This window comes from Limnobacter sp. UBA7229, from assembly GCF_002473065.1.
Taxonomy (GTDB): Bacteria; Pseudomonadota; Gammaproteobacteria; order Burkholderiales; family Burkholderiaceae_B; genus Limnobacter; species Limnobacter profundi.
The window spans coordinates 1-57,123 of sequence record NZ_DKTN01000010.1 but is presented as its reverse complement, the minus strand read 5'-3'; the positions used below and the strand labels follow the sequence as shown (position 1 = coordinate 57,123).

Here is a 57,123-nt window from a genome sequence, read left to right as displayed (position 1 = left end):
TGTCACCATCAAATGCGGCCAGTGTGGCCCAAGGAAAATAGATGGAAAAAAATATCAGCAAACCGGTGAAAGTGATGAGGAAGTGAAAGGGCAATGCCACCACGCTGCTCAGATTGTGCAAGTCGAGCAAACTGCGCACGGTGTGCTTGTTGGGGCGAAACAAAAAGAACTCAGCCAGCAGTTTTCGGTGAATGACAATGCCGCTGATCAACAGCGCCATCATGGCCAGGCCGGCAATTCCCAACAAAAAATACCCCACGTTATTCCAGGCAATATTGAATTTGTAGTGGAAGGGAAAAAAGAAACCGCTGCCACCCAACGTGTGTTCATTGGAGACCACTTTGCCTGTGTCTGGATCCATGAAATAGGCTTTCAAGGTTCGGTCGGGCTCCACGATCCGAATCAGCGTCATGGGCGTTCGCTCGGTGGGCAAGCGCAATCGAATGTTGTCGGATCCGGGCGCCAGTTCATGGGCCTTCAGCAACACTGTTTCAAGTTGCTTTGGGCTCAGTGCGCAACATTCACCGGCAATGCTGCGGCTTTCCGGGTGCATCCATCGGTCAAACTCTTTGTCGAACACGGTGAGGGTACCCATCCAGAACACCGCAAACAGCAGAAAGCCGATGAACAGCCCAAACCAGGTGTGAAACCAAGCCATGTGTTGACGAACGGAAGGTGCTTTCTGCTTACTCACGGCCAGGGTTTACCAAGGAAAATAAATCACGATTGCACACAGCAAACCAAACAGCAGCCCTTTGGCACTTAGCCAGGCCAGGCTGGCTGTGCAGTAAATCCACAGCACCCAGCAGGGCATGGCAAGGTAGGCCACCAGCAGGCTCAGGGTCATGGCTTCGCTTTGTTCCATGCCAGCTTTAAACAGCAAAATGGCCAAGGCCGCTGCAAACAGGTTGGCCAAGGCCAACCCTGCTGGAAAAGCCAGCAGCAGGCAAACAATTTGCCGACTGCCGATTTTGAGCCAATGTGTTTTAGAAACGGTAGTTTGCACTGAACACCACATTGCGTTCGACACCATAGAAACAGTCGCCACGAGACAGGCAAGTGGACACATACTCCCGATTGGCCAGATTGGTCGCATTCACTGCGTAGCGCCAATCGCCAGTTTCATACGAGAGCATGGCGTCCAGCAGCGTCACACTGGGTGTACGCACGTTGTCTACGCCGTCCCAGGATTCGTCAATGAATCGCAAGCCTGCACCCCATTGCCAGCCGGGTAAGCCGAGCATGGAAAACTTCTGGCGTCCCCACAGGCTGAGGGTTTGTTTGGGCACTGTGGCCAATCTTTTGCCTTGACTGTTGGGCGTGGAATGGCGGGTTACTTTGGCGCTGGTGTAGGCATAGGCCGCCAGAATGTCCACAGTGTGGCTTAGGCGGTGGTTGGCTTCCAGTTCAACACCTTTGCTTTCCGCTTCGCCAACCTGAATCTGATTGTTGGCTACAACAGGATCAGCGACGCGGCGGTTGTTCTCCTTGATTTCATAAACGGCAGCAGTGAAAAGCGACTTGCCATCCGGTGTTTCATATTTCACACCCATTTCCTGTTGTTCAGCTTGTTGTGGCTTGAACGGATTGCCAAAGAAGTCCAGGCCACCAATTGGCAGAAAGGATTCCGAATAGCTGTAATAAGGCATCACTCCGAAATCGGTGATGTATCCCAGGCTGGCCTTGTAGGTGTTTGTGGATGTATCCAGGTTGGAGGCTGGTGCGTTGTCGGTTTCGGATTTGGCCCAATCGCGACGAATACCCACGGTAGAAAGCCAGCGCTTGGCGTACTTCACCTGGTGTTGAGCGTAAATACCGGTTTGAGTTTGCAGTGTGCCTGCAATGTCTGCCAGTACAGGCGCAGTGAAGTTACCATACACCGGATTGAGATAATCGATCGCGGCAGCACTGCCGCCTGCACCACGCGCGCCGCCCAAGGCAACTCGCTGGTAATCAAACCCGACAATGCTGGTGTTCTCGAACTCGCCAAAATTCCATTTGGCAGTTAGTTGTGAGTCAGAGGTGAGGCTGTCAGCCACGTTGTATTGCGAAATGGCCACGCGGTTGATGGTTCGTCCATCTGCATTGATTCGAGGTGTGAATGCCGAGTAAATCGAGTTATACGACACCGCACTGTCGCTTTGTTTCACTTTCTGGCTGAATGTGAACACATCGTTCAAGCGATGATCAAACTCCAGCCCATACGAGGTTTGCTTGGCCAGGTACAAGTCGAAGCCTGGCTCGCTGATGAATGTGTCAGTTGGAATGCGGCCATTCGGCCCTTCAAAGCGGGTGCCGATGATCGGGAAAAAGCCGACGGATGAACCCGACACATCCCGTTGCACATTCAAATACGCAGTCAGGCTGGTGTCGGCGTTGGGCCTCCAGGTAATGGCGGGTGCGAACAGGTCTCGATCATCCGGCACAAAGTTCACTTGGGTGTCACTGTCGCGGGTCAGTGCGATCATTCGGTACAGCAGGGTGCCGTCCTCATTCAGTGGGCCGGTCAAGTCGAGTGCCAATTGTTTGCGGCCGTATTCGCCCAGCTGCACCCCCACTTCACCAGCCTGTTCGCGTTGTGGGCGCTTGCTGACCATATTCACCAGGCCGCCAAAACCACCCTGGCCATACAGCACAGATGAAGGGCCTTTCACCACTTCAACGCGTTCCAGGGTAAACGGGTCGGGGCGTACATTGTTGTAAAAACCAAAAAGCTGTTTCAAACCATCTTGGTACTGCACAAACGAAGTGCCGCGGATAAAAGCCCAGTCGCCGCGATTGTCAAAGCCATAAGAGCCAGCACTTACGCCTGCGGTGTAGCCGAGCGCGTCTTGCAGGGTCAGTGCACCCTGATCTTCAATGCGGTCGCGTGTAATCACCGAAATGGATTGCTGGGTTTCAACAACGGGTGTCCCGGTCTTGGTGGCAGAAAATGTGCTGTTGGCTTTGTACCCGTCCACTGGCGCTGAAGGGCTTGGTTCGGTTTGTACCTGCCCCTCTACTTTGACAGCGGGCAGGGTGGCAGCTTCTTGAGCGTTTGATAGTTGGGGCCAAAACAGGGTGATTGCGCTGATGGCGCAAGGCAGAATTTTTTTCGGATTCATGATGCGGTTTGAAAAAAACGCTGGCTGGCTATTTGTTTTTTGCTGGCTTGCGGTTTGAGGGTGAGAGAAGATTATTTGGTCAAAATCAGCTTGCCTTGGGCGGTAATTCGCAAGCGATACTCTGTGTTGTCATGAACAATGGTCCGTTCGCGGCTGCCTTGTGGAAACAGGGTTTTTGTATTCAAAGGCGCTGCGGCCGCTGGCTCAGTGTGGCTTGCGGGGGGAGTGCCAGTTTTCAGCGTAGATAGGGAATTCATGGTGGCCCGGAATAAAGTAGATTGCCTGCGTTGAATGAGTCGAAGTGTAACGGATGTTCTTATTAATTGCAAATCATTCTCATTAAGATTAACATATAGGCTGTTTTTGATTGATTCAAAGGTTTCAGGTCCTTATGACGTACTCGTGGTTCAACGCCAAACACAAGGCGATGGTTGTCGGTTTAGCTTTGGCATTTTGCAATGTGGCCGTGGCGGCCCCTACCGATCAAGATGTGGTGAAGGGTTATGGGCAATTGGTGTATGCCAATTACACCGATTCAGTGAATGCAGCCCAGAAAATGCAGGCAGCCATTGATGCATTTTTGAAAGCGCCTTCCCAGGCTGGCCTGGATGCAGCAAAAAAAGCATGGTTGAATGCCCGCGAGTTTTACGGGCAAACAGAGGCTTTCCGTTTTTATGGTGGCCCGATCGACGATGAAAACGGGCCAGAAGGGCAGATCAATGCCTGGCCAATGGATGAGTCGTATGTGGACTATGTGCAAGGCAATGCACGCAGTGGTTTTATCAACAATCCAAAATTCAAGATTACCCGCGATGCCTTGATCGAAGAAAATGAGCGGGGTGGTGAAGAAAACATTGCCACCGGTTGGCACGCCATTGAGTTTTTGCTGTGGGGTCAGGATTTGAATGAGAATGGCCCCGGCAATCGGCCTTACACCGATTACGTGAAAGGCAAAGGCCAGAATGCAGAACGCCGCGCTGCTTATTTGCGCGAAATAACCGCCTTGTTGATCCATGATCTTGAAACAGTGCAATCGGCCTGGGCCCCCAAGAGAACTGACAATTTCCGCGCGAGTTTTGAGAAGGGCGGCAAGGAATCCATTCGCAAAATTCTGGTGGGTTTGGGTTCACTCTCGCGCGGCGAGCTCGCTGGTGAACGCCTTGAAGTGGCCTTGTTCAGTCAGGATCAAGAGGATGAGCACTCCTGTTTTTCAGACAACACACACCGCGATGCAGTGACCAATGCGCAAGGTATTTTGAATGTGTGGACTGGCACTTACAAACAGGCCGATGGGGCCGTGTTGAAAGTACCTTCTCTGGCCGAGTTGGTGGGGGCACGTGCACCGGAAGTTGCGAAGAAAACCACGCAGCAAATCCAGAATTCAGTGAAAGCCGCAAGTGCCATCCAAGCACCCTTTGACCGGGAAATTATTGGTGGTGCAAACGCACCTGGGCCCAAACGCGTGAAAGCCACCGTGGATAGCCTGGTTGAGCAAAGCACTTTGCTGGTTGAATCGGCCAATGCAATCGGCATTACTCAACTTACCCTGACCTTGCCCTGATGAAAGTAGCTGTTTGTTTGGCAGGGGGAACCCTGTTGCTTGCCGGGGCGGCATGGGCCGCAGTTGAAGGAATGACTGCCCGCACCGCAGGGGACGTCACCGTGTTTGCCGATGGCCGAAATGCCTTTTCATTTCCCGCCGCCAATTTGCCCGATGAAGAACGAACGCGATTTGCCATTGGCAATTCATTTTTCAAACGCAACTGGGTACAGGCCCCTGCATCGACCACTGCGCGTGACGGACTGGGTCCGCATTTCATTGCACGTTCCTGCGGTGGTTGCCACATACAGGACGGTCGAGGAAAGCCGCCCGAAATTCTGGATCGACTGAGCACTGAGCAACCGGTGGACCTTTTGTTCCGCCTGTCCATTCCCGGTAACGATTCCAAACATGGTGTTGTGCCCGACCCTGTGTATGGCGATCAGTTCAACAACGCTGCCATTGCGGGCGTGAAGCCAGAAGGCAAGGTGCACATTCAAATTACAGAGTTACGTGGCAAGTACCCGGATGGCACACCCTATGTGTTGAAAAAGCCGAGCTATTCTTTCTCTGATTTGGGCTATGGCCCCATGCACCCCCAAGTGATGGTGAGCCCTCGAATTGCGCCACAGGTGATTGGCCTGGGCTTGCTGGAAGCCATTGAGGAAAAGGATGTTTTGAACAATGCCAAGCGGCAGGCTGCACAGCCCGGCCCAATCAAGGGTGTGCCCAACCGGGTTTGGGATGCGTATGCACAAAAGAATATGTTGGGCCGCTTTGGCTGGAAGGCCAATGTGGCCACCCTGGCGCATCAAACCGGCGGCGCTTTTCTGGGCGATATCGGCATCACCAGCAGTTTGTTTCCCTCCGAGAATTGCACACCTGCCCAGAAAGACTGTGTGCAGGCACCCAACGGTTCCGAGAACGGCGAGCCTGAACTGAGCGACAAACTGTTCAACGAGATTGTGTTTTATCAAGCCGTGTTGGCACCACCAGCCCGCCGCAACGTGAATGATGCGCAAGTGTTAAAGGGTCAAAAGTTGTTTGAGCAAGCGCAGTGCGCCGTGTGCCATCGCCCTTCCTACACCACAGGCAAAGTGCCTTTCCCGGCCTTGAGCAGCAAAGCGTTGGAAGGACAGGAAATTTGGCCCTACACCGATTTGTTGTTGCATGACATGGGCGAAGGCCTTGCCGACAATCGCCCCGATTTCAAAGCGAATGGCCGCCAGTGGAAAACACCGCCTTTGTGGGGAATCGGCTTGATTCCCGATGTGAACAACCACATGCGTTTGTTGCACGACGGCCGCGCCGATGGCGTTGAAGAAGCCATTCTCTGGCACGGTGGTGAAGCCGAAGAAAGCAAGAACCGCTTCATGAATTTTTCGGCGGAAGATCGTTCAGCACTGATTCGTTTCGTGGAGTCTTTGTAATGAATCCCCAACATCAGCATGAATTGAAAACTGGCCTGTTGCGCGGACTGGTCTGGGTAGTGTTGGCCTTCGTGTTGTTGGTGGTGCTTAATTTTGCCAATTCAGCCGTGGCTGCAAAACCCGTGGACCGAAGCACGATGCTGTTTCCTTACTATGAGGTGGCAGAGGTATTGAATAGTGTGGCGATACACCACCACAACAAGGACACTGCCGTGCTGCGTGATCAACTCGAGGCGTTGAGTGTGGCCACGGCGCAATATTGCAAAACGGGTGGAAAAGCGCAGCCTGCCAACATGCAACAGTTACAGGGGCAATATGCCAAGGCCTACCTGGCCTGGCTGGAACTGTCGGCGGTGGTGATGGGGCCCATGCTGGACAACAACACGGTGCGCCAAATCGATTTTCGACCTTTGCGCCTGAACTTGCTTGAGCGTGCAATCAAAAAACAGCCGCAAGGCGCGCAAGCCATGGCCCTGATCGGAAGCCCGGCAAAAGGTTTTCCTGCCCTTGAGTATTTGTTGACGCAAAATGATTTCAAATCGGGCACCCCCCAGTGCAATTACGCGCACGAGGTAGTGCTCGACATTGCACGCACTGTGGCCGGTTTAAGGTGGCAAACCAGTGCAACGCAAGCCAATCAAGACGACGCACAGGCGCTGGGTGCAGGTATGCAATTGTATTTCAACCAGTTGGTTGGAGCCACGCACAACCTGGCTTGGGAGCGCATGGAAAAGCCGCTCTTGAAGAACAAGGATGAAGCCAGAGCAAACATGGCGCCTGCAGGACATTGGCCATTTTCAGAATTTCATTTGACCGAAAAAGCATGGGCTGCACAGTGGCAGGGCATAGAACATTTGTTGATGGTGACTAGCCAAACTGTGCCGCAGGCCAATACGCAAGTGATCCCGCTGGAGGCTTATTTGCGCGGCTTGGGGAAAATTGAACTGGCCGACACCTTGGTGAAGTACAGCAGTGCTGTGGCTGTGGCCATGCGGTCCAACGACATCACAAAGCCAGCCAGTGTTGAACAGTCAGTTAAAGCACTCAAGGTGCTCAAGGGGTTTTTGGAAAGCGAGGTGGCCAAGGGTTTGAAAGTGTCTATTCAGTTTTCATCTTCTGATGGTGATTGATCCAGTGTTGAATTCGCGTCGGCAATTTTTGGTTCAAAGCAGTGCGTTGGCCTTGAGCATGGCCTTGCCCCTGCCTGCCGAACTTGCAACCCACACTCGTCAGGCCCGTTTATTGGCAGCCTGGCAACTTCCAAATGCGGGCTATCAGGTGGGTGTGCTCAACGCAGCCGGGCTAGGTGCAGCGCTTTCTTATACCGTAACCACGGCAGTCGATTTGCCCACACGCCCGCACGGTTTAATGCACCTGCAGGGCGATGAGTATTTGGTGATCGCTCGCCGCCCCGGTGACTGGTTGTTGCGCCTGAATATTCGCAGTGGTGAAACCTCGCGCGTTTGGCAGGAAGAAGACCGGCATTTGAACGGACACAGCGCCGTGTATGGCGATTGGCTTTACACCACAGAAACCGATGTGCTCGGCGGCACTGGTGCATTGGCCGTGCGAAACCGCCATACCTTCGAGTTGCTGGATGTGTGGCCCACGCTGGGCAAAGATCCCCATGAAATGCTGGTGCTGCCCAAGGGTGGGTTGGGCATTGATGAACCTTTTTTGTTGGTGGCCAACGGCGGAATACCTACGCATGCAGACATGGGCAGAACCCAGTTGAATCAACTGCCCATGGATTCTTCGCTGGTTGCTTTGCATCCCCGAACGGGAAAGGTGTTCAATCAATGGACCTTGAGTGATACGCGACTCAGTTTGCGACACATGGCGGTACACGCCAGTGGTGTGGTGGGCATTGCCATGCAGGCACACCACGGCAATGCTGCCCTTCGGGATGCTGCACCGGTACTGGCTTTGCTTGATGAAAACGGACTGCGCACGGTGAATGAATCGGCGGGTGTGAAGGGCTACGCCGGCGACATTGTTGCCACCCCCCAGGGCTTTGTGATCAGCTGCACCAAGAATAATTCTGCCGGGCATTTCGATATGCAAGGCAACCTATTGCATTCACGGGCTGCGAATGCCGCGTGTGCCTTGGCTGCCGAAGGAGAGCAGGTGTGGCTGGGTAGTTTAGCTGTTGAGTTCAGCAGGCCATTGGAGCTGGACAATCATTGGCTGCTTATTTAACCCGCAGTGCCCAAGCCTTGATGGTTTGTCCCTGCTTGAAACCAAACAGTTTGTTGCCACCCACAGCCACTGCCAAAAACTGTTTTTCATCCACTTCGTAGGCAATGGGTGGTGCATTCACGCCCGCTGAATTGTTGTGTTGCCACACACGTTTGCCCGTGTTTGAATCAAGTGCAAAAAACTCACCACTGCCTTCACCTGAAAAAACCAAACCTGTTTGTGTGCTGAGTACACCACCAATCAAAGGCGCATTCACTTTGTGTTGCCATACAAGTTTGCCTGTGTCCAAGTGAATGGCTGACAGCAAACCGTATTTTTCTCCATCTTCAATTGGTGACATCGAAGAATACCTCAGTGCGGGCTTGTTGCCTTTCGCTTTCAGCTCGTGCAATTGATACTTCACCGGCCAGTGAATGCCGGCGATGAACACCATGCGGCGTTGTTCATCCACTGAAACAGGCGACCAGTTGGAGCCGCCTATAACACCGGGGTAAATCACATTGCCTTGTTCAGTGGGCAGGGTAAACATATTGTGCTGCGGTACAAAGGCCTCGCTCTTGAACAACAATTCACCCGTGATGCGATTGTGCACATAAAACCAACCAGTTTTGCCTGCCTGGCCAACAGCTTTCACCGCCTGGCCCTCATGCCTGGTGGTGAACAACACCGGTGGGCTGGCCACGTCGTAACCCCACATGTCGTGCGGCACTTGCTGGTAAAACCATTTCAGCTTGCCGGTGCGCACATCCAGCGCCACCAAGGAGGCGGTGTACAGGTTGTCTCCCGGCCGCGATGAGCCTTCCATTTGCGGTGAAGGGTTGCCCGTGCCGAAATACAAAATGCCATTGTCCCGGTCAATGGCGGGTGTGCTCCAGGCTGATCCGCCGCCAAATTTCCAGGCATCGGGATATTGAGCTGCTTTGGCTTTTTCTTCCTCAATATTGCGCGGTAACACCACGCCATCAAGGGTGGCCTTTGTGAATTCTCCCTCCCAACCTTGGTCGGGAACCGTGTCAAATTTCCACGCCATTGCGCCGGTGTTAACATCGTAAGCGGCCATAAAACCACGGCGCCCGTAGTTGCCCGCAATACCCACCACCGCACCGAGTGGCGCATCGGGATCGGGCGAGTCCAGGTGCAAGCCATAGCCCACACCGGTAATGCCCACAATAACCTTGCCATCGAATACCATGGGCGCCATGTTGATGCCTGCACCAGATGCACCCGACACTTCCAGTTTTCCGCCCTGCGTGTCCAGTTGCGACCCCAGTGTGGCGGCATCTTCCTGCACACCTTGTTCGCCTTTGGTAACATCGATGTCCCAAAGCTTTTGGCCAGTGCGTGCATCCAGTGCCAGAAGGCGTGAATCGACTGTGCCCATGAATACCTTGCCATCACTCACGGCCACGCCCCGATTGGCGGGGCCGCAGCACATGGGTCGGTCTTTGATCCTGTTGTGTGTGTAACGCCACAACAATTTTCCAGTGTCGGCTTTCAAGGCCACCACATGGTTAAACGGCAGCGACACAAACATGACGCCGTTCACCACGATGGGTGTGGCTTGAAAGCTGGATGACACACCCGTGTCAAACTCCCAGGCCAAGTCCAGTTGCCCGACGTTGCCAGGCGTAATTTGTGTTGACTGACTGTGCCGCTGATGATCCCAATTGCCGCCAAATACCGGCCATTCTTTGCCTGAACTGGCAAACGTGGCGGTGCAAACAAGTAGTGAGAAAGCGGCGGCGAGGGCTTGATGCAGCGTCATGGTTGTCGTTTTGGATTGGAATTGCCTGAAGAGACAAGCAAGGATCAATCCACTGCTGTTGTTGCAAAGTGGCGCACCGGAGTTGTCACAAAAGTGTCATCCAATGCGCAGCCGCTTGCGTGTATATTTCGCGTACCCGATTCTATTGGTAAATGATCATGAAGCAACAACTTGAGCTGTTGAAAGAAATTGAACACAAGCTCGAAGAATTGAGCAAAGACAAGGACCTGAAAGAAAAGCGCCCGCTGGAAGTCAAAGAGATCAAAGGTTTGCGCTTGGTGGTGTCGTCGATTATTCGCCGCATGGCCAGCTAAGCCACGATTAAGCCGTTTACTGATAGACCTTCAGACGCTTTGCAATCAACAGTGCGGTCAAGTTAAACGAGATCGCGATCACGCTGCATATCCAGAAGTTTTCGATCAGACCCTCTGCATTGCGCGAGATCACCATGCCACCCACCAAGGCGGCAAGGCCCATGGCAGCAGATTGCATGGACGAGTTCAGGGTCATGAATGTGCCCCTGTTTTTCGGATTGCCTGCTGCGCTGACCAAAGCCATGCCTGGAATCATTCTTCCGCTGACAAACACAAAGAAGAACGTGGTGATCACCAGAATGACTGTCATGCTCAGGCCCGCAGTCACAGTAATCAATGCCATGGGCAACACTGCAACACCGGCGATGATTTGCAGCATTTTCAATTTGCCAATTCGATCGCTGAGCTTGCCGATGATTTGCGCACTGAACAAGGTCGCCGCGCCGCCAGCCAGATAAATGACCGGAATGTCCGAAGGCGTCAGCCCTGCATTGATTTGCATGTAAATCGTGATGTACGGAATGATTGAAAACCCGGCGAAGATCATGCAAAACGAAAACAGGAACGCACGCAGGTGATTCGAATCGCGAAGCACCTGTGCAATGCCCTGAAGTGGGCCGGTTTCGCCCCGCGCATGCAAATGGCCTTGCAGTGTCGGAATGACGTACCAGCCGGCCACCGCCAATACAAAGCTGATGCCGGCAATTCCGAAGAAGGGGGTGTGCCAGTCCGAATTGGCGGCCACGTAAAGACCCAGAGGCACACCCATCACCGTAGACACGGAGAATGAGGTCATGATGACACCCATGGCTTTGCCCCTTCGGGCAAAAGGAACGACATCAGCGACGATGGTTTGAATCATCGCCGATAAAATTCCGCCAAAAAGCCCGGCAGCGATTCTGGCGCTCATCAGCGTTTCATAGGTGGGCGCAAGGCCGCAGGCCAAAGTGGCCACGGCAAACAACACATACAAAATCAACAACAATCGGCGCCGTTCAAACCGGTCAATGTACAAGGAGGCCAACAAACCCGAGGCACCGGCCGCGAAAGTGTAGGCGGACACCAGCAGGCCGAACTTTGCATCGGAAATTGCAAAAGCCTGCGTGAGCTGTGGCCCCAGCGGCATCATGATCATGAAGTCGAGAATGTGGGTGAATTGTATGCCGGCAAGAATCAGCAGCAACGCCCACTCGCGCTGGGGCGTCATTGTCACTTGGCATGCGGTGGGGCTGTTCATGTACTGCTACCTGTGGATGGTTTTTTGCTTTTGACCTTGAGTTTAACCCGCTAGCCTAATGACCCAGGGCGGTGAGTGCATAAATGCCGATCGTCATGGAGACGATGGACACCAGCGTAGTGAGCGCGATGATGTTGGCGGCCAACTTGCCGTCGCCGCCGGCAGCGACAGCCATTGCGAAGCTGGCGGCTGCGGTGGGGCTTGAGAAGAACATCCAGAGAATGATCAGGTCTCGGCCTTCAATACCCATGGCCCATGCAGCGGCGCAGGCCAGCACGGGCAGTATTGCAATTTTAATGGCGCTGGATTGCGTGGCTGACAGGCCCGATGCTTTCACTCCAGCCAAGGACAGTGTGCCACCCACACAAATGAGCGCTAAAGGCAGGGTAAGGCCTGCAAAGTACTCGCCCGACTTTAACAACCACTGAGGAATGTAAAGCTGGATTGCGCTGGCCAACATGCCCAGCACCACCGCAATAATCAGGGGGTTTTTAAGCAGTTCCTTACCCACCGCAGCAGGGCTGAATTTCAAGGTGGGGCTGTAAATGGAGAGAATCAACACAGACAGCACGTTGAACAACAAAATGGTAAAGCCGACCAACACACCGCCTACCGAAAGTCCGTAGTCGCCGTAATAACTGGCCACCAAGGCGAAACTGACTACTCCGCAATTGCCCCGGAAGGCCCCCTGAACAAACACCCCACGTTGACCGTACGGAATGGCTCGGGTGGCCCACCACCAACTGGCCAGAAAACCCAGCACTGTGGCAGCACAGAGAAAAAGGACCAATTTGGCATTGAATGCGCTTTGCAGATCGGCCTGCCAAATGGACAGGAAGAACAGCGTGGGCATGGTGGCTTTGTAGGTCAGGGTGGAGGCGGTTTGAATGAACGAGTCGTTGATGAGATTGACCTTGCGCAACAGCAAGCCCATGAAGACCATCGCGAATACAGGGGCGGTGACTCCCAGAATTTCCGAGAGCACATTGACTTGGGTCATGTTGACAGGTGTCGTTTGAAGTGATGCGTATTATTTCATTACTGAACTTTGGGTCAATTGTGGATGACCCTTGGGGGCTGCGCAGTGCGCAGACACCTTGTAGGTCGCCCCTCGCTACGAATCAAACCGGGCGTATTCAGGCTTTCAGGCGGAGGAGGGCATGCGACTTTGCAAATGCAACTATTGAATGACTTTAGTAATCTCGTGAATCCGCATTTTCAACCGGCAACAACGCCGCAAACTCTTCATCCGAATACAGCCGAGAGCGGGTCAGAAATCGCATGCCACTGGGGCGTTCCAGGCTGAACATTCCGCCATTTCCTTTCACGACATCAATTGTCAAATGCGTGTGTTCCCAATAGGCAAACTGGGATTTGCTCATGTAAAAGGGCACGCCACCAATGTCGCCCAGCTTGACATCTGATCCACCCAAGGGAAACTCGTTGCGAGGAAACAGCATGGGTGCGCTGCCATCACAACAACCGCCACTTTGATGAAAAATCACATCACCATGCTGAGCTCTCAAGGTCGCGATCAATTCCAGTGCCTGAGGGCTTGCGCTGACTCGGTTTGCCATTCTTTTCTCCACATAAATGAAAATGCCGCCCAATCCCTTTGGAGTTGAGCGGCGTGAGCCAAATCAAACAAGGCGCTTAGAAAAAGCCCAAGGCGTTGGGGTTATAGCTCACCAGCAGGTTTTTGGTTTGCTGGTAGTGGTGCAACATCATTTTGTGGTTTTCGCGGCCAATGCCCGATTGCTTGTAGCCACCAAAGGCGGCATGTGCCGGGTAGAGGTGGTAACAATTGGTCCACACTCGGCCAGCCTGAATGGCACGGCCCATTCGGAAAGCGCGCGCGCCATCACGACTCCACACCCCTGCGCCTAAACCGTACAGCGTGTCGTTGGCAATTTGCAGGGCTTCAGCTTCGTCTTTAAAGGTAGTCACCGACAACACGGGGCCGAAAATTTCTTCCTGAAAAATACGCATTTTGTTATGGCCGTGGAACACGGTTGGCTTCACATAGTAGCCGCCAGCCAGGTCGCCGCTTTGTTTGTTCTGTTCGCCACCAATGAGGCACTTGGCGCCTTCTTGTTTGCCCAGATCGATGTAACTCAGGATTTTCTCCAGTTGCTCTGAGGAAGCTTGAGCGCCGATCATGGTGCTTTCATCGAGCGGGTTGCCTTGCTTGATTTTGCCTACCCGTTCAATGGCGCGTTCGATGAAGGCATCGTAAATATCCTCCTGAATCAGTGCGCGTGACGGGCACGTGCATACTTCGCCTTGGTTCAATGCAAACATGGCAAAACCTTCGAGGGTTTTGTCAAAGAATGCATCGTCTGCGTCCATGATGTCAGAGAAGAAAATATTGGGTGATTTTCCGCCCAATTCCAGCGTGACAGGGATCAGGTTTTGTGCGGCGTATTGCATGATCAGTCGGCCTGTGGATGTTTCACCGGTGAATGCAATTTTTGAAATACGCGGATTGCTCGCCAGTGGTTTGCCTGCTTCCAGTCCAAAGCCATTCACGATGTTCAGCACGCCGGGCGGCAGCAAGTCAGCAATCAAATCCATCACCACCAGCAACGATGCTGGTGTTTGTTCTGCAGGCTTTAACACCACACAATTGCCGGCAGCCAATGCAGGTGCCAACTTCCAGGCCGCCATCAAAATCGGAAAGTTCCAGGGAATGATTTGCCCGACGACACCCAAGGGTTCGTTGAAATGATAGGCGTAGGTTTGGTGGTCAATTTCACAAATGCTGCCTTCTTCGCTACGAATACAGGCTGCGAAATAACGGAAGTGATCAATCGCCAGCGGAATGTCGGCAGCCATGGTTTCACGCAGCGGTTTGCCGTTGTCCAGTGTTTCAGCCACGGCGATCAGGCGCAGGTTTTCTTCCATGCGGTCGGCAATGCGGTTCAGAATAATGGAGCGTTCTGTGGGTGAGCGTTTGCCCCAAGCGTCTTTCGCTGCATGCGCAGCATCCAGCGCCAGTTCAATGTCTTCAGCTTGAGAGCGAGCAACCTTGCAAAGCACCTGGCCTGTGACTGGTGTTACGTTGTCGAAGTACTGCCCGCCTTTTGGAGCGACCCATTTGCCGCCGATGAAGTTGTCATATTTCGCTTTGAACGGAAACGCCACGCCCAGGTTTAATTCGTCAACCATATTCATATCCCTAACTCCTTTGTAGTGTTGATGGTGGTAGGGCGCTTTGCGCAACGGGCATGCCAGTGTCGAATGGGGACAGTGTTCGGAAGTTTGTTTCCGCAACACGCTATTTGTGGAAAAGATATTGGGAATGAAGTTGCCAGACTCGAGGCGAGAGGACAGCAGGCCCTGTCAGTTAATTATGCAATTATTTGCATAATATTGTTGCGCTGCACACATTTGACACACTCAAATGTGGGGGGGTTAGTTGGCTTGAATTTCGTTGAGAAACAATTCCAGTGCCTGTGTTCTGCCAATGTTCAATGGTTTGTATCCCGCAGCACTTTTTACATGTTCGAGTACTTCGTCGCTGCGCAACCAAGGCAACAGAATTTCGAGGGCATGGTATTGAAGGTCGCTGTTGTGCAATACCAAAAAGTATCTTTCTTTGGATACCGGCCGGAATTGCAGCCCGTAGTGATCAGCTGCGGCTCGAATGCCGAGGCCCAAGTCACCGTGTCCCGCTGCAATGGTACAAGCCACTGCCAAATGGGAATTTTCTTCGTGAAAAAACCCAGGCAGGTCTTCTGCTTTCAGGCAGGCTTTTGTGATCAGTGCGTCCAGTTGGTGGTGGGTTGATGAAGCCGAGTTTCGGTTCACCAGCAGGGCGCGCCGTTGGGCCACGTCTTCCAGTGTTGGTGGCACGGAAGCTGGGCGACTCATCCAGCCGATGTCACGCTCGAACAGTTCAATCACACTGAGGTTGGAACCGCGCAACCAGCGCCGCATGATGTGATGGACATGGGAGTGTTCTTCAAGGCCAACAGGCAAGTGGCAGCCGGCCACGCGCACTTCACCGCGGTGCAGGGCTGAGAGCGCTGCAATGCTGCCCGACCAGCGCAGCGACAGTTGGAGCTTTTTGTACAGCGCAGTGTTTTGAAACAGGTTTTGCAGCACCAGGTCGTCGCTCAGCGCAAGGCTGATCCAGGGCTTGTTTTGATCAACATCCAGCCATTCGGCGTTCAGTTGCTCGCCCACGGTACCCAGGTCGGGTGCCACGCGCACATTGCCTTGCTCCACCATCCAGATCAACTTGTGACCGAACCGGGTCAGGCATGCCCCTGCGCGTCCGTGCGTAGCCACCAGTTCTTCACCCAGCATGAGGTTGTATTGCTGGATTTGCGACCATAAGGTACGGTAAGAGATACCCAGCGCCTTACAGGCCAGCGAAATGGAACCTTCCGAGTCAATGGTTTTAAGGGTGTTTAACATGCGTTGGTCCAGTTCAACAAACTGACCATCGTCTTTTTTCCAGCGGGCGGATACTTTTAAATTGAGCATTTGCGGATACAGGCATGTCGATTGCTTGCATTCTGACAGATTACAAAATGCAGGAGACAAGTAATCATGATGTTCAGCGGTACAAAACAATCGATTAATAAAATGACCCCGCTAGGGGTTTTCTTGAGCGGTTTCTTGCTGGTGAGCAATTTCTTCGCCAGCCCGGTTCTTGCAGCGCCCGCCGAACTTGGCGCAGTCAAAGGCGATTTGACTGGCGGAGACCCGCTGGGTTCCATGCAGTGGCCTGACATGAAAGGCCAGTTCTTCGATGCCGATGCAAAAACCGTGTTTGATTCCCGCATCAAGGTCACGGTGCCCTTGTTCGCCGAAGATGCCATGAATGTGCCCGTGTCATTCGATGCTTCCGCACTCGGTAAGGTGAAAAAAATCGTGGTGCTGGTGGACAGAAACCCGATTCGAAAGGTGCTGGAGTTCATTCCCGAGAAAGCCAAGCCTGCCCTGAATTTTCGTTTCAAGTTGGAGCAAGCCAGCCCCATTCGCGTTGCAGCCCTGACTGAAAACGGTGTGTGGCATGTGGGCTATGCCTTTATTGAAGCGTCTGGCGGGGGTTGCACCGTGCCTGGCGCAACACGGGCCGATGGCAGCTGGCCACAAACCTTGAACAAGGTGGCTGGCAAAATGTTTGATGCCAACCAGTTGCGGGATGACGCACGCCTGCGCGTGCAGGTGTCGCACCCCATGGACACGGGGTTGGTGGCCGGCGTGCCCGCCTTTTACATTGAAGAAATGATTTTGCAAGACAAGAACAAACAAGTACTGGCCAAGCTTTACCCCTTTGAGCCTGTGTCGGAGAACCCTTTGTTTTCGTTTGATTTTGACAAGAAACCGGTGGGCCCAATCAGCCTGGTAGGGCGCGACAACAACGGCAACCGAATTGATGCAAAGGTTACCCAATGAATTTGTTCAAAGCTGTGCGCGCGATATTTGCCGCATCCACGTTCATTGTTCTTGTTGCCCCTGCGCTGGCTGAGCTGCCCAATGTTGCCAAACCAACACCTGACAAAGCCACCCTTGATTACGGTTTGAAAGCCACCAAACTGGCGGGTGGCTGGTATGTGATTGCGGGTGCGAACGATGACTTTTCTCAGGCCAATGGCTGCAACATCATCAACACCGGTTTTTACATGGACGACTCGGGGGTGTACGTTATCAACACCGGAACCTCGCGTATTTATGGCGAGCAACAGCGGACCTTGATCAACTCGGTCAGCAAGAACAAACCAGTGAAGCAGGTGGTGGCACTGAACCTTCACCCGGATTATTTTTTGGGCAATCAGGCTTACCCGAAAGAGGCGCTTGCCGCCACGAAGTTGACCATGCAAGGCATCAAAGCCGAAGCGGCTTTGTATGAAACTAACTTGTACCGTTTGTGTGGCGACTGGATGAAGGGCACTGAAAGCGTATTTCCCGTGCAAACCATACTGCCGGGCAACTTCAATAAACTGGGCGATAAGACAATTCAAACCCTTGAATTGAAAGGCCACACCGATTCGGACCTGGTGTTATTTGACCCGGAAAGCAAAGTGATGTGGGCCGGTGGCCTGGTGTTTTACAAGCGTATTGTGACCACCCCGCATGCCCAGCTGAAACCGTGGATAGAAAGCCTGAAAACACTGCAAGCCATGAAGCCCAAGGTGGTGGTGCCCAGCCACGGCCCCTTGAGTTGGGGCACCGAGGCCATTGACCAAACCCTGGATTACTTGAGTTGGCTGGACAAACGACTGACCGACGCGGCCAATATGGGCGAGGAAATGAATGATGTGATGAAGAAAGGTGCCCCCGAGCGATTCCGAAACTTTGCAGCCTACCCGGCTGAGTTTTACCGCAATGTGACCAATTTGTACCCTTTGTATGAAAAGCAGGCTTTGGGCGGTTTTTGAGCGGAGAGTATAAGGGTTAACGCTGTACCAAGTGTGTCAAAAAGGGACAGTTTGTGTGTTGCTGAACAGGTGAGCTGTTGCAATGTCACAAAACTGTCTCTTTTTTTTCTTATCGCGATCAATGAAATCACTCTAATGAGGGTGTTTTTGTAACGCACTGATTTTATTGAATAAAAAATTTATTTAGATGAAATATTCTACTTGGCATGAAGCTTGCGCTAGGTTTCTGTGGGTAGCCCCGACTCTGCAAACGAGGGGCGAGAACCTCAAAGTAACGGATGATGAGAGGAGAAACAAATAATGCGCAAAACTCTGCTTAGCGCGATGGTAGCAACCGCACTGGCGATTCCCGCAGTGGCTTCGGCCAATGTGACAGACGCAATGATTCAAAACGATGCCAAATCCACAGGCGACGTATTGTCCTGGGGTATTGGTACAGAGGGTCAGCGTTACAGCCCATTGAAAGACATCAACGTATCGAACGTGGGCAAGCTGGTTCCAGCGTGGTCATTCTCGTTCGGTGGTGAAAAGCAGCGTGGCCAGGAAAGCCAGCCGCTGATTCACAACGGCAAGATGTTTGTCACCGGTTCCTATTCACGCATTTACGCACTGGATGCTTCGACAGGTGAAAAGCTGTGGAAATATGAGCACCGCCTGCCAGAAGGCATTATGCCTTGCTGCGACGTGGTGAACCGCGGTGCCGCCCTGTATGACAACCTGGTGATTTTCTCGACACTGGATGCCCAGTTGATCGCCCTGGACCAGAACACCGGCAAGGTGGTGTGGAAAGACAAGATTGACGACTATGCAGCGGGTTACTCCAACACTGCTGCACCCATCATCGCCAACGGTTTGGTGCTGACAGGTGTATCGGGTGGCGAATTCGGTGTAGTGGGTCGTGTTGAAGCACGCAATGCCAAGACTGGTGAAATGGTATGGCTGCGCCCAACCGTTGAAGGCCACATGGGTTATACATGGGACAAAGACGGCAACAAGAAGGAAGCTGGAATTTCCGGTACCACCAATGCCACCTGGAAAGGCGACATGTGGAAAACCGGCGGTGCAGCAACCTGGCTGGGTGGCTCCTATGACAGCAAAACAGGTTTGGCTTACTTCGGTACTGGTAACCCAGCGCCCTGGAACAGCCACCTGCGCCCCGGCGACAACCTGTATTCCACATCCACAGTGGCAGTTGATGTAAAAACCGGCCAGATCAAGTGGCACTACCAGTCCACACCGAACGACGGTTGGGACTATGACGGTGTGAACGAGTTCGTGACCTTTGACATGAATGGCAAGCGCGTTGGTGCGAAAGCTGACCGCAACGGCTTCATGTACGTGAACGACGCCACCACCGGCAAGCTGGAAAATGCCTTCCCATTTGTGAAGAAAATCACATGGGCCAAGGGCATCGACATGAAGACAGGTCGCCCGATTTTCGACCCCGCCAACCGCCCTGGTGACCCCACCAAGATGGACGGCAAGAAAGGCGAAACAGTGTTCTCCGCCCCTTCATTCCTGGGTGGCAAGAACCAGCAGCCAATGGCCTACAGCCCTGACACAGGTCTGTTCTATGTTCCTGCCAACGAGTGGGGCATGGAAATCTGGAACGAGCCAATCACCTACAAGAAGGGTGCGGCTTACCTGGGCGCCGGTTTCACCATCAAGACTTTGCCTGGCTTTGACTACATCGGCGCACTGCGTGCGATGAACCCCAAGACCGGCAAGATCGAATGGGAAATCACCAACAACGCGCCTCTGTGGGGTGGTGTTCTGACGACCGGCGGTAACCTGGTGTTCTGGGGTACTCCAGAAGGTTTCCTGAAGGCGGCGGATGCCAAAACCGGTAAGGAAGTCTGGAAGTTCCAGACAGGTTCAGGCGTGGTTGCTCCTCCCGTAACCTGGAAAGGCAAAGACGGTCAGCAGTACGTGGCTGTAGTGTCTGGTTGGGGTGGTGCTGTTCCCCTGTGGGGCGGTGATGTAGCCAGCAAGGTGAACTACCTTGAACAAGGTGGTTCCGTGTGGGTATTCAAGCTGATGAAGTAATCAGTTTGTGAAGTACACCAAACTGCCCCAGGTGGGGTGGTTTGGTGAGTAGTGAAGTAGTAGAGCGTTTTAGAAGTGTTGTCATTTTCACCCCCAAGTTTTCTGCCTGCTCCGCAGGGAACTTATTGACGCAAACGGTTTGATCAAATTGCTCCTTGGGACCTTTTTCCGGCATTGATTGGGAGCTGGAAAAAGTTGTGGCGGTTTGAGAGTCTCCTAAACGAATGCGTCTTTTCTGCCCGGCCTGGTGCCGGGCATTTTTTCGTCTACAGCTTTTAGAACTTGTACGACACTTGGCCAGAAAGAATGAATGCATCACCTTCAGCAGTACCCAGTACTCGCGTTTGCTGACCTGCCGCAGGGTTTCCCTCAGTGCTGTCAATTTTCGCTTTGTCGGGCATCACGTACTGAAAGGCCACATCAAAGGTGGTGGCTTTGTCGAACTTGTACTGTGAGCCCACTGCAAAAGTAATGCGGTTTTCATCGGGCAAGCGCACTTTGCGACGCTCATCGGGCACCGGTGTGATGTCGTAAGCCACGCCTGCTTTCAAATTGATGGTGTCGCTGTACTTGTAAATACCACCCACCGCAAAACGCCAGCTGTTTTTCCATTCGTAGTCTTGCACTGTCAATGGCGCAGCACCTGCTGGGGCGTTCTGGCGCTGAAAATCCAGCTTTTGAATCGTGCTCCATTCAGTCCAGGTGGCGTCGGTCAACAGTTGCCACTTGGGTGTCAGCTCAGTCACCGATGAAATGGCCAGCGAGGCAGGCAGTCGGATCTTGGAAGTGAGTTCACTGTTGGCGAAAAGAGCCGCAACTGCCGGTGCAACATTGTCGAAGGTGACATTGCCTTCCAGGTCTTGCTCAATTGCTGAACGGTAGGCAACACCCACACGTGTCGCAGGCGTTACCTGACCCATCACGCCCAGGTTAAAGCCGTAACCCCAACCATCGCCGGCAATGGTGGTCAACCCTTCAGTACCGCCAAATGGGGCGTAGTTGATTTGTGAACTGAGTTTGGCATCCAGCTTTTGTGCCGATACACCCGCGCCCACTGACCATTGTTCATTGACTTTGTACGACGCGGAGGGGTTGATGTTGACTGATTTGATGTCAGAAGTAACACCCTGAAAGCGACCGTACCAATCGGGCTGGAAATCGGTTTTCAGACCAAAAGGAGTGGCCACAGACAGGCCAAAGTTGATGCGGTCATTGAAAGGCACAACAAGGTGAAAGTTGGGGATATAGCCTTCATCGCCAAACTCGCCTGTGCTGCTGCCCAAAGGGCGACCTGGTGCGGCGGTGCTGCCTTCGTTGTTGACCTCGCCGTTCAGGTCAATGTAATGCCCGCCCAACACCAGCTGGCGTTCTTTCAGGCGGCTCATGCTGGCTGGGTTAAACCAGGCTGCGCTGGCGTCTTCGCCAATGGCTGCTTTGCCTGCATAGGCCACACCAGCACCGCTGGCGTTTTGTTCAAGCAGGGCAAACCCGGCTGCTTGGGCGGTACCCGCAATCGTCAAGCTTGCGATGGCCGCGCAAATCGTTTTGATTTGAAAAGGGGATTGTTTCATGTCGTCCTCGTGGGTCCGTTTGTAAGAATGGATGTGTACGAGGGGTATTGTAGGTAAAAATACGAACGGTCGTGCTTATAAAATATAGAGTTATTCTCTATAAAATCTATTCAAAAATAGTATTTTATTGATTCAATGGCACTGCTGCACCACTTTGCGAGAACTTCCAGGTGGCGACAATCAGCATGACCACAGTTGCACCCACAAGCACCAAGGTGGCAAACATCAGGCCAAATTCTGCGTGGCTGCTAAAGGCGTGGCGAAGCAGGTCGACGCAGTAAGAAAATGGATTGACCAAGGCTACCCAGCGCGCCAGTGCGGGCATGGGGTCGATGGGGTACAAAGCGCCACTGAAAAAGAACACCGGAAAAATCACGAAATTCATCATGACTGCAAAACCATCAATGCTTTTTGCAAAAGTACCGCACAGTACACCCAAGGCAGCACAGGCCAAAGCAGCCAAGGCGGCTCCGGGCAGCAACACGTGCAGTTGTGGCCACAAGGTGCGGCCAACCCAAGGCAGTATTTCCTGCAAATCAAACCCGAGAGGAAACAGCAAGGTGTACAGGCCTTCAAGAGCCAACAGCAGGGCGATCAACAGGCCCATTTGCACCAATGCGCCAATGGCTGCACCCAGTGTTTTGGCGATCAGTATGTGATGGGTTTTGACTGGGGCGGTCACCAGCAAGCGCATGGTGCCTGCGTCTTTGTCCAGGGCAATGCTCAGGCCACCCACCATGCCGCCAAACAGCAGTGTCATGCCCACAATGCCAGGCAGCAAACGTGCGGTGTAATCACCACCAGCCAAGGCTTGCATGCCGCCACCAATAATCCATAACCACAGCACCGGGCGTACCATGGCTGCTGCCAGGCGGTCTCGTTGCTTCAACAGCTTTTGGCTTTCACGGCGTATCACCGCCCAGTAAAAATGCATCAACATCTCAGTGGGCTCCGCCATTCATTTTCCACACAAACCAGTCAGCCAGGGTGGCTGTGCGCACGCTGGTTACACTTTGGTCGGGCAATTCATCCAGCGCTTGCGCGGGTGTACCAAGCCAATTCAATTCGCCTTGGTGGAGAAACCCCACCCGGTCGCAGCTGTTGGCCTCGTCCATTAAATGCGTTGCGATAAAAATGGTCAGCCCGTCGATGGCCTGCAAGGTTTTCAGGGTTTGCCACACACTGTTCTTCGACGGTACGTCCAGTGCGGTGGTGGGTTCGTCGAGTATAAGAACCCCGGGTTTGTGCACCATGGCGCGCGCAATGTCCACCAGTCTTTTTTGTCCACCTGAAAGGCTTCCCACGGTGCGGTTTAACCAGGCCTGAATTGGAAAAATGGTGTACAAGTGTGCCAGGTTTGCTTTGGCTTGCGTTTTGTTCAAACCTTGCAGGCCTGCGGCAAACAGCAGGTTTTCCTCCACGGTCATGAAGCGGTCCAGTGATACCGATTGAAATACAAAGCCCAGGTTTTTGCGGGCCAGGTCGGCTGCCCTGCGGGTGCTGTAACCCAGCACCGAGAGCTCACCCTGGTCGGGTGTGATCAGGCCGGCTATCAAGCTGATGAGTGTGGTTTTTCCTGCGCCGTTGGGGCCCAGCAGGCCAAACATTTCGCCTGCGTTCAAATCTAGGCTGACATTGCTCAGTGCCCGCCGTTCTCCCCAGGAGAATGAAAGGCCCTGTGCGTGCAGGCGGATGGTGGTGTCGGTTGCGGTGTTGTTGGTGTTCAAGAGCCGTTTTTGCTGAGGTGCAAGCTGTTGTGATCGCTGCGATACCATACCACGGGCACCTCGGCGGTGTTGGCCAATGCTTGCTGTTCGGGCTTTTGAACTTTCAGGTAGTTGTTGGGGTTGTCGCGCCTCTGGGCTGCATCGACGAACGCGATTACTTTTTCATGATCAGGTGATTTGTGGCACACCGGGTCGGCGTTGGTGGCGTCGCCGGTGATCAGGTAGGCCTGGCAGCGGCAACCGCCGTAATCCTTGGTTTTGTCGGGGCAGGTGCGGCAGGGGTCTTTCATCCACGCATCGCCACGGTAGCGGGTGAAACCATCGCTTTCATACCAAATGTGTTCAACCGTGCTGGTTTTTACATTTGGAAATTCAAAGCCCGGCAACATGCGGGCAGCCTGACAGGGCAGGGCGGTGCCATCTGGGCTGATGCTGAGAAACACATTGCCCCAGCCACTCATGCAGGGCTTTGGCGTTTTCTCGAAGTAATCGGGCACCACGAATAACAGCTTCATGCTGTTGCCCAGTTTTTCGCGCCATGCGGCCACACGTTCTTCGGCGTGCTTTAACTGTTCGTGGGTTGGAATCAGGGCCGCTTTGTTTTTAAAGGCCCAGCCGTAGTATTGGGTATTGGCCAACTCAAGGTATTCAACGCCCAGCTTCACCGCCAACTCGATGATTGAATCAATGTGATCCAGATTCAGCCGGTGCAGCACCACGTTCAGCACCATGGGCCAGCCAGCCGCTTTTACAGCGGTGGCAATTTCCAGCTTCCTGGCAAATGTTTTTGTGTCGCTGAGTGCATCGTTTGCGGCCTGGGTTGCGTCTTGAAAACTCACTTGAATATGGTCAAGGCCGGCGGCTTTCAAGGCGTCCAGCCGTGCGGGTTTCAGGCCGATGCCTGAGGTGATCAAGTTGGTGTAATAGCCCAGTTCATGGCCATAAGCCACCAGTTCTTCAAGGTCTTCGCGCAGCAGCGGCTCACCACCCGAGAAGCCCAACTGAACCGCGCCCAGCGCGCGGGCCTGTTTCATGGTGTCTTTCCACTCGGCGGTGCTCATTTCATTGGTGTTGGTTTTGTAATCAACAGGGTTGTAACAAAACACGCAGTGCAGCGGGCAGCGGTAAGTCAGTTCAGCCAACAGCCAAAGGGGGCCAGCCGGTCGGGTGTTGTTGTCGCCAGGGCCTGTCATGCGTCCAGCCAGTTTCGGCGTGTGGCTTCCTGCAGCATGCTGCGCACATCGGCTTCCAGTCCGCTTGCGTTGAACTTGGCTTCAAGCGCCGCAACAATGTCATTCACCGTTCGGCTGCCATCGCACAACAGTAAAATTTCACTGGCCGATTGGTTCAGTTTCACCATGCCCTCGGGGTACAGCAGCACATGGGTTTTTTGCGCCTCTTCGTATTGCAGGCGAAACAAGCGGTTCAGTTTCGGGTGTTCCGGCAGGCTTGGAATGGTCTCGGTGTTCATTGTTTTTTCTGTTTTGTTTTGGCGGGTTTGTCGGGGTAAGCCAGCGCAATCGCGTCTGACATGCTCCACAACACATCCAGTTTAAATTGCAAAATTTCAAGCGCGCGTTCCTGCTGTGCGCGGGTCTTGAAATAATTCAGCGTTACTTCAAGGCCATGCTCCACGTCGCGTTGGGCCAGGCTGATTCGTGAGCGAAAGTAATTCAAACCTTCGGGTGCCACCCACTTGTAGTCTTTGGGCCAGTTGCTCAAGCGCTGCTTGTGAATTTCCGGTGCAAACATTTCAGTCAGCGACGAGCACACCGCCTCTTGCCAGGGCGCACGGCGCGCAAAATTCACATAAGCGTCTACGGCAAAGCGCACACCGGGCAGCACCAATTGCTGGCTCCAAAGTACATCCCGATCAATTCCAACAGCTTCGCCCAAGCGGCTCCAGGCTTCAATGCCGCCAGCATTGCCTTCCCAGCCATCGTGGTCAAGAATGCGTTGTACCCAACGACGGCGGGTTTCTCGGTCGTCACAATTGGCCATGACGGCTGCATCCTTCTGCGGAATGCACACCTGGTAATAAAAGCGGTTGGCCACCCAGCCGCGAAGTTGTTCTCGGCTCAGTTTGCCTTCGCGCATGGCCACATTGAATGGGTGGTGAATGTGGTAGCGGTCGCCCTTGGCGCGCAAGCGTTCTTCGAACTCTTTTTTGCTCCAGGCTTTGTTGCTGCTCATGCAAGAATCTCCATGCCATCGTAGGACACTTCAATTCTATTCTCGGCCAGAATGGCGCGCTCGTCGCCATGCTCGTACAAAATCGGGTTGGTGTTGTTGATGTGAATCAGGATTTTGCGCTGGTTTTCAAACTGGCGCAGCTGGCTGATCATGCCTGAGCCCCGTTTGCCCGGCTTGTCAGTTTGAGGTAAATGACCCATGTCGGCAGCCAGTTTTTGCGAGAAACCTTGTGTGATCATTTCATCTTCGGTCCAGAAGGTGCCGTCCACCATCAACACATCGGCTTGTTGCATATAGGGCAGAATGTCGGGCGTAATTTCTCCAAGTCCAGGGGCGTAAAACACCTTTTTGCCTGTGTTGGTGTCTTCAATCAACAAACCGATGTTGTCGCCACGGCGTTGGGCGTAGCGGCTGGGGGAATAGGGGGGTGCTTTGCTGATTAGCGGGATTGATTTGATCTTGATGCTGTCCAGCGGGCTGATTGAGAAAAATTCATCGCATTCGGTACACAGTGGAGTCCACTTCACACCGCAATAAAACCCAAGCGTAGGCACCAAAGGTAAACCGTTGGTCAGGTCTTCCCACACAGCGGGGGTGGTGAACAGGCGCATGGGTGTTTTCCCTTCGCGCATCATCAACAGGCCGGTGGTGTGGTCAATTTGCGCGTCCATCAAAATGACGGCAGAGATACCAGTGTCGCGTGGGCCACGGTTGGGTTGCAGTTCAGGGGTACTTTTGATTTGAGTGAGTATATCGGGCGATGCATTCACCAATATCCAGTTCGCAGACCCGTCGGATATTGCGATCGACGACTGGGTGCGCGCGGTGTACCCGGGCGCTTTGGCCCGAACAGCCTGGCAGTTGGTGCAGTTGCAGTTCCACTGTGGGAACCCTCCGCCTGCTGCGGAACCCAGAACTTTGATTTTCATAGTTGCTTTTTTCAGGGGTAAAAAAAACCCCGCTAGCCTCAAAGGCTATCCGGGGCTGTGCGAACCGTCAAATTAACGGTTGGCGATGTACATGGTGATTTCGAAACCGAAACGCATGTCAACGAATGATGGTGTAGTCCACTGCATGAAATATCCTCCTTTTGCTTTATTAAAATGCACCTTGGCACATGGCTTGGGTGAAGAACTTGGCTTGCGCCGGTTTGTTTGTCCTCAAGGTTTAAATAGCAATTCCTGTGCCTTGCGGGCCTGCATGTCGGTATTTTTACAATGTGGGAAATGAGTGTTTGCCAAGGTGTTTTGAATGTTCAAACTGTTGCAGTTTGAAACACCATGCAAAAAGGCGCGAACCTTTTGAGTTCGCGCCTTAGGACAATCGTTAACGGAGGGTGGTTAACGATCAGAAGAACAGGATTGCACCTACGGCGATGGTGTTGGACTCGCCTTTTGCTGCAGGAGCGCCCAACTGGTAGGTTTGTTCATTGGTGATGTACTCGCCAGCGATGGTCAGACTTGGAGTCAGGTTATGGTAAACGCCCAGAACCATCTGGTTTGTTTCTTCAAGCATGATGGCATTTGCGGCTCGATCACCGGCTGTGGAATCAAGTGTCGATGAGCCATAGTTAATACCAAACTTGGTGTTGCCAACTTTGTAGGTTGCTTGTACCAAGTATCCGTCTGAATCACGCTCAGCACCAGCGGCGTCACGACCACCAAAACCAATCAGTGTGGTTCCCAAGCCTTCGCCAGTGAAGTAGTTACCAGTCAGTGCCAGCGCACCGAGATTAACCGTGCCACCTACTTCGAAGCCGGTGAGGTCAGAGTCTGGAGCGGCAGCAACGCCGGACTGGGATTGATTAATCAAGGCTGCCCACAATTTGCCTTTGTCGCCAAGGCTATAGGAGGCCAATGCTTGCATGCCTGGAGAATCATTCTCTTGGGCTGTGGCACCGTTGAGGTCCTTTGGCTGGAAAACACCGCCTGACAACGTCAGGTTACCGATTGCAGGTGCAGTGTAAGTGATCTGTGGCTGGAATTCAGTGTAAATATAACCCGATCCGATGCCGCCCAAGGTTGTATTCAATGCACCGTTGTACCCTGAACCACCGCCAACCGCCAACAGAGACATGTCGTTCAGAATCGCATTTTGACCAAATAGACCGATGTCGCGACCAGCCTTGATCGTACCCATTGATTCGTTTCCGAATTGCAAGAACACGCGACGCTGATCGCCCACGTTTTGACCCACGCCACCAGCAGCTCCGTTGTTGTTAGTGGTACCCGGGTCAATGGAGATTACGGCTTTGAGGTCATATCCTGCTTGTTTGGTGGATGCTGTGAAAATGATGAAGCCAGGTAGCAAACCGTTTTGAATTGATGTCTGGTCTTGACCAGTTCCTGCACCACCGCAAAGACCCAATGCGCCACTGGCAACTGCACCGGCGTTGTCGCAACTGGTTGTGTTGTAGTACGCGTTTACTGAACCTGAAAGGTCCATTTCCCATTCGCCAGCCTTGAAGCCGATTGCGTGTGCCGAAGTCCCCATTGCTGCCAAGATGGAAGCTGCTACTAATTTTTTGCTGATCATAAGATCAACCCTCCAGTTTTAGTTTTTAAAGGTTGTTGCTTGTTTGTCTTCTAAAGCTCGCCAGCACACCGCAGAGTAGAACTGGCTTGAAGGGACTAGGGCAAAAGACATGCCAGTATTTAAGCTATTGATTTTATTGAATTAAATAAAAATGTAGGGCTTTTGATGACAGGGTGAAGCAGTGCAGTTGCTTTGCGTCAGGCGGTACGCTTTGAAACAGAATTGTGTGCGGCTGGAGCAAGTGAATGACAGTTTTGTGACAACTGTTCAGTTGGTTTGTGCCAAAAAAAACCACCCTGCAGTGGGGTGGTTTTTTAAAGGCAAAGAGTTGTTTGTTAAACGCGATTTTTTACTTTGAATTCAAGCGCCGGTAAATTGTGTTTCTGGAAATACCCAGCATTCTTGCTGCTGCGCTGACATTGCCCCTGCAGGTTTCCAGCGCATCTTGAATGGCACGTGATTCAAGGTCGTCCAAATTGATTGGATTTTCAACTTGAGCCCTTGCAGTGGCCTGTCGTGAACCCAGGTAACCTTGCGCCCTTGCATCATGGGCGCGGGTGTCGTAGCTGTCTTCTTTGAAGCGCGGTGGCTGCGGCAGTGTACCCATCTGATTTTCCCGGCTGGCGGGTTTTGTACTGTGCGTCCAGCTGTCGAACCGACCTTCCCTGAACTTGCTGAATGTTTGGTCCAGGCCATTGCCTTTGGGCGTGGCCCCTGGCCGCTGGTGAACCTGCACTTCAAATGTGCTTGGTTTGCTTCTTGCCGGGAACGCCGGCGCATTGCTGTGAACCTGTGCCGCGATTTTGTTTTGCACTGAAAAATTACTGCGCACGCTGAACTGTGGGCGTGTGTTTGCTGTTGGTGTTGTTGCACGCGGGTGTTGTTGACGCCCCTCTGTTTCAACAGGTTCTTGCTCCACTGGCCTGGTGGTGTTGTCCAGTCGCAATGCACGCCATTCGTCGAGGAAGTCATCGGGCAGATGGTCCCACTCAATCGTTTCTGCTTCATCCGTCATCACGCTGGCGGTGCGCAAAATATTGGTCAGTTGGCGAATATTGCCCGGCCATGCGTGCGTGGTGAATGCTTTCATCACTTCGCCAGACACACGAATGCGCGGGTTGTGCGATTCATTTTCCAGAATGCGCTGAATGATTTTTTGTAGGTCAGTGCGCTCGCGCAAGGCGGGAAGACGAACGACCAAGCCATGAAGCCGGTAGTACAAGTCTTCGCGGAACTGTCCCGCGGCGATTTGATCGCGCAAGTTACGGTGCGTGGCGCAAATCACTTGCAAATTCACAGGAATGCTCTTCTGGCTGCCCAGTGGCGTCACCACCCTTTCTTGCAATACCCGCAGCAATCTTGCTTGCAGTGAAATTGGCATGTCACCGATTTCGTCAAGAAACAGGGTACCGCCGTTGGCTTGTAGAATTCGGCCTTGCGAACCCTTCTTTTTTGCGCCAGTGAATGCACCGTCTTCGTATCCAAACAACTCGGATTCAATCAGCGTTTCTGGAATGGATGCGCAATTCACCGCAACAAAAGGCTTGTCGTGTCTTGGCGAATCGTTGTGTATGGCCTGCGCAAGAATCTCCTTGCCAGTGCCAGTTTCTCCCAGAATCAAAATGGGAATGTCCTTGTCAATCACCTTGCCCACTTTCTCGATGATCTTGGCCACTTGCGGGTCGCCTGTGTTCAGGTATTTCAGGCTGGACAGGTGATGACTTTTTTGACAGGTGGTGTTTGCTTTTTGCGTGGCTGGTGCCTGGTTTTGTAGCACAGCCGCATCGGAATTGTTTTTCACCAAGCCCACAGAGTCAAAAATTCTGCCTCGGCCTACACTGCCCAAGCTGGCACGTGCGGTAACCTGGTTGCCATTGTGCAAACACAGAATGAGCGGAATGGGGTTACAGGTGCGGTAGTGGTCGATCAAGGCCGACAAAGGCATGCCAAAAAGAGAACTGAAGGTGTGGCTTTTCAGTGCATTGGCTGACATGCCAAATTGCACCATGGCTGCACGATTGGCAGCCAGAAACTTACCCGCTGGCGAGAAGGCTGCTGCGCCTTCCACAACCGAACCCAGAAACTCGCCACGCTGGTGAAATTGAACAATAATTGCGTCTTGAAACGAGCTGTTGAACAAATGGTTTTCAATCATTTGCGCGGACATACGCACCAGGCCCATGGTATGGCGGTGGTAGCTGCGATAGTCGCCCGTTACATCAAGCACGCCAATCGCCACACCGTTTGGGTCAAAGATGGGGGCGGCTGAACAGGTCAGAAAACGGTTCACATCCAGAAAGTGATCTTGCCCGTGAACAACAGTGGGCAATTCCTCAATCAGTGCGGTGCCAATGGCATTGGTGCCTTTGTGTTCCTCACTCCAGGTGACGCCGGGAGCCAAGGCTACTTTCTGGGCTTTCACCAAAAAATCATCGTCGCCCAGCGATTCAATAATGGTTCCGCTGGCATCGGTCAACAACACCATGCTGTGGGTGTTAACCACTTGCTCGTACAGGGTTTCCATGAAGGGCAAAGCGCACGATTTTAACCGGTTGTTTTTCTCGATCAATTCTTTCAGTGAACTGCTGGGCGGTGGGGCCATGTCCACTTTGGAAGTGGTGTCCAAACCAGCAGCCGTTGAACGCTGATGCGCACGCCGAATGAATTCGAGGTGTCCTTCCGTGCCCGGGTCGATCAATTCAATCACTTGGGCGTTGGATGCGAGGCTGCCGCCATCCCGCTCGGATAAGAATGCCATCCATGTTTCCTGCTTCTTGTGGTGCTGCGTTTTATAAGTATGGTTTTGGGTGCAACTTGAAGCGCTGAATGTTTTTGCTTGTATTGATATTTCAGCTGCTATGTTGCCCAATGCAAGCACTGTGCCAACTCAATCCAATGTGTTTCAGAATGAAACACATTTTGATAAAAAGTAGCACAGATCAGGAAGCCGCACCATAGAGTTCGCGATTTGTCACAATTGGTAAAACTAATTCACAAATCCAAATGAATAGGGTGGCATGGGGATTGCAGTAGCTACCCTGTGTTGAATCATTCTTAGAAATACAGGAGTTGTGATGTTAGTTCGTAAAGCCCTTGTGGCAACCATTTTTTCAATTGCTGCTTCAGTGGCATTGGCTCACGGTGATGTAACCCCGCAGGTTGTGGATGTGTCCACGCTCAAGCCATTGGGCGATGACATGCTGGAAACCAATCCGTATGTTGGTGACAAGGAAGCCATTCGTGTGGGCAGCTCAGCCTACAACCAGAACTGCGCCCGGTGCCATGGCCTTGAGGCGGTGAGTGGGGGAATTTCTCCAGACTTGCGCAAAATGAACACTGAGTGCGATTCTTTTGCGGGCAAGAAAGCCAAGGAGCAATGCAAGGTGGAAATTGACACCTACTACCGCAATTCGGTACTGGGCGGCAAAGTTCGTGGTGACCGCGTCTACATGCCTGCGTTTGCGGGTATTTTGAGTCAGGAAGCCATTTGGGCCATCAAGGCGTATGTTGAAACCCGGAAGTACGAATAACTCGACATATGGGCATGTGGGGCGGGTCCGTTGTTTGAAACAACAGGCCCCTCCTGTCTGTTTCAGTATCCATTCAAAATAAAAAGTGCATCCAAGGCACGGCTTTCAGGAGACCTTATGAAGAATTCGTTCAATCCAATGTGTAAATTACCTTTGATCAAATGGTTTGGTGCTGTTGCGCTGGGCTTTTCCTTGCAGCTTGGCGCTGCCGCACAAGAGTTAAGTGACTGGGCCAAGGTGCAGGCCTCTGGCGTGTTGACTGTGGCGGTGTACAACTACCTGGCACCTTATTCACATGAAGGCAAAGGCATTGACGTGGACATTGCCAAAGCCTTGGCGGCCAAGCTGGGTTTGGGCTTGCGGGTGCGCGCTTTTACTGAGGATGAAGAGTTCTCCGACGACATTCGAAACATGGTGACGCGTGGCCATTACCTGGCAGGTGCGCCCGCCGATATTTTGATGCATGCACCCGTTGATGCTTACATTATGCAGAAGGAGGACCAGGCCCTGTTCTTTTCTCCTTACACCCGCGACGATATTTTCGTGGCACGTAATATCAAGAAACTGCCAACATTGGACAGCCTGAAACCGTTCTCGGAAACAGGCAACAAAATTGGCGCTGAAGCAGCAGCCCTCCCCAGCATCATGTTGGCTGGCGCCGATGGTGCCGCGTATGCAAACAATCTGGTGAACTTCAAGACGCCCAAAGAAGCGGTTGATGCCATGGTGAATGGCGAACTGGTGGCAGTCATGGCCACGCGTGCCGAGTTGGAGTGGGCGCTGCACCAGCACCCAGATAAAAAAGCAGATTATTTTGTGGCCAAAGTGCCGCACAATGCACTGCCACCCAAAGGTTGGGCTGTGGGCATGGCCACCAAGAAAAGCAACAAAGAGTTGGCTGAAAAACTGACAGTGGCCATGAATGAGTTGAAGGAAAGTGGTGAGCTGGAAAAGATTTTTTCCAATTATGGTGTGAAGTACATGAGACCTTGATTTGACCTGAATTCATTCTGGTTTATGTGTACTTAAAGCCCTGCGCAATCGCAGGGCTTTTTTGTTGCAACAAGTGTTCCATTTTGAAACAGCTGTGTTGCATCGGGAAAACCCCATGTGCAAAAACTCGGAAAAGTGTTGCCGAGAGCCGCTGAAATTTTCTTTTCAAGTTGGCAGGCTTATTGCATAAGAAGGCATGTATGTAGTGCCCAAAACAAATAACCAAAGAAGCGAGGAACAACGGGATGCAAAAATCTCTTCACATCACGCCTGACAAATGCACGGGCTGCCTTCAGTGTGAAATGGCGTGTAGCTATGAGAATTATCAGGTGTTCAACACCTCACTGTCACGAATTAAGGTATTCGACTTTCATCACACCGGCAAGAAAGTGCCTTACACCTGCACCCAGTGCGATGAGGCTTGGTGTTTGCATGCCTGCCCGGTTGAAGCCATCACCATGGACAAAACCAATGGCGTGAAAGTGGTGTCAGAAGACACCTGCGTGGGTTGCAAAGTGTGCACAATCGCCTGCCCGTTTGGCACGGTGAACTATGTTCAGGAAACCGGCAAGGTTCAAAAGTGCGACCTGTGCGGCGGCGACCCCGCCTGTGCAACTGCCTGCCCAACCGGCGCAATCACTTTTGTGGATTCCAACTGGACTGGTTTGGACAAAATGAAGCAGTGGGCCGAGAAGCTGAGCAACCAGGCTCACGCGTAACTCGTTGACCATTGAATAGAACAGAGAGAAGGGAGTAATACAAATGGCATGGACCGGTAAAGTACTGCGCGTGAACCTGACAGCAGGCACCTGCACCAGCGAAGACTTGAGAATGGATTGGGCGAAAAGCTACCTTGGCCAGCGTGGTTTGGCCACCAAGTACTTTGTGGAAGAAGTGAATGCGAAAGTGGATCCACTTTCGCCCGAAAACAAGATTATTTATGCAACAGGCCCGCTGACAGGCACCATGGCCTCCACTGGCGGCCGCTATTCAGTGATCACCAAGGGCCCGCTGACTGGCGCAATTGCCTGCTCAAATTCAGGTGGCTACTTTGGCAATGAATTGAAGAGTGCTGGTTGGGACATGGTGATCATGGAAGGCAAATCGCCCAAGCCTGTGTACCTGCTAATTGAAAATGAAAGTGCGAAATTGATGGATGCTTCTGATCTGTGGGGCAAGAGCGTATGGGACACCGAGCCTGCCATCAAAACCAAACACCAGGACCCGCTGATGCGTGTGTGCTCAATCGGCAAGGCCGGTGAGAACCAGGTGCTGTATGCAGCCATTGTGAACGACTTGCACCGCGCGGCTGGCCGTTCAGGCGTTGGCGCTGTGATGGGTTCCAAGAACGTGAAAGCAATCGCAGTGCGTGGCACCAAGGGCGTTGGCAATATTTCCAACCCCAAGGAATTCATGAAGGTGACTTACGAGAAGAAAAAAATTCTCGCTGAGAACGCCGTGACCGGTACTGGCCTGCCCACCTACGGCACCCAGGTCTTGATGAACGTGATCAACGAGATGGGTGCCATGCCCACCAACAATCACCGCGATGTTATTTTTGATGGCGCCAAAGACATTTCTGGCGAGAAAATGCACGAGCCCCGCAAAACCGATGGCAAGGCCAACCTGGTCACCAACCAGGCCTGTTTTGGTTGCACCATTGCTTGCGGACGCATTTCCAAAATTGACGAAACCCACTTCACCGTAGAAAACAAGCCGCAGTACCATGGTGCATCTGGCGGTTTGGAATACGAAGCAGCCTGGGCTTTGGGTTCATCGAACGGTGTGAACGATCTGGAAGCACTCACGTATGTGAACTTTCTGTGCAACGAGCATGGCATTGATCCGATTTCTTTGGGCGCCACTGTTTCAGCCGTGATGGAATTGTATGAAATGGGCGTGTTGACTGAAGCGCAATTGGGCTGCAAGGCGCCATTTGGTTCCGCGCAAGCATTGGTGAAGCTCAGTGAAGACACGTGCAATGGCGAAGGTTTTGGCATTGAAATTGGCCAGGGCTCCAAGCGCTTGACGGCCAAGTATGGCCACCCCGAATTGTCGATGAGCGTAAAGGGTCAGGAATTCCCGGCCTACGACTCTCGCGGTATTCAGGGTATGGGTTTGGCGTATGCCACTTCCAACCGCGGTGCCTGCCACTTGCGTGGTTACACCGTGGCATCGGAAGTGCTGGGTATTCCGGTGAAAACCGACCCCTTGGTGACCGATGGAAAGCCAGCTTTGGTGAAAGCATTCCAGGATGCAACAGCCGTGTTCGACTCAGCCGGTATTTGCGTGTTCACCAGCTTTGCCTGGACGCTGGCTGATGTGCAACCACAGGTTGCTGCTGCATGTGGCGATGAGTTCGACATGGCGAATCTGGAAACCATGGGTGAACGCATCTGGAACATGGAACGCCAGTTCAACCTGGAAGCCGGTTTCACCAAGGCTGACGACGACCTGCCTGCACGTTTGAAGAAAGACGCAGCGAAAGTGGGTCCTGCCAAAGGCCTGGTCAACGGCATCGACAAAATGCTGCCTGAGTACTTCGAGCTGCGTGGCTGGGACACCGAGGGTCGCCCAACTTCAGCAACACTGGAGCGCTTGGGGCTATGACTGTAACCACTCCAACACGGCACGTTATCTTGGGTAACGGGCCTGCGGGGGTGGTCGCTGCCGAGCAAATTCGCAAGCAGCGGCCACGCGATTCAATCGTGATGGTGGGTGCCGAACCGGAACCCCCATACTCCCGTATGGCTATTCCATACCTGCTGATTGGCAAGGTGGGTGAAAAGGGCACTTACCTTCGCAAAGACCCCGACCATTTCAAGAAGCAGAATATTCAAGAAATTCGCGCACGCGCCACCAGGCTGGACACGGCAGGCAAGAAAGTTCACCTGGACAATGGCGATGTGCTTGAATACGACAAGCTGCTGATTGCCACTGGTGCGCGGCCAATTTCACCCCCCATTCCTGGGGTGAATTTGCCAGGCGTACACCCTTGCTGGACACTGGAAAATGCACGGCAAATTATCGAGCTGGCCAAGCCCGGCTCGCGCGTGTTGCAAATGGGTGCGGGTTTTATCGGCTGCATCATCATGGAAGCACTGGCCTTGCGCGGCGTGAAGTTGACTGTGGTTGAAATGGGCAACCGCATGGTGCCCCGCATGATGACTGAAGGTGCGGGTTCCATGATTCGCGACTGGTGTATCAAGAAAGGCGTGAATGTGCATTGTTCAACGAAAGTTGAAGCCATTGAAGTGGGTAGCCAGGCTCAACAGCAAAGTCTGATTGAGAAAATTGGCTCTGCGATTGGTTTCGGCACGGCAGTGGCTGCGAAAGACGGTGCACCTTTGCGTGCAAAACTTTCAAACGGTGAAGTGCTGGAAGTGGACTTGGTGATTTCTGCCACGGGTGTGAAACCCAACCTTGACTTTCTGGAAGGCAGTGGCTTGCAGGTGGATCAGGGCTTGCTGGTGGACGATCACATGCAAACCAATATTGCCGATGTGTACGCCGCTGGCGATGTAGCACAGGTTCGCGATTTCTCAACCGGTGAGAAAACCGTGAACATGATTCAACCGGCTGCGGCTGATGATGCACGCATTGCCGCCCAAAACATGATGGGGCAGGGCACACAAACACAAGGCAGTTTGGCGATGAACGTGCTGGATACTTTGGGTTTGATCGCTGCCTCGTTTGGGCAGTGGTGGGGTGCAGAGGGTGGGCAAAGCGTCGAGTTGCAAAACAAGGACGAATTTTCCTACATGCGTTTGGAATTTCTTGGCGATGTACTGATTGGTGCAACCAGTTTGGGGCTAACGAACCATGTTGGCGTCATGCGGGGTCTGATTCAGGGCAAAATCCACTTGGGCGAATGGAAAGACCATTTGCTCGAAGATCCAACCCGATTAATGGAAGCCTATCTGGCTTGCGCTCAGTCACAAAGTACATGGAAATTACCCTCAAGCTCTTTGCAACACTGACCGACTATTTGCCAACGAACCGCGTGGACAACGCGGTTCGCTTGCAGATAAAAGAGGGCAGCACCGTGCAACAAATCATTGACCAGTTTCATCTTCCGGAGAAGCTTACACACTTGGTACTTGTGAATGGTGTGTATGTGGACCCAGCCGATCGAGCCAGCAAAGTATTAACACCCGACGATGTGTTGGCCATTTGGCCTCCCATTGCGGGCGGTTAGTTTCGCATGGCCATTTTCAACACCGACAAAGCGCTGGATATGTCGTGCACCGAGCGCGAGTTGCGTCGCTGGGTGCACATGATTGCTGAACTCTTTCCGATGATTTCAGAGCAGGCGGACTATGCGGATTTTGAAGTGCAGGGTGGTACTGCGCGAATTGCCTGGAAAGAAATGCCAGACCGCGTGATTGCTTTGGTGCGTTTAAAACGCATGGAAGTGACGCTGGCGTTTTCTGATGGTGTGCCTGCTGATGCGAGGGCGCATTTCTCGAAGCAGTTTCAGATGCACACCTTGAGGGGTGGGGGCTGAGGCTGGCGGTTGGTGATTGATGATTGGTATTGGCGAGGCTTGTGTGTGGCAACGGTTGGCCTAAGCAATGCTTCTGATTCCGGCTTGATGCTTCTGGCTTGGGGCATGCGAAACGCTTAAGCGTCTTCGCATCGGTTCCTTTCGGAACCGCCCCGCGCTGCGAAGCCGCCGGGAAGCCTTGCAAAGCCGGCCAACCGTTGCCACACACAAGCCTCACCCACCCGCACCGCGCACCGCACACCGCAAGTCTCCGGCGCTAGAGGGTATGCACCTGAGCAAGCCAGATAAACGGGTATGCACCTGAGCACGCCAAACAATCGGCTATCTGCTCGCTTGGATGGTAAACAACTCAACGCCTCGGTCTTCGAACTTCGCAAAATCAATGCACTTGCTTGTTTCGCGAGTCACCGAATCCAACACACAAAGCATCCAGTTGTCGGGCGTCAATTCTGAATTGGCCAGTGAGATGGCAGGTACAGTCAACGGCGATTCAGGTGCCCAGCGATACCAGCCGTTCTCAAGCACTGCATTGGGTGCCGGGTCGATTCCTGCACCACTGCCTTTGACAAATGTTTCTTTCAATACCAGTTGTTCATCTTTCAGCTGCCAGTGTTCAACCCACTCGGTTTTTTCCACCGAGTGAGTCCAGCTCAGGGAAAACAGCAAACCTGCAAGGCAGGCCGCTGATTTCCCGGCGATGAATACACACAGGCTCATGCAGGCTGCAGCTTGCCTTTCACTGCGCGCACGTTGCGCCAAGCCAGGTAGCCAAACACCACAGACAGGGCAAAGCCGATTTCATCGGTGATGGGCAAGGCTGCAATAAGCGTGAACGATGCAACCATCGCCAGCACTCGCATCCACACCGGTAACTTCGCGCCCAAATAACCAATGACTGCCGCGCCCCACAGGCTGATCGCCAGCACTGTTTTAATCACGATGTAGATAACAGCAGGAATATAGCCAATTTCACTTGCAAGAGGGCCACCGTCCTGAAGCATCAATGAGGGGGTGTAAACCGCCATAAAAGGAATGACAAAACCTGCTGCAGCAATTTTCACCGCCTCCATGGAAATGGTCAGTCCGCGCTCTTTGGCGATCGGTGCGGCTGCAAAACAGGCCAATGCCACAGGGGGGGTCAGGTCGGCCAGAATGCCGAAATAGAACACGAACATGTGGCTGACAATCAAAGGTACACCAAGCTGTTCAAGCGCTGGGCCTGCAATGCTGGAGGTAATGATGTAATTGGGAATGGTTGGAATACCCATGCCCAATACAATACAGGTGAGCATGGTCAGCACCAGTGAAAGGAACAAACTATTTTCGCCCACGCTGACCACAAACTGACCGAATGTATTGGCTGCACCAGTCAGTGTCATGGTGCCGATGATAATACCCACCATGGCGCATGCCACACCCACAGGCAGAGCCGATTTTGCACCATCGGCCAGTGAATCACGGCAAGCAGCCAGGGTTTCCCGACCACCTTTTTTCAGAGCGTTCACAGCGATCAACGCAATGATTGCCCCCGCGATTACCCAAATGCCGAATTGCAGGAAAGCAGCACACACCACACCCAATCCAATCCAGAACAACACCCGAATTACGGTGTTTGGCAAGCCAATTGCGATGGATGCGCCCAGAATAAGTACCACAGTAAAGGCAAGGCCTACAGTGCCGGCAAACAAGGGCGTGTAGCCACCCACCAACAACCACACCAGTGCCACCAGGGGAATGACGAGGTACCACTGTTCTTTCACGGCTTTTAAAGGGGAAGGCAAGTCTTTTTTATCCAAGCCTTTCAAGCCATGTTTGCCGGCTTCCAGGTGCACCATCCAGAAGGCACCAAAGAAATACAGAATGGCCGGAATGATCGCTGCCTTCACAATTTCGGAATACGCCACACCCAGCGTTTCGGCCATGATGAAAGCCACTGCGCCCATGACCGGTGGCATCAACTGACCACCCATGGAGGCGGTGGATTCAACCCCGCCAGCGAAAGCGGCTCGGTAGCCGAATTTTTTCATCAAGGGAATTGTGAATTGACCAGTTGTAACCACGTTGGCCACGCCTGAACCTGAAATGGTACCCATGAGTGCCGAGGACACCACAGCCACTTTGGCAGCACCGCCCTGTGCGTGGCCCACCAGGCCCAGCGCGAAGTCGGTGAACAGCTTGATCATGCCAGCTTTTTCGAGAAAAGCACCAAACAAAATAAACAGGAAAATATACGATGCCGACACATAGGTCGGGATGCCATAAATACCTTCTGTGCCGTAGGCCATGTGTTCGATCACTTGGTGGAAGTCGTATCCCCGGTGGTCAAATGGCGCCGGCAGGTATTGGCCGAACAGGCAATAGGCGAAAAATGTGCCGCAAATAATCGGCAGGGCAGGGCCCATTAAAAGCCAGGTGGCCACAAACACAGTGGCAATGGCGATCACACCCAGGTAAATGTCCAATTCGGTGGGGTCGCCAGCGCGAATTAGCAAGGGTTCGTACTCTACCCATTGGTAGCCCGCTACTCCGAGCGCGGCCAAGGCCAGCACCCAGGCAATCGCCTTCACGGCAGCATTCTTGTTGATGGCAATCAAGGGAAATGAGAGCAGCAGCAAAAAGCCCACGTGGCACGCCCGTTGAACCTGACTGGGTAAATCAAACAAGTGTGCAGCTGTTGCAATCTGAAATGTCGAGAATAAAACAGCAATCCAGAAGAGCAGGCGGCCCTCAAATGAACGCGTGAACCCGGCGGATGTTGGGTCGTGAAAGCCAGAGTTGGCTTCTGTGGCTACGGCTGAATCGGGAGTATTGGACATAGACGAAAAGCCCTGAACGGGCCCACAAGGTAACTGAGGTTGAAAGCCACACCCCGGCGGGGTGTGGCAGGTGCTACTTGCTAATTGCTTCGCAGGTTTGCCTGCTTACTTGATCAAACCTTTTTCGCGGTAAAACTTTTCTGCACCGGGGTGCAGTGGTACTGGCATGCCTTGCAAGGCATTTTCAAACTTGATGGCTTCAGCCGCTTTGTGGGCAGAGCGCAGAGCAGCCAGGTTTTCCCACAGAAGTTTGGTCATTTGATAGGCGGTTTCGTCAGATACTTCGGAGTGCGTAATCAGGAAGTTCACGATCGCCGCAGTAGGAACGTCTTTGGTTTGACCCTGATAAGTGCCTGCCGGAATGGTGCCGGGTACGTAAGGCGCGCCCAGCTTTTTAACCACCTCGGGAGGCACAGCAACCATGCTCACTTCCATAGAGGCAGACAAGTCTTTCAGTGAGGCTACCCCCAAGCCTGCCGATTGCAAAGTGGCGTCCAGTTGACGGTTTTTCATCAACTCGACCGATTCTGCGTAAGGCAAGTACTCGGTCTTGCCGAGGTCTTTGTAGCTCATGCCAGCAGCACCCAAAATAGCACGGGCATTCAATTCAGTGCCCGATTTGGCGGCACCCACTGATAGACCTTTGCCCTTTAGTTGGTCCAGAGAAGTAATGCCAGACGATTTGGATGCCACAATTTGTACGTAGTTGGGGTAAATGGCAGCAATGCCACGCAGTTTGTTCAGGGGGGCTTTGAAGCCTGCATCTGCATCGCCTTCCCAGGCCAGCTTTACGGAGTCGCCCAACGAAATACCCAGTTCACCGCGACCTTGTTGCAGTAGGTTCAGGTTTTCAACAGATGCTTTGGTGGCTTGAACCTGGGTGCGTGCACCTTTGATGTTGTCGCCATACACTTTGGACAAGGCAACACCAATCGGGTAATAAATACCAGACGTACCGCCGGTCAGAATGTTGATGAATTCGGCTTTGGCGGGTGTGGCAGCGAGTGCCAAGCCTGTAATGGCCGCTGCCAGAATGGCCGTTTTTGCTTTGCGTAGCATCATGCGTAATTCCTCCTGAGAAAGTGTTGTCGTATTTTGGTTGTGGGTTGAATATCCCCGAGAACGCAACAGGTTGCAAGGCAAAGCAGCCGATTTTTAGGCAAAATACGGGAAAATACGAATGAGGAAAACGTGAGTATCTTTACTCGCCAAAACCGGGAGGTTTTCTTCCAAACCCCTGGCTCCAAGCCCAAAACGCCAGCTCAAAATCTGTTTGTACACCCAGCTTTTGACGAATGTGTGACAGGTTGTTGCTCACGGTTTTGCCACTGATCCCCAAGCTGACTGCCACCTGTTCGATGGTGTGGCCCTCGACCAGCAAGCGCACCACATCCACTTCTCTGGGGGTCAATCCGCAGGTCAGTGTGGTCGCCGGTTCTTGCGTTGCATGGGTGTGCTGTTGCAGGTTCTCCTGGGCGTGCTGTGGCCCGGTGCTGTTGAACATGCCTTGGCTTTGAACGTCTCCGGATACAAATGTTTGTTCGCCCAGTGCCATTCGAATGCCTTGAATCAACTCCTCGGGTTCGCTGGACTTGGTCACGTAGGCCCGCGCACCCTGTTCCAGTGCCTTGGAGGCCACCACCGGGCTGTCGTGCATGGAAAGCACCACCAAGGCCAGTTTGGGCCATTTCAATCGAACCCGTTTAATCAATTCCAGCCCACTTTGCCCTGGCATGCTGATGTCCAATACCAAGGCATCGCAGGCCTGGGTTTTCAGCAAGACAAAGGCCTGGTCTGCATTGCCTGCCTCGCCGACAACGATCAGGTCGGTTTCAGAGTCAATAAAGCGTTTGTAACCCGCGCGAACTGCCGCGTGGTCATCCACCAGAATTATTCTGGATTCAAGCGGCATGATTGACCTCCACAACCGGAACATGGCAACGCAACACAAACCTGTCCATCTCGGTGTTCCAGAAAACGCGGCCTTGCAGGCTGGCCATTCTCTCGCGAATACCGGTCAGCCCCAAAGAGGGATTGATGGGAGCAGACGAGGCAACACCATCGTTTTCCACAATCAAGATAAATTCATGGGCTTGCTCATCGAAACCTGCCAATACTTTCAACTTTTTGGTGTTGGCATGGCGGGCCGCATTGGTGAGCGCTTCCTGCAAGGTGCGGTAAACGGCAATGGGTGCCTCTTTCGGCAGGGCCGGGGTGTTGGGCGCCCAGGCAAAGTCAACGTACCAGCCATGGCGCTTGGCCCAATTGTCCAGTAGGTCCAGCGCTGCATCGCGAAGTGAAACTTCAAGCAACAGGTGCGGTTTTAGTTCGCGCAGCGAACCGCGCAGCCAGCCCATCATTTCCTGCGCCTGGTCGTGTACGGCCTTCGCTGCTTCTTGCGTATTCGCCTGGGTGCTTTTCACCAGAAAAGCAGAGTTTACCGAAATGGAAGTCAGCGATTGTCCAAAGTAGTCGTGCAAATCCTGTGCAATCGTCTGGCGTTCACGTTCTTGAAGGTCCACCACACGGTTTAGCAGCGCGCGGCTTTTCTTTTGCTCGGTGTTCAGGGTTTGAATCAGCTGTGAAACGCTGTCGTGAATTCGTTTGAACTCCTCGATCTTGAATTCTTCAGTGTTTTCCAAGGTGGGGGCTGGTCTTGTTGGGTCGCGCTCCGATTCTTCATAATCGCGCAGCCATTGAACCAGTTGCTGCAAAGGTTGGTTCAAGGCGGGCCGAAGGGAATACCACACCACCACGCCGCTGCCCGCTGCCATCAGCAGCAACATGGCGCTGATTAAATAGAGTTCTCGTCGGGTTTCCCGGCGTTCCCGTTCTGCTTTTCGTTCGGCCAGTTGTTGGCGCAGGCGTTGTAGCTCCAGATTGCCCAGGGGTTCTGCATTCGAAAGCCCGCGGTGCAAGTCATCAACCAGTTCAGAGGCGGCCGCATACTCGGTTTGAACGTCCAGCCGACCCATGGTGAATACCACCAACACGCAGCATGCAGCCCAAAGGCCAAGCCAGGTGAGCAATCTTCTAACCAGTAACTCGCTTAAACGCATGGGTTGAATTGTTTGTTTGAACAGCCACAATGTGCACCAGAAATGGCTTGTGTAGAAGAGGTGAAATCCTTTTCGGGAAAACTTCCCTGTCGGAATCTGGCAATATTGTGGAATATAGTCAAGACAAGTCGCGAGGTTGCCTGGCCATTCTCCCTGGCGCGCAGAGCAGGCCAATCGCGAGACTTCACAATTACAAATCGAAATCAAAGGGCTGTGTATGTTTGCGCGTCAACATTCGTATTGGTGCACTCGTGTTGTTGCACTTTCAGTTTTATCTTTCCTCGTCCCGGTGTACGCCCAGCAGTTGGAAGAAATCGAAGTAATTTCTACGACTCCCCTGCCTGGTGCTGCGATATCAGTTGATCAAGCACCTTTCAGCGTTAAAAAAATAGACTCTCTGGAGCAAAATTCGAGCAGGGAATCCATCAGCCGCAGTCTGTTTCGCGGCATCAGCGGTGTTCAGGTGACTGACAACCAAGGCAATCCGTATCAGTCTGACGTGACCTATCGCGGTTTTTCGGTAACACCGCTGCTAGGGACACCGCCCGGCTTGTCAGTGTATGTGGATGGCGTGCGCCAGAATGAAACCTTTGGCGATGTGGTGCGGTTTGATGCCATACCCCAGTCGGCTTTGAAAGAAGTGGCCGTGCTACCAGGCACCATGCCGCAATTCGGTTTGAATTCGCTGGGCGGAGCCATTGTGATGCAAACCAAAAGTGGTCGCGATTTTCAGGGTACACAAGTGGATGCTGAACTGGGCGATTTCGGTCGAACCCGGTTCGGCGTTCAAAAAGGTTGGGTGGATGAGCCCACCCAACGCGATTTTTATGTGAACTTTAATTCATTTAACGAAGATGGTTGGCGGGTGCTGTCACCGAGTTCTGTCATGCAGTTGTTCGGCAAAATGGGCATTGTTTCCGGTGACACACAGACCAATTTCAGCTTGGCGTTTTATGAGTCTGACTTGAACGGAAATGGCGTGGTACCTCGCAGTTTTTACGACCAGAATCGTGCCCAGTCGTACACCTATTTTGACAACACTCAAAACACGGGTGGGCAGTTTGCGGTGGACTTCACGCGCTACTTGCAAAGCGGAGCTGAGCTGACAGCGAACGCCTATTACCGCAGCTCCAAATCGACCACATTCAACGGCGATGGTAACGAAAACGAAGACTACCGCTTCGGTGTGGCCGAGTTCGAACCTGACCGTGCAGAAGTAGAAGGCAATCTGGGCCCGGGCACTTACAACGTGACTTGCAGCGCACCGGCATCTACCGCTTATGCGCCGGGTACAGTGACTTTTGATGAAAACGACCCTGCTGCCATGGAACCTGACAGCGCCGATTGCCCCGGAGCAAATAACCGCGGTGTATTGAATCAGGATGTGGTGGGATTGGGCTTGCAGTATGCCTTGGCACCATTGGGTGCGCACAAGGTGTTGTTGGGCACCCAGCTTGAATTCGGGAAGTCGGATTTCAGGCGCAGCTACGCCCTGGGCGTTTTTAACAACGACCGCACGGTGCGTGAATTGTACGCACCGATTGAGCAAGTGAATGTGGAGGCGAACAACCGCCAATTTGGCGTGTATGCCCAAGACGTGTGGAGTTTGAATGACAGAACCACGGTTTTATTGGGTGGCCGCTACAACCACGCCTCAGTGAAAACCACAGACCGTTTAAGCCCGGTTTTGATCAATCAGGAAGGCGAGGCCAGCCCGGGCTTGAACAACGATTACACCTACCAGCGTTTTAATCCGTCTATTGGAATTGCTTATCAAACGGCTGCGCGCAGCACCTGGTATGCCAGTGCAGGCACCAGCAACCGGGTACCCACACCGGTTGAACTGGCTTGTTCTGACCCGGAATTTCCGTGCCTGTTACCGAATGCAATGGCTGCCGACCCGTTTCTTGAGCAAGTGATCACCACCACGGTTGAGGGTGGCTATCGAACCCGCTGGGCTGGCGGTAACAACCAATATGGTTTCTCTTTCAATATATTTCAGGCCAATAACAAAAACGACATTTTGTTCGTCACCGATGGTGCGGGTTCTGGTGGATTTTTCCAGAACTACGGAGAAACCCGCAGACAGGGGGTTGAACTGGATTTTGACTGGGAAACACCCGTGTGGAATTTCGGTGCCAGCTACCAGTACCTCGATGCGACGTTTCAAAGCGCAGCTCGACTGGCCAGCGAAGGGAACAGCAGTGCAGTGGATTTGAACGGTGACCCGGCAGTAGAAGGTGGTTTCATTCAAGTGCAACCAGGCAACAAAATTCCCGGCCTGGCAGAACACAATGTGAAATTATCATTGGGTTACAAGGCCAGCGATGCGACCACGCTGTTTGTTGACATGCAGGCGCAAAGCGAGCAGTACGCGCGTGGCAATGAAAACAACCAGCACCAGGCTGGCATCGTGAATATTCCGGGCGATGGGCCAGTTGAGTTTAAGGACAATGGTCGTATTCCCGGTTTTGCCGTATTCAATCTGGGTGTGAACCATGCCTTGAATAAAAACCTCACATTGATTGCACGTTTAAACAATGTATTTGACCGTGAATATTTCAATGGTGCTTTGTTGGGCGGCAATATTTTTGATCGCAACGGTGCCTTGGTGGACGATGAAGGTGACATTACTTATGAATCTTTTTTGGCGCCAGGTACCCCCCGAAATGCGTGGGTGGGGGTCAGTCTGAAGTTCTAGCATTTTGAGGCAAGGCCTGAATCAGCTATCCTTTCGGGGTTGTGTTGACTCAGGCTTTGCTTTCACATGTCTTTGAACGTTCGAAATGTTACCTTTGCAGCTGCCTTGTTTTTGCTTGCGCCGCTTGCCCATGCCCAAGCGGGAGATTGCTGGCAACAACACCGTGCCACGGTCTATGAGTGGACTTGTGCGGGTCAAAGCCTGCCCGCAGAAGGGCAGGATTTTGCACTGTCGATTGTCGTGGTTGATTCGCCCAAAGCCTTGATGGTGATTGATTCCGGTGCAACTGCCGCTGTGGGCGAAAGCGTAGCTGCAGCCATTCGTTCCAAATTTGGCACCAAGCCTGTGTGGGTTTTGAATACGCAACCCAAGCCTGAACATGTGTTGGGCAATGTCGGTTTTCGTGCTGCTTTTGCCAGCACACTTGCTCCGGGCGAGAATTTTTCAAGCCGCGTAGTGGCCGGCAAACGCACTGCTGATTTGATGCGCGAGCGTTGCCCCACCTGCATTGAAAACTTTTCCGAAAGAATGGGAAGCGATTCCGTGAAAGGCACGGAGTCCCTGGTTCCGGGCCGTATTTTACGAACCCAAACAGGTCACCTGGGTTTGTTGCACAATGATTGGGTGCCCTGGAAGTTTCGCTTGTACAAAGACCTTGAAACCGAAGAGGCATTGGTGTTGCGCAATCAGGAACTGAAATTGTGGTGGGTAGGCTCGGCTGTTCAAAACAGGGACATACCCGATTTGTACGATGGCAATGTGGTGGAGCGAATCAATTTTTTGGGTCGCTTGAAGGCGCGAATGGCGGCTGATGACACAGTATTGACTTCATTTGGCGTTTTGGGCCGCGACTGGATAGAACGCAACCTGAACTATTTTGTGCGTGTTCAACAAGCAGTATTGTATGGGCTTGAGGATGGTGTCAGCGAGGTGGAACTGATTGAGCAGATTAGTGCGCAAATTGGTGAGTTTAAAAACATTGTTTATGTTCAAACCGACCCCAACGTGAATGCCAAAGCACTTGAAACACACCAGTTGAACATTCAACGCATTTTCCGCCAAACAGAGCCATTTGCTTTTTAGAGCCTCTGCTGGAATGTAGCTTGCTAGTAGTCTTCTGAACTGTTGCAAACTGGGACAGGCAAATAACAACACAGGGACTACTTGCATTGACTACCAACAAAACACACACCCTGTTTTTACTGTGGGTGTTGCTGATCAGCCTTACTGGCTTTGGCCTGTACATGACTTGGCACAAAGGCTTTTTTCAATGGATTATCCTGACTGACAACACCCGTATTTGTGTGGTGATCGTGCTGGCATTTGTTGTGGGCAGTGCCCTTGCAGGCTGGCGAAGCATTTATTTGAGTAGGCAGACCCAGTATTTTGAGCAAATTCGTGGTGGCTTCTCCGACTTCAAACTGGGTCAATCCATTTGCCACGATTACCTCACTCATCCCCTGGCACACCCTAGCGAAGGTCAATTGATGGCTGAGGTGATGGCGGAACGCGCACGTGGTACGCATCAGGTGGGCTGGTTTGTCACGGGGCTTATGATCAAGTTGGGTTTGTTGGGTACTGTGGTTGGTTTCATCATGATGCTCAGTAGCCTGGAAGGTTTGGAGCAGCTTGATATTTCGGACATCAAGACTTTGATGCAGCAAATGACCCAGGGCATGGGTGTGGCCATGAACACCACCTTGGTGGGCCTGATTGGCAGCATTTTGTTGGGTGTGCAGTTTTTGATGCTCGATCGCCACGCCGACAAACTGATTGCAGCCACAGTGGACTATGCACACCGAAACGTGAAAGCGAGCTGAGCAGCATGCCGCTTTTCAATCACAAGCCAGACTTTGAACTGGACCCGTTCACCGACCTGATTTTCAACGCTTTGTTGATTTTCACTTTTCTGTTTCTGATGGCCTTGTTGCTGCTGAACCCGCCTGCCAAAAGCGGAATTATTGATCCCAAGGCCGAGTTTTTGGTGACGGTAAGCTGGCCAGACAACGACCCCAACGACATTGATGTGTGGGCCGCCGGACCCGCTGGCGCGCAGGTGTGGTTTATGCGCCCCCAAGACGGCTTGTTGCACCTGGACCGGGATGACCGCGGCCTGGCCAATGACACGCAGGAGATTGAAGGGCAGGTGTTTGTGAACCCCCTGAATCAGGAGGTGTTGACCATTCGGGGTCGCCCCCCTGGGGAATACATTGTCAACCTGCACTACTACAAAACCGAAAACAAATTGCCCGTGCCTGTGAACATTTATGTTGCAGAAGTAAACCCGAAATTGAAAGTGTTGCATTACTCCACAGTCAACTTGCAGCAAGAGGGCGATGAAGCCACAGCGGTTCGGTTCACGATTGATGCAGACGGCACGGTGAGCAACATCAATCAACTTGAAAAATCTTTGGTGAAGGCAGACGGAAAATGAATGAAGTACTGGTGGTTTTGGGCATTGCCTATATTTTTCTGGCAGCGCTTTTGTTGCTGGCCCTTGTGTATGGCAGCATGAGTTGGGTTACCAAGCTGGTTCTGATTCTGGTGTCTGTGGGCTTTTACTGGGTCAGCTATCTGGGTTGGCAGAATGCGCAGGGTTGGCCCAGCCAGGCTGATTTACCCAAGCGCTTTTTGTTTTATGCGGTAGTTGTTGAAGAACCGGATAAAACAGAAGGTATTGAGGGACGCTTGTTTGTATGGGCCAGCGACTTGGCTAACGACAGACCTTCGGACACGCCACGCGCTTATGTGTTGCCTTATGACAAAGAGCTGCATGTGAAGCTGGATGCCGCGCAGCGCCAAATGCGCAACGGCAATTTACAGATCGGTGAAGTGGGTGGTGAATTGTTTGATCCACAGGCCACGCGAGACAACACCCGCATAGCCGACAAGAAAATCGATCTTGAATTCACCGATTTGCCCGACCCTCAGTTGCCGGAGAAGTAAGCCATGTTGAAAATGTTGAGTGTGGCCGTTTTAGCGCTGGGTCTGGCTGGCTGTTCCAAAGTGGGTGGGGGTGAATACTTTCCGCTGGATGAAGGCTTGCAGTGGCACTACAAACTCGATTTTGTGATGCCCGACGGCAAGAACAAAAAAGACTTGATGATTCGCAGCATGGGGCCGTCCAGTTTTAAAACTGAGGAAGACGAAATCCAGGGCATGGTGCGTCGAACCTCGGATGGTACGGACTACCTGGTTCAGGAACGGGAAGACGGCTTTTACCGTGTCGGGAAACGTGTCATTGTTCAAACCAAGCCGCAGGCTGATAAAGCACCACGTCTGATACTGCCCAAAGGCCGAAACCTGCGGGTGGGTTACACCTGGACGATGGACACCAGCCCATATGTGGCGCACTGGATGCCACCCTTCATTGAGGCGAACGCCAGTATCAAGCCATTTGACATGGTGTATGAAATCGCATCGCTGGATGACACCGTGGAAACGCCTGCGGGTGTGTTCCAGAAATGTGTGCGCGTGGACGGCATGGGCAAAATGGTGTTTTATGCCGACGCCAGTGCGGGTTATCAGGAAATTCTGATTAACCACAGTGAATGGTATGCGCCCGGTGTGGGGCTGGTGAAACTGGAGCGCGATGAGCCTTTGGACACCAGCATCATGAAAGGGGGCAAAGTGACCATGGTGCTCAGCAGTTTCATGGATTAAGTGTTACTTGTTGAACAACCCTTCAAGCACCTGGTCGCAAAAGCGTTTGCGTTTGTCACCGTTGCCCGTGACAGTGCAATGTTCAATCAAGACCTGGTCACCTACAAGGCTATGCGATTCCACGCGATCGGCATAAAGAAGAATTTCTTCGGTGTCCAGGCTGAATTTGGAATCCAGATCCATCTGGTTTAAATCGGGTCTGCGCCAGTGCACAGTGAACAGTGGCTGGTTCTGAAACACTTCGCCTTTCTGGTTCTGAAGTTCCGTCACCGCTTGTACCGACAGCATGGGGTGGCTGTTGAACTCTTGCGGGTAGTGGCGTTTCATTTCCCGCATGATGTTGTAAGCGTCGGTTGCGAACAGGGTCACAATTCGATTGCGCGTGACAAAAGTCAGTTGCTCAGTATTCAATCCACGAATTTCCACAATATTGCCGTTGGCCATTTTGTCCATGGAATCGGGTGGGGGCGGGCTGCAGGCCGCAATCAGGGCCGCACAGGCCAGCAGTGTGGCGTGTTTGACATGGCGCAACGTGGGGCGCATTCGTGGTCTCCAGTGTCGTGTTGTTGTGCCAGCAGTATAGGGGGTAAATGTTGTCACCGGGCTTACATAGAGCCAAGTTCCCTTTCCACATAATGCCCAGCCATATCGGCCAGACCCCTGGCGAGGTCATCGAAAGTAAAGCCTGGGTTGGGGTGGTTCAAGTAGCGAATCATGGTGGCGATGCCACTGTTGATGAAAATGTAAGTCATGGTTTGAAGATTGTTCAGCCGCAAAATTTCCGGGTGCTTGATGGCATGCTGGATAAACAGGTCGGCCAGTGCCCGGTATATGGGGCCGAAAGGCACATGCTTTTCCATCAAGGCCGATTCTCGGGCGCAACGCAGGTACAGTTCATCGTCTTTTTTCAGGAATTCAGCGGTCTGGGCAATCAATTCATACACTGCATCGCGCAGTGAAAGCCGAACAACGTTTGTTGTGGCCCCCTGAATTACCCCAACCAGCTCTTTGGAAAAGCGCTCGCCCATGGCGCTGAAAATCGCCTCCTTGTTTTCGAAATATTCATAAATCGAGCCAACACCTACACCGGCATATTCTGCAATTTGTCGCGTGGTTGCGCCTTCTGCGCCATGTTTGGCCAGTGCAATGAAGGCACCTTGAACAATGGTTTCCACCGTGTTTTGGGAGCGAATTTGTTTGGGTTTTCTGGTCATGAATAAATCCGAATTGAATCCGAACAAACGTTCGTTTTAATATGACATTGTTCAATGTCACGGTCGCGCTGTCAAGCGCAATAGGATTTACACATGTTCGGGAAAAAAATTACCAAGGGTGCGAATGCAGTGGTCACCGGCGCTGGCAGTGGTATCGGCCGTGCCTTCGCGCTTGAAATAGTTCGCAGGGGGGGCCGTGTAGTGTGCGCCGACATTAGCCTGGAACGCGCGCAGGAGACCGTGGAAATGATCATGGACCAAGTGGCCGGCAAGCTGAAGAACGCTGACCTGGTGTTTGTACCGCAGGCCTGGGCCGTGAAATGCGATGTCAGCAAGCTAAAGGACGTAGAAGCGCTGGCCTTGCAAGCCGAGGAAATTTTTGGTGGAACCGAGGACAACACCGCCATTGATTTGGTGGTGAATAACGCAGGTGTGGGCGTGGGTGGCAAACCGATTGGTGAAACCACGATTGAAGACTGGAAGTGGACCATCGGCGTGAACCTGTGGGGTGTTATTCACGGTTGCCACGTATTTGCGCCACGTTTGCGTAAAAAGGGTGCTGTAAAAAAGTGCGGCATCATCAACGTAGCGTCCACGGCCAGCTTTGCTGCTGCACCGCTGATGAGTGCCTACAACGTGACCAAGGCCGGTGCTTTGGCATTGACTGAAACGCTTGCTTCCGAGATGGCTGGCACTGGCGTGAATGTGACCGCACTGTGCCCCACCTTTGTGAAAACCAATATTACGAAAGATGGCCGGATTGATGCCGCGTCGAACCAATTGGCCAACAAGCTGATGGAGTGGACCGGCGTGTCTGCCGACGGCGTGGTGAAAGAAACATTGAATGCATTGGACAAGGGGCAGCTGTATGTGTTGCCCCAGCTGGATGCCCGCATGATTTGGCGCATGAAGCGCTTGATGCCCCGCAGTTACACGCGCGGTGCTGGTTTATTGGCCCGTGTGGCCGCAAAAGCTTTTTAAGGAGTACACAAAATGCCTCAACTCGATCTGGAAAAAACACTGCGCCGCATCAAGGAGAATCAATGGGCTTTGGCCGACATTGATTGGGATGCGCCTGGCCGCGAGATGATCACTGAAGAACAGTGGCCCAAACTGAAGGCCTTCATGGCCGACCTGACCTGGATTGAACACATTGGTGCGCGCGGCTTTGCGGCCATGGCCAAAAAAGCCCCGAACGATACTTTGAAAGAAATTTACACCTGGTTTCATGCAGAAGAACAGCGCCATGCCAATGCCGAGCTGGCCTTGATGCAGCGTTGGGGCATGCTTGAAGAAGGTGAAATTCCCGAGCCGAATATCAACCTTCGCTTGACCATTGAATGGCTGGACAAGTACAGCGACGACATGCCCTTGAGCGTTTTGGGCAGTGTAATTCCCATGCTGGAAGTGACGCTGGATGGCGCACTGTGCAAGTTCCTGCTGGATGAGGTGAAAGACCCTGTTTGTCATGAAGTGTTCAAGAAGATTAATGCCGATGAGGCCCGTCATTTGGGTGTGGATTTCCATGTGCTTGAAATGATGGGTCATGGCCCAATGTACCGCCTGGCTTTGGAATCAATTGCCACGGCCATCAACCCCAAACTGCTGTTGGGTGTTGCAGTGTATTTCCCTTTGTTGAATCGCATGCGCGACAACATTGTGACCATGGGTTTGAAGGAAGAAAAACTGTACGAGGCCATGGCCAAATTTGAAAAATACGGTGGTGAAACGCCTGAGGGCCGACGCAACCCCTGGTATCAGGTGATGCGCCTGCATGGAAAATGGGTGATTGATCGCAAAAACCGTTTTTACCATGTACCCGTGGATGCAGCCGTGAAGGCCTCCAATTACATCCCGAAAAGCTGGTTGCCCGAAGTACCAAGCTGGGTGAACAAACTGACTTGGCACACCACGGCTTGAACAATGCGAGAAACCACAATGACGATTGAAATTAGAAAGCCTGCGAAGGCACTGAAAGGCACCACTGCTGCGCGTACTACCGTGCACCGCAGTTCAAGCAAAAGTGCTGCTGCAAAAAGTGGCGAGCATGTGTACGACACCTTGATTATTGGTGCTGGTTTCGCAGGTTTGGGCACTGCGATCAAACTTCGCGAAGCGGGTGTACACAATGTGGCCATTCTGGAGCGAGCCGCTGAGGTGGGCGGCACTTGGCGCGACAACCAATACCCCGGAGCAGCCTGTGACATTCCGTCGAATCTGTACAGCTTTTCCTTTGCGCCGAACCCCAACTGGTCTCGCAGCTATTCCGGCAGCCAGGAAATTCTGGCTTATGTGCACAGCCTGGTGAATGATTTTGGTTTGGAGAAACTGATTCAATATCAGCAAAATGTAACGCGAGTCGAGCTGGACGATGCGCAAGGGCTGTGGATGATTCACACTGACGGCGGTCGAGTGTGGAAAGGCAAAACCGTGATCATGGCCAGCGGTCCTTTGGCCAATGCCAGTTTCCCAAAAATTCGGGGCATTGAGAACTTCAAGGGCAAGAAAATTCACAGCGCGCAATGGGATCATGATTACGACTTCACCGGCAAGCGTGTGGCGGTGGTTGGCACCGGTGCCAGCGCCATTCAAATCATTCCCGAGCTGGTGAAGAAAGTCGACAAGCTGAAAGTATTTCAGCGTACGCCAGCCTGGGTCATGCCTCGGCCCGATTTCTCAACCTCTGAGTTGAGTAAAAAACTGTTCGCAAAATTGCCCTTTACGCAAAAAGCAATTCGCGAAGCGTTGTACTGGACTCATGAAAGTATGGCCCTGGCCGTGATCTGGAGCTCGCCGGTGACACGCCTTGGCGAACGTTTGGGGCAGGCCTTTTTGAAATCACAAGTGCCTGACCCCTGGATGCGCAGGCAATTGAAACCCGATTACAAATTGGGTTGCAAGCGTATTTTGGTGAGTAACGATTACTACCCGGCCTTGCAAAAAGAAAATTGCGAACTGATTACCTGGCCGATTGCCAATATTGTGGAGCAGGGCATTCGCACTTCGGAAGGCATTGAACACCGCGTGGATTGCATTGTGTTTGCCACTGGTTTTGATGTGCCGAAAAGTGGCACACCTTATCCAATACTGGGTGTGGGTGGTCGCGAATTGGCCAAGGAATGGCAGCGCGGTGCGCAGGCTTACAAAAGCATCAATGTGAGCGGCTATCCCAACCTGTACATCATGTTTGGACCCAACAGTGGCCCTGGTCACAATTCGGCACTGGTGTACATGGAGCAGCAAATCGCTTACGCGGTGAAAGGCATTCGCACCATTCTGGATTCCAACTTGAAAATGCTGGATGTAAAGCCTGATGTGCAGGCCAAACACAATGCCAACATACAAAAGCGCCTGGCAAAAACCAACTGGAACTCCGGTTGCAAAAGCTGGTACCTGACCGAGGATGGTTTCAACGCCACCATGTTCCCCGGTTTTGCTACGCAATATGCAGCGCAAATGTCAAAGTTTGATGTGAAGGCCTACAGGCAGGTGAAAGCAGACGTAACAGCGTGAGGCTTGTTAATTAAGGTAGTGGGAGTAGTGCCGCCCCCAGTGACTCGTGACGGTCCTGGGGGCTTTTAATTCAATCCTTACGATTTGGTGAACCAGAACTCGTTGATCAAACCGATGATCAGCGCCACAATCACAATGACATCAGCCTTGATGACTCTTGCAATCAATGGGTTGTAGTCGCCCACTTGCCACGCCACTGCAATAAAGCCAACGGTGCTCACCAGGCCAAAGCACATGGCCAGCAGGCGCAAATCGGCTTTGAACATGGCCACCACGAACAACACACCCAGCAAACCGAATAACAGTGCGCGGTGTTGCATGGCGATCAATAAATTGGGATCGGTTATGCCTACTCCGTACAGCTTCTCGAGCGATGTTTTACCCATGATTCCGCTGAGGGGTAAAAAATGGATGAAGGCCGCGATGGCCAATGCAATGTTGCTGATCCAGTTCATGGTGTTTCCCTTGTTGAGCCTCGAGTATGAGATAAGATTAGCCGTCCAATCAATGACCTCTCAGATCAATAATGTCCACGCCTGCTGCTGAAATGACCGCTCTTGATCAACCCCCCGCACCGGTCAGCCTGATGCAGGCTTTCTGGTTCTGGTTAAAGCTGGGTTTCATCAGTTTTGGCGGGCCAGCCGGGCAAATCGCCATCATGCATGAGGAACTGGTTGAACGTCGCCGCTGGATTTCCGAGAAGCGTTTTCTACATGCCCTGAATTACTGCATGTTGTTGCCGGGCCCGGAGGCTCAACAGTTGGCCACTTACCTTGGGTGGTTAATGCACCGCACCTGGGGGGGAATAGTGGCAGGTGCATTGTTTGTTCTTCCTTCGCTGTTTATTTTGGTGTTGCTTTCTTGGGTTTACATTGCGTTTGGCGATGTGCCTGTTGTTGCCGGTGTTTTCTATGGCATTAAGCCAGCGGTGACCGCGATCGTGTTGCATGCAGCACACCGCATTGGCTCCCGTGCCCTGAAAAACAACTGGATGTGGGCAATTGCGGCAGCGTCGTTTGTGGCGATTTTTGCCATGAACGTACCCTTTCCCATCATTGTGGCCACAGCGGCAATCATCGGCCTTGTGGGCGGAAAATTGTTCCCCGCCAAGTTCAACGGCAGCGCTGGGCATGCCGGTGCGCAAAAATCGTATGGCGCTGCTTTAATTGACGACAACACCCCGACACCCGAGCATGCCCGTTTCAGCAAAGTTCATTTGGCCAAAGTGCTTGTAACCGGTGCACTGCTGTGGCTGGTGCCCATGGGTTTGCTGACAGCAAGCCTGGGTTGGCAAAACACCTTCACGCAAATGGGCTGGTTTTTCACCAAGGCGGCTTTGCTGACCTTTGGTGGGGCTTACGCCGTGTTGCCTTATGTGTACCAGGGTGCGGTAGGTCATTATGGCTGGCTGACACCCACGCAAATGATTGACGGCTTGGCCTTGGGTGAAACCACACCCGGGCCGCTGATTATGGTGGTTGCATTCGTGGGTTTTGTAGGTGCTTATGTGCAGGCTGCCTTCGGACCCGAGAACGCTTTTATTGCGGGTGCACTTGCTGCTGCCTTGGTCACATGGTTCACATTCCTTCCGTCTTTTCTGTTCATTCTGGCGGGTGGTCCTTTGGTTGAAAGCACCCACGACGACTTGAAATTCACTGCACCTTTGCTGGCCATTACCGCGGCCGTGGTGGGCGTGGTAGTGAACCTTGCCGTATTTTTTGCCTATCACGTGCTGTGGCCTGAGGGCTTGGAAGGTCATTTTGACTGGGCCGCCCTAGCGATTACCTTGGGTGCTGTCACTGCACTTTTTTACTTCAAGTGGTCGGTGATGCAGGTGCTGGGTACTTGCGCAGCGCTGGGTTTGGTGCTGAGTTTTGTTACAGCTTAAGTAGGAGAGGGTTTTGATCACCAAAGAAATGATGAATGAATTCATCAACACGCAATTTCCACAAAGCAAAATCACGGTTGAACATGTCGATGGCGAATCCGCTACCATTCGTCACAAAATTACGGTGGCTGAGTTGCGCCCCGGTGGCACCGTGGCTGGCCCCGTCATGTTTTTGGTGGCCGACTGCGCCTTGTATGTGGGCATACTGGGGCGAATTGGCATTGTGCCTTTGGCGGTGACCACGAATATGAACATCAATTTTTTGAGGAAACCTTCTGCAGACCGTGACATCATCGGCGTGTGCAAATTGATCAAAGTGGGCAAAACGCTGGCAATTGGCGAGGTGAGTGTGTACTCCGAAGGCTTGCCTGAACCCGTTGCACATGCTGTGGGCACCTATGCCATTCCGCCCAAGAAAGACTGACTTGCCTAATTCAAAGGAGCAACACCATGAGCAACACCATTCGCGTACTGGGTATTTCGGGAAGTCTTCGTGCAAAGTCGAGCAACACGGGTTTGCTGCGCGCCGCCGCCGGGCAGTTGCCTGAGGGCATGGAAATGCAGTTCGCCAATTTAATTGATTTGCCGTTTTTCAATGCCGACCTTGCTGAAAGGCCGGCCGCTGTTCAGGCTTTTTTTGAACAATTGAAACAGGCCGATGCATTGATGTTGGCCTGCCCTGAATACAACTATTCGATTGCACCTGCCTTGAAAAATGCCATCGACTGGGCCTCGCGTTATCCGGACAATGCCTTGCTGGCTGGTAAACCCGTGGCCATTTGCGGCGCGGGTGGCGGCATGGGCACCTCACGCGCCCAATACCATTTGCGGCAAGTGTGTGTGTATCTGGATTTACATCCTTTGAACAAGCCTGAAGTATTTGCCAATGCATTTGCGGGTGGTTTTGATGCCGATGGCAATGTGACGGACGAGAAAATCAAGTCCAACCTGGCCGCCCAGTTGCTGGCCTTGAAAGCATGGAGCCTTCGCCTGAAAGGGTAGGGGTGAAATAAATTTCACATCAACCCTAAAGAATCATTTTTTCCAAGCGTTAATGAATCATGAGCAGCGCACGACAGTGCACGACACTGAAGGCGACTGACTCTTAACTCAATAAATTGCTTGGAGAATTAAAATGCTAGGAATCAACACCAACGTAGCTTCACTGACCGCCCAGAAAAACCTC

General features: G+C 52.7%; 55 protein-coding genes (1 of these 55 only partly in view). 27 read left to right on the top strand and 28 right to left on the bottom strand.

The genetic code is table 11. The features are described from left to right. The 4 genes from B4C79_RS04745 to hemP form a co-directional block, all read right to left on the bottom strand. Positions 1-694, bottom strand: partial view of a PepSY-associated TM helix domain-containing protein gene (locus B4C79_RS04745; RefSeq protein ID WP_291742034.1) — the beginning only. The gene continues 923 nt to the left of window position 1, outside the view; the window shows 694 of its 1,617 coding nt (coding positions 1-694); the start codon lies at positions 692-694; its stop codon lies beyond the left edge, outside the window. 9 nt (positions 695-703) lie between these two features. Beyond that, positions 704-1,006, bottom strand: coding sequence for a hypothetical protein (locus B4C79_RS04740; protein WP_291742030.1), 303 nt, complete (start codon positions 1,004-1,006; stop codon positions 704-706). Continuing rightward, complete coding sequence (locus B4C79_RS04735) at positions 987-3,104, bottom strand: TonB-dependent siderophore receptor (protein ID WP_291742027.1); 2,118 nt, start codon at positions 3,102-3,104, stop codon at positions 987-989. The genes B4C79_RS04740 and B4C79_RS04735 overlap by 20 nt, the downstream gene beginning before the upstream one ends. Positions 3,105-3,175: 71 nt before the next feature. After that, positions 3,176-3,361 carry a hemin uptake protein HemP gene (gene hemP / locus B4C79_RS04730; protein ID WP_171098065.1) on the bottom strand — a complete coding sequence of 62 codons (186 nt, stop codon included), beginning with the start codon at positions 3,359-3,361 and terminating at the stop codon, positions 3,176-3,178. 134 nt (positions 3,362-3,495) lie between these two features. Between hemP and B4C79_RS04725 the strand changes: the two genes are divergently transcribed. Genes B4C79_RS04725 through B4C79_RS04710 form a run of 4 tightly spaced genes read left to right on the top strand, consistent with a single transcriptional unit; the run spans position 3,496 to position 8,273 of the window. Continuing rightward, on the top strand, positions 3,496-4,665 hold the full coding sequence (locus B4C79_RS04725; RefSeq protein WP_291751793.1) for an imelysin family protein: 1,170 nt from the start codon (positions 3,496-3,498) through the stop codon (positions 4,663-4,665). After that, on the top strand, positions 4,665-6,074 hold the full coding sequence (locus tag B4C79_RS04720; RefSeq protein WP_291740412.1) for a di-heme oxidoredictase family protein: 1,410 nt from the start codon (positions 4,665-4,667) through the stop codon (positions 6,072-6,074). Before B4C79_RS04725 ends, B4C79_RS04720 begins: the two co-directional genes overlap by 1 nt. Beyond that, positions 6,074-7,204, top strand: coding sequence for an imelysin family protein (locus tag B4C79_RS04715; protein ID WP_291751790.1), 1,131 nt, complete (start codon positions 6,074-6,076; stop codon positions 7,202-7,204). Before B4C79_RS04720 ends, B4C79_RS04715 begins: the two co-directional genes overlap by 1 nt. 4 nt (positions 7,205-7,208) lie before the next feature. Beyond that, positions 7,209-8,273 (top strand): DUF1513 domain-containing protein, encoded by a 1,065-nt coding sequence (locus B4C79_RS04710; protein WP_291740944.1) that lies wholly within the window; start codon positions 7,209-7,211, stop codon positions 8,271-8,273. Here B4C79_RS04710 and B4C79_RS04705 read toward each other — a convergent pair. Then, on the bottom strand, positions 8,266-10,038 hold the full coding sequence (locus tag B4C79_RS04705) for a pyrroloquinoline quinone-dependent dehydrogenase (protein WP_291740946.1): 1,773 nt from the start codon (positions 10,036-10,038) through the stop codon (positions 8,266-8,268). The genes B4C79_RS04710 and B4C79_RS04705 overlap by 8 nt on opposite strands. A gap of 158 nt (positions 10,039-10,196) precedes the next feature. Here B4C79_RS04705 and B4C79_RS04700 point away from each other — a divergent pair, with 158 nt between their 5' ends. Then, entirely contained in the window at positions 10,197-10,352 is a 156-nt protein-coding gene (locus B4C79_RS04700) for a hypothetical protein (RefSeq protein WP_168426918.1), read from the top strand. 16 nt (positions 10,353-10,368) lie between these two features. On the opposite strand, the gene B4C79_RS04695 is transcribed toward B4C79_RS04700, so the two are convergent. From B4C79_RS04695 to B4C79_RS04675, 5 genes are all read right to left on the bottom strand, one after another. Then, the gene (locus tag B4C79_RS04695; RefSeq protein ID WP_291740947.1) at positions 10,369-11,589 is read right to left on the bottom strand and encodes an MFS transporter; all 1,221 of its coding nucleotides are present in this window, start codon (positions 11,587-11,589) and stop codon (positions 10,369-10,371) included. 55 nt (positions 11,590-11,644) lie between these two features. Continuing rightward, positions 11,645-12,589, bottom strand: coding sequence for an AEC family transporter (locus B4C79_RS04690; protein WP_291740949.1), 945 nt, complete (start codon positions 12,587-12,589; stop codon positions 11,645-11,647). Between the two features lie 193 nt (positions 12,590-12,782). Next, positions 12,783-13,166, bottom strand: a complete 384-nt coding sequence (locus tag B4C79_RS04685; RefSeq protein WP_291740950.1) for a DUF779 domain-containing protein — start codon at positions 13,164-13,166, stop codon at positions 12,783-12,785. A gap of 76 nt (positions 13,167-13,242) precedes the next feature. Beyond that, positions 13,243-14,763, bottom strand: a complete 1,521-nt coding sequence (gene adh, locus B4C79_RS04680) for an aldehyde dehydrogenase (RefSeq protein WP_291751786.1) — start codon at positions 14,761-14,763, stop codon at positions 13,243-13,245. Positions 14,764-15,003: 240 nt separating this feature from the next. After that, positions 15,004-16,080, bottom strand: a complete 1,077-nt coding sequence (locus B4C79_RS04675; protein WP_291742291.1) for a substrate-binding domain-containing protein — start codon at positions 16,078-16,080, stop codon at positions 15,004-15,006. 102 nt (positions 16,081-16,182) lie between these two features. Here B4C79_RS04675 and B4C79_RS04670 point away from each other — a divergent pair, with 102 nt between their 5' ends. From B4C79_RS04670 to B4C79_RS04660, 3 genes are all read left to right on the top strand, one after another. Then, the gene (locus tag B4C79_RS04670; protein ID WP_369907289.1) at positions 16,183-16,998 is read left to right on the top strand and encodes a quinoprotein dehydrogenase-associated SoxYZ-like carrier; all 816 of its coding nucleotides are present in this window, start codon (positions 16,183-16,185) and stop codon (positions 16,996-16,998) included. Beyond that, the gene (locus B4C79_RS04665) at positions 16,995-17,981 is read left to right on the top strand and encodes a quinoprotein relay system zinc metallohydrolase 1 (protein WP_291742294.1); all 987 of its coding nucleotides are present in this window, start codon (positions 16,995-16,997) and stop codon (positions 17,979-17,981) included. Before B4C79_RS04670 ends, B4C79_RS04665 begins: the two co-directional genes overlap by 4 nt. A gap of 300 nt (positions 17,982-18,281) precedes the next feature. After that, complete coding sequence (locus tag B4C79_RS04660; protein WP_291742297.1) at positions 18,282-20,027, top strand: PQQ-dependent methanol/ethanol family dehydrogenase; 1,746 nt, start codon at positions 18,282-18,284, stop codon at positions 20,025-20,027. Positions 20,028-20,302: 275 nt separating this feature from the next. Here the strand turns inward: B4C79_RS04660 and B4C79_RS04655 are convergent, their stop codons facing one another. The 10 genes from B4C79_RS04655 to B4C79_RS04605 form a co-directional block, all read right to left on the bottom strand. Beyond that, positions 20,303-21,598 (bottom strand): OmpP1/FadL family transporter, encoded by a 1,296-nt coding sequence (locus B4C79_RS04655; RefSeq protein WP_291751782.1) that lies wholly within the window; start codon positions 21,596-21,598, stop codon positions 20,303-20,305. Between the two features lie 124 nt (positions 21,599-21,722). Beyond that, positions 21,723-22,556, bottom strand: a complete 834-nt coding sequence (locus tag B4C79_RS04650; RefSeq protein ID WP_291739227.1) for an ABC transporter permease — start codon at positions 22,554-22,556, stop codon at positions 21,723-21,725. Then, entirely contained in the window at positions 22,540-23,325 is a 786-nt protein-coding gene (locus tag B4C79_RS04645; RefSeq protein ID WP_171098096.1) for an ABC transporter ATP-binding protein, read from the bottom strand. Before B4C79_RS04645 ends, B4C79_RS04650 begins: the two co-directional genes overlap by 17 nt. Further along, positions 23,322-24,518 carry a pyrroloquinoline quinone biosynthesis protein PqqE gene (gene pqqE / locus B4C79_RS04640; RefSeq protein WP_291751780.1) on the bottom strand — a complete coding sequence of 399 codons (1,197 nt, stop codon included), beginning with the start codon at positions 24,516-24,518 and terminating at the stop codon, positions 23,322-23,324. Before pqqE ends, B4C79_RS04645 begins: the two co-directional genes overlap by 4 nt. Continuing rightward, the gene (pqqD, locus tag B4C79_RS04635; protein WP_105028496.1) at positions 24,515-24,796 is read right to left on the bottom strand and encodes a pyrroloquinoline quinone biosynthesis peptide chaperone PqqD; all 282 of its coding nucleotides are present in this window, start codon (positions 24,794-24,796) and stop codon (positions 24,515-24,517) included. Before pqqD ends, pqqE begins: the two co-directional genes overlap by 4 nt. Beyond that, positions 24,793-25,518, bottom strand: coding sequence for a pyrroloquinoline-quinone synthase PqqC (gene pqqC / locus B4C79_RS04630; protein WP_291742475.1), 726 nt, complete (start codon positions 25,516-25,518; stop codon positions 24,793-24,795). The genes pqqD and pqqC overlap by 4 nt, the downstream gene beginning before the upstream one ends. Next, the gene (pqqB, locus tag B4C79_RS04625) at positions 25,515-26,447 is read right to left on the bottom strand and encodes a pyrroloquinoline quinone biosynthesis protein PqqB (RefSeq protein WP_171098102.1); all 933 of its coding nucleotides are present in this window, start codon (positions 26,445-26,447) and stop codon (positions 25,515-25,517) included. Before pqqB ends, pqqC begins: the two co-directional genes overlap by 4 nt. Before the next feature lie 72 nt (positions 26,448-26,519). Beyond that, entirely contained in the window at positions 26,520-26,594 is a 75-nt protein-coding gene (gene pqqA / locus B4C79_RS04620; RefSeq protein ID WP_083797182.1) for a pyrroloquinoline quinone precursor peptide PqqA, read from the bottom strand. Positions 26,595-26,865: 271 nt separating this feature from the next. After that, positions 26,866-28,053, bottom strand: a complete 1,188-nt coding sequence (locus B4C79_RS04615; RefSeq protein ID WP_171098104.1) for a porin — start codon at positions 28,051-28,053, stop codon at positions 26,866-26,868. 349 nt (positions 28,054-28,402) lie between these two features. After that, on the bottom strand, positions 28,403-30,811 hold the full coding sequence (locus B4C79_RS04605; RefSeq protein WP_414673967.1) for a sigma-54-dependent Fis family transcriptional regulator: 2,409 nt from the start codon (positions 30,809-30,811) through the stop codon (positions 28,403-28,405). Positions 30,812-31,127: 316 nt separating this feature from the next. Between B4C79_RS04605 and pedF the strand changes: the two genes are divergently transcribed. The 7 genes from pedF to B4C79_RS04570 all read left to right on the top strand — a co-directional run bounded on the left by pedF (position 31,128) and on the right by B4C79_RS04570 (position 37,083). Further along, positions 31,128-31,583 (top strand): cytochrome c-550 PedF, encoded by a 456-nt coding sequence (gene pedF / locus B4C79_RS04600; protein ID WP_171098106.1) that lies wholly within the window; start codon positions 31,128-31,130, stop codon positions 31,581-31,583. 117 nt (positions 31,584-31,700) lie between these two features. Continuing rightward, on the top strand, positions 31,701-32,576 hold the full coding sequence (locus B4C79_RS04595) for a substrate-binding periplasmic protein (RefSeq protein ID WP_291743085.1): 876 nt from the start codon (positions 31,701-31,703) through the stop codon (positions 32,574-32,576). A gap of 245 nt (positions 32,577-32,821) precedes the next feature. Then, positions 32,822-33,295 carry a 4Fe-4S dicluster domain-containing protein gene (locus tag B4C79_RS04590; protein ID WP_008251418.1) on the top strand — a complete coding sequence of 158 codons (474 nt, stop codon included), beginning with the start codon at positions 32,822-32,824 and terminating at the stop codon, positions 33,293-33,295. Between the two features lie 43 nt (positions 33,296-33,338). Continuing rightward, positions 33,339-35,186 carry an aldehyde ferredoxin oxidoreductase family protein gene (locus tag B4C79_RS04585; RefSeq protein ID WP_171098111.1) on the top strand — a complete coding sequence of 616 codons (1,848 nt, stop codon included), beginning with the start codon at positions 33,339-33,341 and terminating at the stop codon, positions 35,184-35,186. Continuing rightward, positions 35,183-36,556, top strand: a complete 1,374-nt coding sequence (locus B4C79_RS04580) for an NAD(P)/FAD-dependent oxidoreductase (RefSeq protein ID WP_105028505.1) — start codon at positions 35,183-35,185, stop codon at positions 36,554-36,556. The genes B4C79_RS04585 and B4C79_RS04580 overlap by 4 nt, the downstream gene beginning before the upstream one ends. Continuing rightward, positions 36,523-36,774 (top strand): MoaD/ThiS family protein, encoded by a 252-nt coding sequence (locus B4C79_RS04575; RefSeq protein WP_105028506.1) that lies wholly within the window; start codon positions 36,523-36,525, stop codon positions 36,772-36,774. The genes B4C79_RS04580 and B4C79_RS04575 overlap by 34 nt, the downstream gene beginning before the upstream one ends. A gap of 6 nt (positions 36,775-36,780) precedes the next feature. Continuing rightward, positions 36,781-37,083 carry a hypothetical protein gene (locus B4C79_RS04570; RefSeq protein WP_105028507.1) on the top strand — a complete coding sequence of 101 codons (303 nt, stop codon included), beginning with the start codon at positions 36,781-36,783 and terminating at the stop codon, positions 37,081-37,083. A 321-nt stretch (positions 37,084-37,404) separates the two neighbouring features. Here the strand turns inward: B4C79_RS04570 and B4C79_RS04565 are convergent, their stop codons facing one another. The 5 genes from B4C79_RS04565 to B4C79_RS04545 form a co-directional block, all read right to left on the bottom strand. Next, complete coding sequence (locus B4C79_RS04565) at positions 37,405-37,800, bottom strand: DUF1850 domain-containing protein (protein WP_291743076.1); 396 nt, start codon at positions 37,798-37,800, stop codon at positions 37,405-37,407. Continuing rightward, on the bottom strand, positions 37,797-39,899 hold the full coding sequence (locus B4C79_RS04560; protein WP_291751777.1) for a TRAP transporter permease: 2,103 nt from the start codon (positions 39,897-39,899) through the stop codon (positions 37,797-37,799). The genes B4C79_RS04565 and B4C79_RS04560 overlap by 4 nt, the downstream gene beginning before the upstream one ends. A 105-nt stretch (positions 39,900-40,004) precedes the next feature. Further along, a complete protein-coding gene (locus B4C79_RS04555; protein ID WP_105028510.1) occupies positions 40,005-40,961 on the bottom strand; it encodes a TAXI family TRAP transporter solute-binding subunit in 957 nt (318 codons plus the stop codon). Between the two features lie 139 nt (positions 40,962-41,100). Continuing rightward, complete coding sequence (locus B4C79_RS04550; protein ID WP_291743070.1) at positions 41,101-41,811, bottom strand: response regulator transcription factor; 711 nt, start codon at positions 41,809-41,811, stop codon at positions 41,101-41,103. Then, positions 41,801-42,958, bottom strand: a complete 1,158-nt coding sequence (locus B4C79_RS04545) for a sensor histidine kinase (protein WP_291743068.1) — start codon at positions 42,956-42,958, stop codon at positions 41,801-41,803. Before B4C79_RS04545 ends, B4C79_RS04550 begins: the two co-directional genes overlap by 11 nt. Positions 42,959-43,175: 217 nt before the next feature. Here B4C79_RS04545 and B4C79_RS04540 point away from each other — a divergent pair, with 217 nt between their 5' ends. From B4C79_RS04540 to B4C79_RS04515, 6 genes are all read left to right on the top strand, one after another. After that, positions 43,176-45,659, top strand: a complete 2,484-nt coding sequence (locus B4C79_RS04540; RefSeq protein ID WP_291751775.1) for a TonB-dependent receptor — start codon at positions 43,176-43,178, stop codon at positions 45,657-45,659. A 66-nt stretch (positions 45,660-45,725) separates the two neighbouring features. Continuing rightward, positions 45,726-46,742, top strand: a complete 1,017-nt coding sequence (locus B4C79_RS04535) for a hypothetical protein (protein WP_291743403.1) — start codon at positions 45,726-45,728, stop codon at positions 46,740-46,742. A gap of 86 nt (positions 46,743-46,828) precedes the next feature. Further along, a complete protein-coding gene (locus B4C79_RS04530) occupies positions 46,829-47,479 on the top strand; it encodes a MotA/TolQ/ExbB proton channel family protein (RefSeq protein ID WP_291743401.1) in 651 nt (216 codons plus the stop codon). 5 nt (positions 47,480-47,484) lie between these two features. Further along, entirely contained in the window at positions 47,485-48,093 is a 609-nt protein-coding gene (locus tag B4C79_RS04525) for a hypothetical protein (protein WP_275269856.1), read from the top strand. After that, the gene (locus B4C79_RS04520; protein WP_275269855.1) at positions 48,090-48,605 is read left to right on the top strand and encodes a hypothetical protein; all 516 of its coding nucleotides are present in this window, start codon (positions 48,090-48,092) and stop codon (positions 48,603-48,605) included. Before B4C79_RS04525 ends, B4C79_RS04520 begins: the two co-directional genes overlap by 4 nt. Before the next feature lie 3 nt (positions 48,606-48,608). Beyond that, entirely contained in the window at positions 48,609-49,322 is a 714-nt protein-coding gene (locus B4C79_RS04515; RefSeq protein WP_291743396.1) for a hypothetical protein, read from the top strand. A gap of 3 nt (positions 49,323-49,325) precedes the next feature. On the opposite strand, the gene B4C79_RS04510 is transcribed toward B4C79_RS04515, so the two are convergent. Both B4C79_RS04510 and B4C79_RS04505 read right to left on the bottom strand, forming a co-directional pair. Continuing rightward, a complete protein-coding gene (locus tag B4C79_RS04510; protein WP_105028520.1) occupies positions 49,326-49,865 on the bottom strand; it encodes a hypothetical protein in 540 nt (179 codons plus the stop codon). 62 nt (positions 49,866-49,927) lie between these two features. Then, positions 49,928-50,536, bottom strand: a complete 609-nt coding sequence (locus B4C79_RS04505) for a TetR/AcrR family transcriptional regulator (RefSeq protein ID WP_171098135.1) — start codon at positions 50,534-50,536, stop codon at positions 49,928-49,930. A 93-nt stretch (positions 50,537-50,629) separates the two neighbouring features. Here B4C79_RS04505 and B4C79_RS04500 point away from each other — a divergent pair, with 93 nt between their 5' ends. Genes B4C79_RS04500 through B4C79_RS04490 form a run of 3 tightly spaced genes read left to right on the top strand, consistent with a single transcriptional unit; the run spans position 50,630 to position 54,049 of the window. Continuing rightward, entirely contained in the window at positions 50,630-51,517 is an 888-nt protein-coding gene (locus tag B4C79_RS04500) for an SDR family NAD(P)-dependent oxidoreductase (protein ID WP_291743393.1), read from the top strand. 12 nt (positions 51,518-51,529) lie between these two features. Further along, the gene (locus tag B4C79_RS04495) at positions 51,530-52,456 is read left to right on the top strand and encodes a ferritin-like domain-containing protein (protein ID WP_171098139.1); all 927 of its coding nucleotides are present in this window, start codon (positions 51,530-51,532) and stop codon (positions 52,454-52,456) included. Positions 52,457-52,474: 18 nt separating this feature from the next. Next, on the top strand, positions 52,475-54,049 hold the full coding sequence (locus B4C79_RS04490) for a flavin-containing monooxygenase (protein ID WP_240605681.1): 1,575 nt from the start codon (positions 52,475-52,477) through the stop codon (positions 54,047-54,049). Positions 54,050-54,126: 77 nt separating this feature from the next. Here B4C79_RS04490 and B4C79_RS04485 read toward each other — a convergent pair whose 3' ends face one another. Continuing rightward, complete coding sequence (locus B4C79_RS04485; RefSeq protein ID WP_291751771.1) at positions 54,127-54,504, bottom strand: phosphopantetheine adenylyltransferase; 378 nt, start codon at positions 54,502-54,504, stop codon at positions 54,127-54,129. A 71-nt stretch (positions 54,505-54,575) separates the two neighbouring features. Here B4C79_RS04485 and chrA point away from each other — a divergent pair, with 71 nt between their 5' ends. The 3 genes from chrA to B4C79_RS04470 are packed head-to-tail and all read left to right on the top strand — an operon-like array spanning position 54,576 to position 56,939. Beyond that, positions 54,576-55,937: a chromate efflux transporter gene (chrA, locus tag B4C79_RS04480; protein WP_291751769.1), complete on the top strand. Its 1,362-nt coding sequence runs from the start codon at positions 54,576-54,578 to the stop codon at positions 55,935-55,937. A gap of 13 nt (positions 55,938-55,950) precedes the next feature. Then, a complete protein-coding gene (locus tag B4C79_RS04475; RefSeq protein WP_171098145.1) occupies positions 55,951-56,361 on the top strand; it encodes a PaaI family thioesterase in 411 nt (136 codons plus the stop codon). A gap of 26 nt (positions 56,362-56,387) precedes the next feature. After that, positions 56,388-56,939: an NADPH-dependent FMN reductase gene (locus B4C79_RS04470; protein WP_171098147.1), complete on the top strand. Its 552-nt coding sequence runs from the start codon at positions 56,388-56,390 to the stop codon at positions 56,937-56,939. The last annotated feature ends 184 nt before the right edge of the window (positions 56,940-57,123 follow it).

Bases quoted from the DNA above. Each gene is read 5' to 3' on its own strand.
- B4C79_RS04735 (WP_291742027.1), bottom strand. From the start codon at position 3,104: ATGAATCCGAAAAAAATTCTGCCTTGCGCCATCAGCGCAATCACCCTG.
- hemP (WP_171098065.1), bottom strand. From the start codon at position 3,361: ATGAATTCCCTATCTACGCTGAAAACTGGCACTCCCCCCGCAAGCCAC.
- B4C79_RS04725 (WP_291751793.1), top strand. From the start codon at position 3,496: ATGACGTACTCGTGGTTCAACGCCAAACACAAGGCGATGGTTGTCGGT.
- B4C79_RS04720 (WP_291740412.1), top strand. From the start codon at position 4,665: ATGAAAGTAGCTGTTTGTTTGGCAGGGGGAACCCTGTTGCTTGCCGGG.
- B4C79_RS04715 (WP_291751790.1), top strand. From the start codon at position 6,074: ATGAATCCCCAACATCAGCATGAATTGAAAACTGGCCTGTTGCGCGGA.
- B4C79_RS04705 (WP_291740946.1), bottom strand. From the start codon at position 10,038: ATGACGCTGCATCAAGCCCTCGCCGCCGCTTTCTCACTACTTGTTTGC.
- B4C79_RS04700 (WP_168426918.1), top strand. From the start codon at position 10,197: ATGAAGCAACAACTTGAGCTGTTGAAAGAAATTGAACACAAGCTCGAA.
- B4C79_RS04695 (WP_291740947.1), bottom strand. From the start codon at position 11,589: ATGAACAGCCCCACCGCATGCCAAGTGACAATGACGCCCCAGCGCGAG.
- B4C79_RS04690 (WP_291740949.1), bottom strand. From the start codon at position 12,589: ATGACCCAAGTCAATGTGCTCTCGGAAATTCTGGGAGTCACCGCCCCT.
- B4C79_RS04685 (WP_291740950.1), bottom strand. From the start codon at position 13,166: ATGGCAAACCGAGTCAGCGCAAGCCCTCAGGCACTGGAATTGATCGCG.
- adh (WP_291751786.1), bottom strand. From the start codon at position 14,763: ATGAATATGGTTGACGAATTAAACCTGGGCGTGGCGTTTCCGTTCAAA.
- B4C79_RS04675 (WP_291742291.1), bottom strand. From the start codon at position 16,080: ATGCTCAATTTAAAAGTATCCGCCCGCTGGAAAAAAGACGATGGTCAG.
- B4C79_RS04670 (WP_369907289.1), top strand. From the start codon at position 16,183: ATGACCCCGCTAGGGGTTTTCTTGAGCGGTTTCTTGCTGGTGAGCAAT.
- B4C79_RS04665 (WP_291742294.1), top strand. From the start codon at position 16,995: ATGAATTTGTTCAAAGCTGTGCGCGCGATATTTGCCGCATCCACGTTC.
- B4C79_RS04660 (WP_291742297.1), top strand. From the start codon at position 18,282: ATGCGCAAAACTCTGCTTAGCGCGATGGTAGCAACCGCACTGGCGATT.
- B4C79_RS04655 (WP_291751782.1), bottom strand. From the start codon at position 21,598: ATGAAACAATCCCCTTTTCAAATCAAAACGATTTGCGCGGCCATCGCA.
- B4C79_RS04650 (WP_291739227.1), bottom strand. From the start codon at position 22,556: ATGGCGGAGCCCACTGAGATGTTGATGCATTTTTACTGGGCGGTGATA.
- pqqE (WP_291751780.1), bottom strand. From the start codon at position 24,518: ATGACAGGCCCTGGCGACAACAACACCCGACCGGCTGGCCCCCTTTGG.
- pqqD (WP_105028496.1), bottom strand. From the start codon at position 24,796: ATGAACACCGAGACCATTCCAAGCCTGCCGGAACACCCGAAACTGAAC.
- pqqC (WP_291742475.1), bottom strand. From the start codon at position 25,518: ATGAGCAGCAACAAAGCCTGGAGCAAAAAAGAGTTCGAAGAACGCTTG.
- pqqB (WP_171098102.1), bottom strand. From the start codon at position 26,447: ATGAAAATCAAAGTTCTGGGTTCCGCAGCAGGCGGAGGGTTCCCACAG.
- B4C79_RS04615 (WP_171098104.1), bottom strand. From the start codon at position 28,053: ATGATCAGCAAAAAATTAGTAGCAGCTTCCATCTTGGCAGCAATGGGG.
- B4C79_RS04605 (WP_414673967.1), bottom strand. From the start codon at position 30,811: ATGGCATTCTTATCCGAGCGGGATGGCGGCAGCCTCGCATCCAACGCC.
- pedF (WP_171098106.1), top strand. From the start codon at position 31,128: ATGTTAGTTCGTAAAGCCCTTGTGGCAACCATTTTTTCAATTGCTGCT.
- B4C79_RS04595 (WP_291743085.1), top strand. From the start codon at position 31,701: ATGAAGAATTCGTTCAATCCAATGTGTAAATTACCTTTGATCAAATGG.
- B4C79_RS04590 (WP_008251418.1), top strand. From the start codon at position 32,822: ATGCAAAAATCTCTTCACATCACGCCTGACAAATGCACGGGCTGCCTT.
- B4C79_RS04585 (WP_171098111.1), top strand. From the start codon at position 33,339: ATGGCATGGACCGGTAAAGTACTGCGCGTGAACCTGACAGCAGGCACC.
- B4C79_RS04580 (WP_105028505.1), top strand. From the start codon at position 35,183: ATGACTGTAACCACTCCAACACGGCACGTTATCTTGGGTAACGGGCCT.
- B4C79_RS04575 (WP_105028506.1), top strand. From the start codon at position 36,523: ATGGAAATTACCCTCAAGCTCTTTGCAACACTGACCGACTATTTGCCA.
- B4C79_RS04570 (WP_105028507.1), top strand. From the start codon at position 36,781: ATGGCCATTTTCAACACCGACAAAGCGCTGGATATGTCGTGCACCGAG.
- B4C79_RS04565 (WP_291743076.1), bottom strand. From the start codon at position 37,800: ATGAGCCTGTGTGTATTCATCGCCGGGAAATCAGCGGCCTGCCTTGCA.
- B4C79_RS04560 (WP_291751777.1), bottom strand. From the start codon at position 39,899: ATGTCCAATACTCCCGATTCAGCCGTAGCCACAGAAGCCAACTCTGGC.
- B4C79_RS04555 (WP_105028510.1), bottom strand. From the start codon at position 40,961: ATGATGCTACGCAAAGCAAAAACGGCCATTCTGGCAGCGGCCATTACA.
- B4C79_RS04550 (WP_291743070.1), bottom strand. From the start codon at position 41,811: ATGCCGCTTGAATCCAGAATAATTCTGGTGGATGACCACGCGGCAGTT.
- B4C79_RS04545 (WP_291743068.1), bottom strand. From the start codon at position 42,958: ATGCGTTTAAGCGAGTTACTGGTTAGAAGATTGCTCACCTGGCTTGGC.
- B4C79_RS04540 (WP_291751775.1), top strand. From the start codon at position 43,176: ATGTTTGCGCGTCAACATTCGTATTGGTGCACTCGTGTTGTTGCACTT.
- B4C79_RS04535 (WP_291743403.1), top strand. From the start codon at position 45,726: ATGTCTTTGAACGTTCGAAATGTTACCTTTGCAGCTGCCTTGTTTTTG.
- B4C79_RS04525 (WP_275269856.1), top strand. From the start codon at position 47,485: ATGCCGCTTTTCAATCACAAGCCAGACTTTGAACTGGACCCGTTCACC.
- B4C79_RS04520 (WP_275269855.1), top strand. From the start codon at position 48,090: ATGAATGAAGTACTGGTGGTTTTGGGCATTGCCTATATTTTTCTGGCA.
- B4C79_RS04515 (WP_291743396.1), top strand. From the start codon at position 48,609: ATGTTGAAAATGTTGAGTGTGGCCGTTTTAGCGCTGGGTCTGGCTGGC.
- B4C79_RS04510 (WP_105028520.1), bottom strand. From the start codon at position 49,865: ATGCGCCCCACGTTGCGCCATGTCAAACACGCCACACTGCTGGCCTGT.
- B4C79_RS04505 (WP_171098135.1), bottom strand. From the start codon at position 50,536: ATGACCAGAAAACCCAAACAAATTCGCTCCCAAAACACGGTGGAAACC.
- B4C79_RS04500 (WP_291743393.1), top strand. From the start codon at position 50,630: ATGTTCGGGAAAAAAATTACCAAGGGTGCGAATGCAGTGGTCACCGGC.
- B4C79_RS04495 (WP_171098139.1), top strand. From the start codon at position 51,530: ATGCCTCAACTCGATCTGGAAAAAACACTGCGCCGCATCAAGGAGAAT.
- B4C79_RS04490 (WP_240605681.1), top strand. From the start codon at position 52,475: ATGACGATTGAAATTAGAAAGCCTGCGAAGGCACTGAAAGGCACCACT.
- B4C79_RS04485 (WP_291751771.1), bottom strand. From the start codon at position 54,504: ATGAACTGGATCAGCAACATTGCATTGGCCATCGCGGCCTTCATCCAT.
- chrA (WP_291751769.1), top strand. From the start codon at position 54,576: ATGTCCACGCCTGCTGCTGAAATGACCGCTCTTGATCAACCCCCCGCA.
- B4C79_RS04470 (WP_171098147.1), top strand. From the start codon at position 56,388: ATGAGCAACACCATTCGCGTACTGGGTATTTCGGGAAGTCTTCGTGCA.